Annotated in this window: 53 protein-coding genes (2 of these 53 running past the window's edge); 17 read left to right on the top strand and 36 right to left on the bottom strand. The window is 52.0% G+C overall.

Annotated features, from left to right (window positions below):
* The 3 genes in view from ACJJI4_RS19555 to ACJJI4_RS19545 are tightly spaced (at most 35 nt apart) and all read left to right on the top strand, a layout consistent with a single transcriptional unit that may run on beyond the window.
* A protein-coding gene (locus ACJJI4_RS19555; protein ID WP_444926209.1) for a hypothetical protein crosses the window boundary here: on the top strand, positions 1-491 show its 3' portion. Its footprint begins 289 nt before the window's first position; 491 of the gene's 780 nt are visible here — the last part of the coding sequence; the start codon falls outside the window, past its left edge; it ends in the stop codon at positions 489-491.
* 35 nt (positions 492-526) lie between these two features.
* A complete protein-coding gene (locus tag ACJJI4_RS19550) occupies positions 527-1009 on the top strand; it encodes a GNAT family N-acetyltransferase (protein ID WP_444918525.1) in 483 nt (160 codons plus the stop codon).
* 11 nt (positions 1010-1020) lie between these two features.
* Positions 1021-1791: a VIT1/CCC1 transporter family protein gene (locus tag ACJJI4_RS19545; protein ID WP_444926208.1), complete on the top strand. Its 771-nt coding sequence runs from the start codon at positions 1021-1023 to the stop codon at positions 1789-1791.
* A 3-nt stretch (positions 1792-1794) separates the two neighbouring features.
* Here the strand turns inward: ACJJI4_RS19545 and ACJJI4_RS19540 are convergent, their stop codons facing one another.
* Positions 1795-2877, bottom strand: coding sequence for a GGDEF domain-containing protein (locus ACJJI4_RS19540; protein WP_444895763.1), 1083 nt, complete (start codon positions 2875-2877; stop codon positions 1795-1797).
* A gap of 181 nt (positions 2878-3058) precedes the next feature.
* Between ACJJI4_RS19540 and ACJJI4_RS19535 the strand changes: the two genes are divergently transcribed.
* Entirely contained in the window at positions 3059-3580 is a 522-nt protein-coding gene (locus ACJJI4_RS19535; RefSeq protein WP_444926207.1) for a macro domain-containing protein, read from the top strand.
* A 1391-nt stretch (positions 3581-4971) separates the two neighbouring features.
* Here the strand turns inward: ACJJI4_RS19535 and ACJJI4_RS19530 are convergent.
* The 3 genes from ACJJI4_RS19530 to thiI all read right to left on the bottom strand — a co-directional run bounded on the left by ACJJI4_RS19530 (position 4972) and on the right by thiI (position 11002).
* Positions 4972-6978, bottom strand: a complete 2007-nt coding sequence (locus tag ACJJI4_RS19530; protein ID WP_444926206.1) for a glycosyl hydrolase family 18 protein — start codon at positions 6976-6978, stop codon at positions 4972-4974.
* 533 nt (positions 6979-7511) lie between these two features.
* Entirely contained in the window at positions 7512-9320 is a 1809-nt protein-coding gene (gene typA / locus ACJJI4_RS19525; RefSeq protein ID WP_282930811.1) for a translational GTPase TypA, read from the bottom strand.
* 200 nt (positions 9321-9520) lie between these two features.
* Positions 9521-11002: a tRNA uracil 4-sulfurtransferase ThiI gene (gene thiI / locus ACJJI4_RS19520; RefSeq protein WP_444926205.1), complete on the bottom strand. Its 1482-nt coding sequence runs from the start codon at positions 11000-11002 to the stop codon at positions 9521-9523.
* A gap of 325 nt (positions 11003-11327) precedes the next feature.
* On the opposite strand from thiI, the gene glnA reads away from it, so the two are divergent.
* From glnA to ACJJI4_RS19495, 5 genes are all read left to right on the top strand, one after another.
* Positions 11328-12734, top strand: coding sequence for a glutamate--ammonia ligase (gene glnA, locus ACJJI4_RS19515; protein WP_108734896.1), 1407 nt, complete (start codon positions 11328-11330; stop codon positions 12732-12734).
* A 194-nt stretch (positions 12735-12928) separates the two neighbouring features.
* Positions 12929-13477, top strand: a complete 549-nt coding sequence (locus ACJJI4_RS19510) for a DUF4124 domain-containing protein (protein ID WP_444926204.1) — start codon at positions 12929-12931, stop codon at positions 13475-13477.
* Between the two features lie 329 nt (positions 13478-13806).
* Positions 13807-14889, top strand: a complete 1083-nt coding sequence (glnL, locus tag ACJJI4_RS19505; RefSeq protein WP_413663715.1) for a nitrogen regulation protein NR(II) — start codon at positions 13807-13809, stop codon at positions 14887-14889.
* 3 nt (positions 14890-14892) lie between these two features.
* Positions 14893-16299: a nitrogen regulation protein NR(I) gene (ntrC, locus tag ACJJI4_RS19500; RefSeq protein ID WP_444926203.1), complete on the top strand. Its 1407-nt coding sequence runs from the start codon at positions 14893-14895 to the stop codon at positions 16297-16299.
* A gap of 258 nt (positions 16300-16557) precedes the next feature.
* On the top strand, positions 16558-16896 hold the full coding sequence (locus ACJJI4_RS19495) for a PAS domain-containing protein (protein ID WP_444926202.1): 339 nt from the start codon (positions 16558-16560) through the stop codon (positions 16894-16896).
* Positions 16897-16961: 65 nt separating this feature from the next.
* Here ACJJI4_RS19495 and ACJJI4_RS19490 read toward each other — a convergent pair whose 3' ends face one another.
* The gene (locus ACJJI4_RS19490; protein ID WP_444926201.1) at positions 16962-17483 is read right to left on the bottom strand and encodes a peroxiredoxin family protein; all 522 of its coding nucleotides are present in this window, start codon (positions 17481-17483) and stop codon (positions 16962-16964) included.
* Positions 17484-17638: 155 nt separating this feature from the next.
* Here ACJJI4_RS19490 and ACJJI4_RS19485 point away from each other — a divergent pair, with 155 nt between their 5' ends.
* Positions 17639-18436: a bestrophin-like domain gene (locus ACJJI4_RS19485; RefSeq protein WP_444926200.1), complete on the top strand. Its 798-nt coding sequence runs from the start codon at positions 17639-17641 to the stop codon at positions 18434-18436.
* A 73-nt stretch (positions 18437-18509) separates the two neighbouring features.
* Here ACJJI4_RS19485 and ACJJI4_RS19480 read toward each other — a convergent pair whose 3' ends face one another.
* From ACJJI4_RS19480 to ACJJI4_RS19435, 10 genes are all read right to left on the bottom strand, one after another.
* Complete coding sequence (locus ACJJI4_RS19480; RefSeq protein ID WP_413663709.1) at positions 18510-19589, bottom strand: AI-2E family transporter; 1080 nt, start codon at positions 19587-19589, stop codon at positions 18510-18512.
* An 82-nt stretch (positions 19590-19671) separates the two neighbouring features.
* Entirely contained in the window at positions 19672-20382 is a 711-nt protein-coding gene (locus tag ACJJI4_RS19475) for a D-Ala-D-Ala carboxypeptidase family metallohydrolase (RefSeq protein ID WP_444895775.1), read from the bottom strand.
* Positions 20383-20398: 16 nt separating this feature from the next.
* The gene (locus ACJJI4_RS19470; protein ID WP_444926199.1) at positions 20399-21079 is read right to left on the bottom strand and encodes a hypothetical protein; all 681 of its coding nucleotides are present in this window, start codon (positions 21077-21079) and stop codon (positions 20399-20401) included.
* Positions 21080-21265: 186 nt separating this feature from the next.
* Positions 21266-22813: a phosphoenolpyruvate carboxykinase gene (locus ACJJI4_RS19465; RefSeq protein WP_282930824.1), complete on the bottom strand. Its 1548-nt coding sequence runs from the start codon at positions 22811-22813 to the stop codon at positions 21266-21268.
* A 289-nt stretch (positions 22814-23102) separates the two neighbouring features.
* Positions 23103-23981: an Hsp33 family molecular chaperone HslO gene (hslO, locus tag ACJJI4_RS19460; protein WP_444926198.1), complete on the bottom strand. Its 879-nt coding sequence runs from the start codon at positions 23979-23981 to the stop codon at positions 23103-23105.
* A 151-nt stretch (positions 23982-24132) separates the two neighbouring features.
* Positions 24133-24594 (bottom strand): DUF4124 domain-containing protein, encoded by a 462-nt coding sequence (locus ACJJI4_RS19455; RefSeq protein WP_444926197.1) that lies wholly within the window; start codon positions 24592-24594, stop codon positions 24133-24135.
* A gap of 25 nt (positions 24595-24619) precedes the next feature.
* Positions 24620-26113 carry a S1C family serine protease gene (locus ACJJI4_RS19450; protein ID WP_444926196.1) on the bottom strand — a complete coding sequence of 498 codons (1494 nt, stop codon included), beginning with the start codon at positions 26111-26113 and terminating at the stop codon, positions 24620-24622.
* An 85-nt stretch (positions 26114-26198) separates the two neighbouring features.
* Positions 26199-26576 carry an Hsp15 family ribosome-associated heat shock protein gene (locus tag ACJJI4_RS19445; protein ID WP_444926195.1) on the bottom strand — a complete coding sequence of 126 codons (378 nt, stop codon included), beginning with the start codon at positions 26574-26576 and terminating at the stop codon, positions 26199-26201.
* A 15-nt stretch (positions 26577-26591) separates the two neighbouring features.
* Positions 26592-27275: a GMP/IMP nucleotidase gene (yrfG, locus tag ACJJI4_RS19440; protein ID WP_444926194.1), complete on the bottom strand. Its 684-nt coding sequence runs from the start codon at positions 27273-27275 to the stop codon at positions 26592-26594.
* Between the two features lie 78 nt (positions 27276-27353).
* Positions 27354-28019 carry a lysoplasmalogenase gene (locus tag ACJJI4_RS19435; RefSeq protein WP_444926193.1) on the bottom strand — a complete coding sequence of 222 codons (666 nt, stop codon included), beginning with the start codon at positions 28017-28019 and terminating at the stop codon, positions 27354-27356.
* A 202-nt stretch (positions 28020-28221) separates the two neighbouring features.
* On the opposite strand from ACJJI4_RS19435, the gene cysK reads away from it, so the two are divergent.
* The 5 genes from cysK to ACJJI4_RS19410 all read left to right on the top strand — a co-directional run bounded on the left by cysK (position 28222) and on the right by ACJJI4_RS19410 (position 31455).
* The gene (gene cysK, locus ACJJI4_RS19430; RefSeq protein WP_413663701.1) at positions 28222-29139 is read left to right on the top strand and encodes a cysteine synthase A; all 918 of its coding nucleotides are present in this window, start codon (positions 28222-28224) and stop codon (positions 29137-29139) included.
* A gap of 38 nt (positions 29140-29177) precedes the next feature.
* Positions 29178-30014, top strand: coding sequence for a 3'(2'),5'-bisphosphate nucleotidase CysQ (gene cysQ, locus ACJJI4_RS19425; protein ID WP_444926192.1), 837 nt, complete (start codon positions 29178-29180; stop codon positions 30012-30014).
* Between the two features lie 104 nt (positions 30015-30118).
* Entirely contained in the window at positions 30119-30322 is a 204-nt protein-coding gene (locus ACJJI4_RS19420; protein ID WP_444926191.1) for a hypothetical protein, read from the top strand.
* A gap of 218 nt (positions 30323-30540) precedes the next feature.
* Positions 30541-30798: a type II toxin-antitoxin system HicB family antitoxin gene (locus ACJJI4_RS19415; RefSeq protein WP_108734877.1), complete on the top strand. Its 258-nt coding sequence runs from the start codon at positions 30541-30543 to the stop codon at positions 30796-30798.
* Between the two features lie 51 nt (positions 30799-30849).
* On the top strand, positions 30850-31455 hold the full coding sequence (locus ACJJI4_RS19410; RefSeq protein ID WP_413663699.1) for an outer membrane beta-barrel protein: 606 nt from the start codon (positions 30850-30852) through the stop codon (positions 31453-31455).
* 113 nt (positions 31456-31568) lie between these two features.
* Here ACJJI4_RS19410 and ACJJI4_RS19405 read toward each other — a convergent pair whose 3' ends face one another.
* The 9 genes from ACJJI4_RS19405 to ACJJI4_RS19365 form a co-directional block, all read right to left on the bottom strand.
* Positions 31569-33722 carry a TonB-dependent copper receptor gene (locus ACJJI4_RS19405; RefSeq protein WP_444926190.1) on the bottom strand — a complete coding sequence of 718 codons (2154 nt, stop codon included), beginning with the start codon at positions 33720-33722 and terminating at the stop codon, positions 31569-31571.
* 203 nt (positions 33723-33925) lie between these two features.
* Positions 33926-34393, bottom strand: a complete 468-nt coding sequence (locus ACJJI4_RS19400) for a hypothetical protein (protein WP_444926189.1) — start codon at positions 34391-34393, stop codon at positions 33926-33928.
* Positions 34394-34721: 328 nt separating this feature from the next.
* On the bottom strand, positions 34722-36119 hold the full coding sequence (locus ACJJI4_RS19395) for a DUF58 domain-containing protein (protein WP_444926188.1): 1398 nt from the start codon (positions 36117-36119) through the stop codon (positions 34722-34724).
* The gene (locus ACJJI4_RS19390) at positions 36116-37120 is read right to left on the bottom strand and encodes an AAA family ATPase (RefSeq protein WP_444895787.1); all 1005 of its coding nucleotides are present in this window, start codon (positions 37118-37120) and stop codon (positions 36116-36118) included. The genes ACJJI4_RS19395 and ACJJI4_RS19390 overlap by 4 nt, the downstream gene beginning before the upstream one ends.
* Positions 37117-38427, bottom strand: coding sequence for a DUF4350 domain-containing protein (locus tag ACJJI4_RS19385; protein WP_444926187.1), 1311 nt, complete (start codon positions 38425-38427; stop codon positions 37117-37119). Before ACJJI4_RS19385 ends, ACJJI4_RS19390 begins: the two co-directional genes overlap by 4 nt.
* The gene (locus tag ACJJI4_RS19380) at positions 38417-40003 is read right to left on the bottom strand and encodes a DUF4129 domain-containing protein (protein ID WP_444926186.1); all 1587 of its coding nucleotides are present in this window, start codon (positions 40001-40003) and stop codon (positions 38417-38419) included. Before ACJJI4_RS19380 ends, ACJJI4_RS19385 begins: the two co-directional genes overlap by 11 nt.
* Positions 39993-40967: a stage II sporulation protein M gene (locus ACJJI4_RS19375; RefSeq protein WP_444926185.1), complete on the bottom strand. Its 975-nt coding sequence runs from the start codon at positions 40965-40967 to the stop codon at positions 39993-39995. Before ACJJI4_RS19375 ends, ACJJI4_RS19380 begins: the two co-directional genes overlap by 11 nt.
* Before the next feature lie 12 nt (positions 40968-40979).
* Complete coding sequence (locus tag ACJJI4_RS19370) at positions 40980-41663, bottom strand: RDD family protein (protein WP_444926184.1); 684 nt, start codon at positions 41661-41663, stop codon at positions 40980-40982.
* A gap of 27 nt (positions 41664-41690) precedes the next feature.
* A complete protein-coding gene (locus ACJJI4_RS19365; protein WP_444926183.1) occupies positions 41691-42434 on the bottom strand; it encodes a DUF2189 domain-containing protein in 744 nt (247 codons plus the stop codon).
* Positions 42435-42605: 171 nt separating this feature from the next.
* On the opposite strand from ACJJI4_RS19365, the gene ACJJI4_RS19360 reads away from it, so the two are divergent.
* Together ACJJI4_RS19360 and ACJJI4_RS19355 are read left to right on the top strand one after the other, a co-directional pair.
* Positions 42606-43229 (top strand): DUF2939 domain-containing protein, encoded by a 624-nt coding sequence (locus ACJJI4_RS19360; RefSeq protein ID WP_444926182.1) that lies wholly within the window; start codon positions 42606-42608, stop codon positions 43227-43229.
* Positions 43220-43597 (top strand): DUF2237 family protein, encoded by a 378-nt coding sequence (locus ACJJI4_RS19355; RefSeq protein WP_413663688.1) that lies wholly within the window; start codon positions 43220-43222, stop codon positions 43595-43597. Before ACJJI4_RS19360 ends, ACJJI4_RS19355 begins: the two co-directional genes overlap by 10 nt.
* A gap of 98 nt (positions 43598-43695) precedes the next feature.
* On the opposite strand, the gene ACJJI4_RS19350 is transcribed toward ACJJI4_RS19355, so the two are convergent.
* The 12 genes from ACJJI4_RS19350 to ACJJI4_RS19295 all read right to left on the bottom strand — a co-directional run.
* Complete coding sequence (locus ACJJI4_RS19350) at positions 43696-44688, bottom strand: AgmX/PglI C-terminal domain-containing protein (protein ID WP_413663687.1); 993 nt, start codon at positions 44686-44688, stop codon at positions 43696-43698.
* 1 nt (position 44689) lies between these two features.
* Complete coding sequence (locus ACJJI4_RS19345) at positions 44690-45211, bottom strand: ExbD/TolR family protein (protein ID WP_444926181.1); 522 nt, start codon at positions 45209-45211, stop codon at positions 44690-44692.
* Positions 45212-45223: 12 nt separating this feature from the next.
* Entirely contained in the window at positions 45224-45736 is a 513-nt protein-coding gene (locus tag ACJJI4_RS19340) for an ExbD/TolR family protein (RefSeq protein ID WP_444926180.1), read from the bottom strand.
* Between the two features lie 11 nt (positions 45737-45747).
* Positions 45748-46413 (bottom strand): MotA/TolQ/ExbB proton channel family protein, encoded by a 666-nt coding sequence (locus ACJJI4_RS19335; RefSeq protein ID WP_444926179.1) that lies wholly within the window; start codon positions 46411-46413, stop codon positions 45748-45750.
* Between the two features lie 192 nt (positions 46414-46605).
* Complete coding sequence (locus ACJJI4_RS19330) at positions 46606-46875, bottom strand: hypothetical protein (RefSeq protein WP_444926178.1); 270 nt, start codon at positions 46873-46875, stop codon at positions 46606-46608.
* A gap of 2 nt (positions 46876-46877) precedes the next feature.
* On the bottom strand, positions 46878-47525 hold the full coding sequence (locus tag ACJJI4_RS19325) for a tetratricopeptide repeat protein (RefSeq protein WP_444926177.1): 648 nt from the start codon (positions 47523-47525) through the stop codon (positions 46878-46880).
* Complete coding sequence (locus ACJJI4_RS19320; protein ID WP_444926176.1) at positions 47512-50376, bottom strand: tetratricopeptide repeat protein; 2865 nt, start codon at positions 50374-50376, stop codon at positions 47512-47514. Before ACJJI4_RS19320 ends, ACJJI4_RS19325 begins: the two co-directional genes overlap by 14 nt.
* Positions 50369-52339 (bottom strand): hypothetical protein, encoded by a 1971-nt coding sequence (locus ACJJI4_RS19315; protein WP_444926175.1) that lies wholly within the window; start codon positions 52337-52339, stop codon positions 50369-50371. The genes ACJJI4_RS19320 and ACJJI4_RS19315 overlap by 8 nt, the downstream gene beginning before the upstream one ends.
* A 6-nt stretch (positions 52340-52345) precedes the next feature.
* Positions 52346-52870 carry an AraC family transcriptional regulator gene (locus tag ACJJI4_RS19310; RefSeq protein ID WP_444918494.1) on the bottom strand — a complete coding sequence of 175 codons (525 nt, stop codon included), beginning with the start codon at positions 52868-52870 and terminating at the stop codon, positions 52346-52348.
* A 116-nt stretch (positions 52871-52986) separates the two neighbouring features.
* Entirely contained in the window at positions 52987-53985 is a 999-nt protein-coding gene (locus tag ACJJI4_RS19305; protein WP_444918493.1) for an FAD:protein FMN transferase, read from the bottom strand.
* Between the two features lie 12 nt (positions 53986-53997).
* Positions 53998-55569: a hypothetical protein gene (locus tag ACJJI4_RS19300; RefSeq protein WP_413663678.1), complete on the bottom strand. Its 1572-nt coding sequence runs from the start codon at positions 55567-55569 to the stop codon at positions 53998-54000.
* 100 nt (positions 55570-55669) lie between these two features.
* Positions 55670-57671, bottom strand: partial view of a LamG domain-containing protein gene (locus tag ACJJI4_RS19295; RefSeq protein ID WP_444926174.1) — the 3' portion only. The gene runs 518 nt beyond the window's last position; only the last 2002 of its 2520 coding nucleotides appear in the window; the start codon falls outside the window, past its right edge; its stop codon occupies positions 55670-55672.

Genomic DNA, 57671 nt, shown 5'->3' with positions numbered 1-57671 from the left:
ATTTTACCGCTACACTGAATATCAGTGAGCCGGTGTTTCTGACGGTGGAAGTTCTTGCGCCGTATATCAAAAAACAGGCCCGAGTGGTGGCGCAGACACAGACATGGCTGGTTCCGGGCAAGCCTATTTCTGGTGATGGGCTGATTGTGGAAATTCCGGGAATGTTGGTAGATTTACTCAGCCCACAGACCCATCTCTATACAGGCTTGGACCAGAGTCCCTTTGAGATTCGCGCTAATGTGGTAATGATGTGCGGATGTTCACTTACCGATGGTGGGCTTTGGGATGGCAGTAAGATAGAAGTTGTGGCATTGATTAAAAGAGATGGCAAATCATTTGCTCGAGTGCCGCTAGAGATACAGGAGACTATGAATACTTTTAGTGCGCCCTTTGCGACGGATTTGCCAGGTGTTTATGAAATTGTGCTATATGCCTATGATCCCAAGACTGGAAATACCGGTGTGGATCGGGGGAGCTTCATTGTACGCTAGGCAAGTGCGGCAAGCCGTCTGAGATATGGATTCCTATGGATATTCGGCAGGCTATAGAGAGTGACCTCGAAGGCATGTGGAGCCTCTTTAGTGTTGTGCGAAACAGAGGGGATCTGCCTTTCTCGCATAAGATCAGTCGAGAAGTGTTTTCTGCTCAATGGCTTAATGACGACTTACAGACTTATGTTACCGAAGAGTTACCTCACCTGCTGGGGGTGTATAAATTAGGGGTTAATTTCCCTGGTATTCATAGCCATGTCGCGACAGCCAACTTTCTCGTGCACACGGATGTGCGCGATCGCGGTGTAGATCGTGCACTGGTCCAGCATGCAATCGCCAGAGCCCAGGACGCCGGCTATTTGGAAATGCAGTTCAACTACGTTCCCAGCGACAATGAGCCCGTAATTACCCTTTATACCGAGCTGGGCTTCACTATTATCAAAACGCTAGATAGAGCATTTACCGATCCTTTGGGAAGGTTGCAAGATGCTTATGTTATGCAGCGGTTTTTACAGTAGCTCGCCTGGTTATGGACCGGCAAAACCCAAAACACCAACAGGAAAGCCGGGAAGCGCTAATTGAGGAGCATCGACCGGAGCGTATTGAGGCGCGCTTGCGAAGTCGTCCACAGTCACAGTGGCTCTCTGATTTTGTTTTGGGAGCGATAGATGGCTGCGTAACTACCTTTGCCATTGTTGCAGGCGCTTTTGGTGCAGGCTTCTCCGAAGCGGTTGTGCTCGTGATGGGCTTTGCCAACCTTATCGCTGATGGTTTCAGCATGGCGGTAAGCAATTATGAAGCTGCCAGTGTGGAGCGTGAGCAACGAGCCGCGGCTATGCGTACAGAGCGTCAGCATATTGCTTTAATTCCCGAGGGAGAGCGGGAAGAGATCAGGCAGATTTTCTATCGAAAGGGATTTCGAGGTAAAGTTCTCGATAATATTGTTGCCACTATCACCGCGAATCAAAAGCTGTGGATAGAGACAATGCTGGCGGAAGAGTACGGTATAAGCCGCTTAGAGCATAACCCTCTGGGGGCGGCACTGATAACCTTCGCCGCTTTTTTGTGTGTAGGTGCTATTCCCCTGTTGCCCTACCTTTTCCACAGCCTTAATCCCGCCGAACAATTTTATGCGAGCGCCGTTCTTTCGGTCTGCGCTTTTTTTGCTATTGGCTTGTGCAAAGGATTGGTGTTTTCCCACTACCTGCTGGTGGCGGGCTTAAAAACTCTGTTTTTTGGCAGTAGCGCAGCGGTCCTGGCACTCGCCGTTGGCTACTTATTGCGCCACTTGGTGACTTAATATTTATGCGGCTACCACTTTGTTGCGCCCGCCATTCTTGGCTCGATACATACGTTTATCTGCTTCGGCCAATAGCTGATTGAGTGGCTTGCCATTGGTACTGCCTTCGACGACTCCGAGACTGATTGAGATTTTTACCGGGCGTGTATAGCGGCGACTGAGGGTGGATACTCTACGACGAAGTTTTTCTGCAAGGACACTGCCGCCTTTCAAGTCAGTATTCGGCAATAGCAATAAAAATTCTTCGCCGCCCCAGCGCGCCACAATATCCTCAGATCGGGTGTTACTTTTCAATATCTTGGCAACATCTTGTAATACGCGGTCGCCAAAGGAGTGCCCGTAGGTATCGTTGATCGTCTTGAAGTTATCTAAGTCTCCGATAAGGATGACATATTGATCTTTCAGCTCATCATTCCGGCGTTCTAATTCATGAATGGCGCGAAATGCTTCTCTGCGATTCGCTAATCCGGTCAATGTGTCCGTGGCAGCATAGGTTTCCAATTCACCTGTTAATCGCTGGAGGAGCTGTTGGGTTTGGTGACGGCTACTGTCAAGTAATGCAGTTAGAGCCGTGAGTGCACCAAATACTGCAATAAAACGCGCACGATAGGCCGTATCATATTTGGCCGTGAGCCCTGGGAAATCCGGATAAAACAGGATTGCTGCCGTAGCGAGACCTATGCCGAGCAGTGCAGTGGTGCCGGTTTTATAGCCGTAAAGGTTGATAAATCCGGGGACCAGCATAACTGCCCACATCAATCCGGTATTGTTTACACCACCAGTCATTAGTAAGTAGAAATACAGCGCCAATAAAAGAATTCCCACCAATAATGGCGTTTTCTCGGTAGGACCGATAATGTTGACAGTGATATATGCAAATAAAATAACCACCGCGACGATAAAAAGCGTCGATGCCTGCAGGATATTAGTTGCAGTAAGGGCGATGATCGCCATGGCTCCGGTGATAGCCATAGCGAATATCAGCATATAAGAGGAGGCCAATATCCGTCTGCGCAGATCTATGCGCTGCACTTCATCAATAGAGGTGGATATCGCGGGGTTTTGATTGTTATACCCTGAGCTCATAGTCATTCCCGTTGCTATACCGACTGCAACCTTCCGCTTGCTCGGGACCGTCCTGCATCATACAACTATTATGCTGGTAGCCACTGCCGGAGTGAAGCAATGGTGAGTATAGGGGGAATCTGTCACCGACCAAAGTAGCAAGCTACAGTATCAGTAACTCAAACTTTAGAACTGAGAAATCGTGACACAAATTCAACTGACTTCTGGCGATATTTTGACGATGCGTGGAGATGCGCTGGTGTGTCCGGCACACAAGCACCTTATTCGGGGGCGGGGGCTTTCAGCGCAGATTTATGCCCATTGCGGGACTCAATTAACTCCCCAGTGTACCAAGCAAAGAGCCTGCCCAGTCGGTGAAGCTCGCCTGACTCGAGCCTATGATTTACCGGTCGATTACTTATTGCATACTGTTACGCCCCAGTGGAGCAGCGGCGATCAATGGGGGAGCCAGGCCATAGTGCTGTTGAGGCACTGCTATGAAAGTGTTTTAGAGTTGGCGATAGAGCGCGGCTGCAAAACGATACTGTTTCCGGCACTGGGAGCTGGCACTAACCGCTTCCCTCACGAGATTGCAGCACATCAGGGGTTGGCCGTTTTACGCGCTTATGCCTCAAGGTTCGAGAGACTCACAGTTTGTTTGCACTCACAAACTGCATTGGCGCAGTGGCAGAAAGTTGAGCAGCGCTTTTATGGCCATAATTGATGTGTCACGGGTAATTGAATGGGATACAGCCTATTGTGTTAATTATTTAGTTAAGCACTATTGATTCCATGCAGTTAATGGTTCCTTCAATAACCTAATGTGGCGTATATACAGTAGTTCTGCGGTGCAGGCAGATCGAACCACGGCATGCCAGTCTAACAAGCAATAACTTACCAAGTCGTCTTCTGATCTCATGAATTGAGAGTTATTCAGGTGCTATACAGTCTTTTCTAACTCTTCCGTTGATTATTAAGTGCTATGGCTCCATCTAACTATTTAGTTCTAACGTGCTAAATATTGAAATCGTTAGTTGTAATGAGTCATCTATTCGCTAAAGATAGTTGTCAATAATTTAATAAATATGCATTATTTTTATATGTATTTTTTAAGCCTAAAAATTTTAGTAACTATGGACCACTGCAAAGTCTGCATACAAGAACAAAATATCTATGAAGGCATAGGGCATAGATGTGCTTTGTGTCGGGGGTGAGTGCCCCCTAAAATGAAAAGAAATCCTCTTTTTTTACAGTTTCCCATGCCGCCTATGAATAGCCAGCGCGTTATTATTCACTGTAAGTAGGACTGGATTGTCATTCTGCTTACCACTTTCATTAGTGGCTCTTATAGTTACTTCTTATTTTAAATTTTTAGTATCTCAGCGAGAACAGTCTTTATCTGAGAACGCTATCTTGGCAGGCCTTACTACTGAGGGATATATTTTATCAATGCGGTCAGTAATGCTTGTTTCTATAATATTGTTTGCGACCTTCTTTAAGCTGCTTACACACTTAATCCCTAAGCCAAAATAGAACTTGATAAAGAGTTAAGTCTAAGATATTGGGGACTATAGGTTGAGGCAATCAATTCGTAAAAATTTTAGAATCCTATCGTTTTTTTATCTTTGATAGTCTTGGGGATAAATAGTTATTTTGTTGCCAGCTCCAATGGAGTGAAATTTAACTCATTATTTTCCCTTTTTCCTAAAGAGTATAATTGGAGTCAAATTCAGGCGGTTGAAACAGCTACTGGCACTGGTCCGGCACCTAGCCGCTGGGTTCCAAAATACATTTTAAGAATGGATGATAAAAAATTAGTTTAATTGATTACAAGCTGCAGAGATTTATTGCCTCTTACACCAGGCTCAGAATTTATCTTCGAGATCAAAATCAAATTAAGTATGAGCAAAATCTGACAAATGATGGAATTCGTTGGTTGAGAAATAATTTGCCAAAGGATGGCTTTGGTGAAGTGATGCATATCTTACAAGGTGCGCCGTAATAATTATTTTAAGCGCGGACTAAATAATAAATAGAAAGGGCCCGATAAGGGCCCTTCTATTAGAACAAACATTGAGCCACCTTCCCTGAGAAGGCGGCCAAAGTGTATCCAGGTTACTGGCAGGAACTCGCTTCCCAGTACTGGGGAGCGTTAGCCGGGGACCACCAGTTGGGTCCAAAGGTAGACACGTAAACCTGGCCTTCGAAGGTTACTAGGTCGCCAACTTGATAGCCTTCGTCACCAGCATATGGCTGCTGGAATTCGGGGCAGGAAGCGGTCTCACCTGAACCTTGATCGCTGTCGGTGTTGTCATCGGAACCGTTATCGGCGTTGTCGTCAGAACCGCTATCGGAGCCATTGTCGTTGCTATCGCCAGAGCCGCTGTCGGAACCATTGTCGGAGCCTTCGCCCTCAGTTTGACAGGTGGTTTCGGTCCACAGCGATGGCGCGGAACCTGGAGACCACCAGTTTGGCTCGTGGGTGGACTCGTAGGCGACTCCTTCAAAGACAACAACGTCACCGACTGAATAACCTGGGTCGCCGGCATAGGGCTGCTCAAACGCGACGCAGGCGCTGCTTCCGCCATTATTATTGCCACCGCCACTTCCGGTGTCGCCAGTATCTCCGGTGTCTCCAGTGTCTCCGGTATCTCCGGTGTCTCCGGTGTCTCCGGTGTCTCCGGTGTCTCCGGTGTCTCCGGTGTCTCCGGTGTCTCCGGTATCGCCAGTGTCTCCGGTATCGCTATCACTGGAGCCACCCTGTCCGAAAACTTCGAGTGCGGCATCAAGTAGTGGATACTGGTATTCATTGTTCTCCAATAACATTCCGCCGCGTAGCTGCCAGATCATCACGCCACCAAGGCCCTGGTCGAGCACATATTGGGCGCGTGCGGCGATAGAAGTCGTATCTTCGAAAGAGATAAAACCGCCATCCTCAAACCAACCATAGTGGGTGACGGCCTCGGGATCGTAAGCGGTCTGGAATGAAGAGTCGCTCTGCATTTTCTCAACGATCTGGTAGTAGCGCGTCTCGGTGTCAGAGCCCCAGTGAGCGACGTCTTGTCCGGAGGCGGCTTCACCGATTGCGGTGGCGCCAGCCACGCTGCGGCCGTAGTGGGACATACCCAGGGTGATCTTCTCAGCGGGAATATTGCCCTCAGTCATCCACATATTGCGGCAGCTGTCTGCGTCGAAGCCTTCGTTGACCTGGCCTTCATAGGGGTAAAGCGGCGAGGTATGCTGGGCTACGGTATCCCAGTCGCCACCAAAGTCATAAGTCATCAGGTTGACATAGTCGAGGACTTCGCCCACAGCAGCAAAATCATAACCCTCTTCTGCAATCGAGGGGCCACAGGCCACGGCAGCGGTCAGTTCCAGATTTTTGCCGGTCTCCGCTTCAACCTCATCGAAGCGCGCGCGCAGCTCTTGCAGCAGGGTGGTGAAGTTTTCTTTGTCGATCGAGCGTCCGCCGTTCGGTGCATAGCCGGGGTATTCGAAATCGAGATCGAGACCATCGAAATCCCAGTCAGTAAGCAGTGTCACTGCATTTTCGATAAAGGCTGCACGTGCGGTGTCGCTCTCCATCATCTCAGAGACTTTGTGGGAGAGGGTCCAGCCGCCCATAGACAGGATCGCCTTGGCACCGTCGTCATGTACCGATTTTACAAAACCTGATTCGTGGTCATTCCAGCCCTGGCAGACCGCGGGCTGAATACTGGAATCGTATTGGCTGTAGGGGTGCCAGAATTGCGGCGAGCATTTTACGGGACCATCACCGGCGCCGCCGGAAAATGATTGGGCGCCCAGGCCGTAGAAAACGTAGGGGTCTGTAAAGTAGATGTTGCCGTCTTCGTCATTCCAGGCAAAGGCGTACTGAACGTGAGTGAGCTTGGAGAAATCCACGTTGTCATGGGTGAAGGATGAGTCGGCCCAGTATTCCCAATCGGCCCAATAGGCAGATACACGTTTAGAGGTTTCTTGTGCGCTGACGTTTCCGCTGATGGCGATTGCTGCTGCGAGTGCCGCCGCAGCTTTTAATTTAAACCCAAATTTAGATCCGCGTTCACTGCGGCTGCCCACCAACATCCTTGTTCGATCCTGAGATTGCAGGAAAGAAAACATTAGATTGACCTCCCATAGGTCTTAATTATGTATAAAGAAATTTGTCGTTATATGTGGAAAAATTTGAATAAATGGAGAGGTAAAAGTTCCGCGAGGAAATGTGGAATAAATGTGCAAGCCACGGAGGGTAGTGGCTGAGTGGTTATATTTATTTCCGCTGTAATTTTATGATGGGGACAATAAAAAGTGCGGGCATAAATTTAATTGCACCTTCCAGGAATAAATATTTGAGCAGATCAACGATAAAAATGGTCGATTATTTAATATCAAAAGAAGATAAATTTTCTTTTTGGGGTAAGAGATCGGAAAAAAATACCGGATTCTGGCGAGCGATATTTACGGCCTCTTGCAGGCAGCCTCCCTGCAGTTTAGTGCAGCACGGCTTCTGTCGAGTTAATCAATCACCTCTTTACTATGAAATGTTGCTACGGAGAAGTTTTTGATTGTCCCTCTTCAGGGATTGAAGATGTCATGATATGGCAAAAACAAAAAAGGGCCCAGAGGGCCCTTTTTAAAGTTGAAGAAAATACTAATTATTTCTTCGCGCGCTTGCGCATATTTTCCTGCAAAATTTTCTTGCGCAGGCGGATAAAGTTAGGAGTCACTTCTACCAATTCATCGTCTTCGATAAATTCCAGAGCCTGCTCAAGGGTGTGACGAATGGGTGGTGATAGAGTGAGTGCATCGTCGGTACCTGACGCGCGCACATTAGTGAGCTGTTTGGCCTTGGTGGGGTTTACCACCAGGTCGTTGCCACGGGAGTGAATACCGACGATTTGGCCTTCGTAGACCTCTTCGCCGTGGCCCAGGAACAGGCGACCACGATCTTGTAGTGCGAACAGACCATAGGCGAGGGTTTTGCCCTTGACCATGGAAACCAGTACACCGTTGATGCGCTTGGCCACCTCACCCTGCTTCACCGGACCGTAGTGGTCGAAGATACTGGTCATAATGCCAGAACCACTGGTGATGGTAAGGAATTGGGAGCGGAAGCCGATCATGCCGCGCGAGGGCACGATAAAGGTTAGGCGCACGCGACCTTTGCCATCGGGCTCCATATTGGTGAGATCGGCCTTGCGCAGGCCCAGCTCTTCCATAATGGGCCCCTGATGAGGTTCCTCAACATCGATAACCACTTCTTCATAAGGCTCGTGGATCTCTCCGTCGACCTCTCTCTGCACCACTTCGGGGCGGGAAACGCCCAGCTCGAAACCTTCTCGGCGCATGGATTCGATGAGGACAGACAAGTGCAATTCGCCTCGGCCGGAAACCTTGAACTTATCAGGAGAGTCGCCTTGCTCTACACGCAGGGCCACGTTGTGAATCAGCTCCTGGTCAAGACGCTCTTTGATGTTGCGCGAGGTAACGAACTTGCCGTCCTGGCCAGCAAAGGGGGAGTCGTTGACCTGGAAGGTCATGCTTACGGTGGGCTCGTCCACGCTCAGGGCGGGCAGGGCTTCTGGAGTATCCAGATCGCACAGGGTATCGGAGATATTTAGCTCACCCACACCGGTGATACACACGATATCGCCAGCACTGGCTTGCTCCACTTCTACACGCTCCAGGCCGAGGTAACCCATAACCTGCAGGACCTTGGCTTTGCGCGAGTTGCCCTCGCGATCGAGAACTACCACTTGCTGGTTCGGCTTCAGGGTACCGCGAGTGATACGGCCAACGCCGATTACGCCTACGTAGCTGGAGTAGTCCAGAGCGGAAACCTGCATCTGGAAGGCGCCGGTGGGGTCAACCTTCGGGGGCTCAACCTTGTCCACAATCATCTGGAACAGCGGCGTCATATCGTCGGCCAGGTCGGTGTCGTCGAGACCGGCGATGCCGTTCAGGGCGGAGGCGTAGACAACCGGGAAGTCCAACTGCTCGTCGGTGGCGCCGAGGCTGTCGAACAGGTCGAATACCTGGTCCATCACCCAGTCGGGGCGAGCGCCGGGGCGGTCGATCTTGTTAATCACCACGATCGGGTTGAGGCCCTGCTCAAACGCCTTCTGGGTTACGAAGCGAGTCTGCGGCATGGGGCCATCTACTGCGTCTACGAGCAGCAGAACTGAATCCACCATGGACAGTACGCGCTCTACCTCGCCGCCGAAGTCGGCGTGCCCTGGGGTGTCGACAATATTGATGCGGTAGTCATTCCAGCGGATAGCGGTGTTTTTCGCCAGGATGGTGATGCCACGCTCACGCTCTTGATCGTTGGAGTCCATGACGCGCTCGGCGCCTTCGTCGCGGCGGTCGAGAGTGCCGGACTGGGACAACAGCTTGTCCACAAGGGTGGTTTTGCCATGGTCTACGTGGGCGATAATCGCAATATTGCGCAGATTCTCTATCACTGGGGGCCTCTGGGCGTTAAATCTTGGTAAGTCGGGGCGGGGGCCTGCGGGGTTTCTACAGCAGCATTCCGGCCAAAGGCGGCGATTATAGGGGGGCCGCATGACAATTGGGAGTGATTTTGAGTAAAAAATCACCGCCCCGGGGCGCTGTTCGCTTTAAAACACGCGCGGGCGGTGATTGCCCGCGCCTTGAGCAGAAGTTACTTCTTAATGGTTTCCGGTCTGTGGGGAATCAGCGGGCGCAGCACACCCACATTGCGAAAACCTTCATCAAGCAGGTGTGAGGCATGCAGGCGGCTCATAACGCCTTTAGAGCAATACAGGAGGTACTCGCGCTCCTGGTCCAGGTGGGCGAAGCTGTTGTTGAGGCGGTAGAAAGGAATAGTCTGCACCTCACAGCCTAGCTCCAGTGGATCCAGCTCCTCCTCATCAGGGTGGCGGATATCGATCACCACGGCGCTGCCCGGCTCCTCGCGGATCTCCACATCCGGCGCTTCGCCATCGACTTCTTCGATCACCTGATCAATATTCTGCATCACCCGATTGCTGATAGCGCGATCGAGGACGGTGAAATCGAAACGGTTTTCCTCGGACTCCACTTTTTCAATCTTGGCGCGGGTGGTGGGTTTTACCGAGATAACGCCGCAGTACTCCGGCATATTGGCGGCAAACTCTTCGGTGCCGATGGCCCGGGAGGTACGGATAATATCGGTCTTGTCGGTGGTGATCAGTGGGCGCAATACCAGGGTATTGGTAACACTGTCGATCACCGACAGATTTTTCAGGGTCTGGCTGGAAACCTGGGCGATGGCTTCACCGGTGACTACGGCGTCCACCTCCAGTTCTTTAGCGATCACATCGGCGGCGCGCAGCATCATGCGTTTCAAAATGACGCCCATATGGGAGTCGTCGACCCGCTCGAGAATTTCTGCCACTACTTCGTCAAACGGCACGGTTATAAAGCGCACCCGATGGGAAGCGCCGTATTTGTTCCACAGGTAGTAGGAGACTTCTTTCACGCCCAGCTCGTGCTGGCGTCCGCCCAGGTTGAAGAACAGGAAGTGGGTGCGGATACCGCGCTTCATGGTCATGTAACTGGCCACGGTAGAGTCGAAGCCACCGGATACCAGCGACAAAACCGGGTCTTGCGTTCCGAGGGGGAAGCCGCCCAGGCCGGGATGCTGCTCTTCGATCACGTTGAGCTTGTCGTGGCGGATCTCCAGTTTAACGGTGATGTCGGGGTTTTTCAGTTTGACTCCGGATGCCTCGGTATTCTTGTTGAGGCCGCCACCAACATACTGCTCCACATCCAGGGACTGGAAGTCGTGTTTACCGGTGCGCTTAACCCTGACGCAGAAAGTCTTGTCTTTCAGGGCTGCTCCCCAAACCGACAGGGTTTTCTCGTACATGTCGTGCAGGTCGCCCAGGGGGAACTGGCGCACGCGGGAGAAGTTGGCGATGCCGGGGGTATGAGAGAGCACCTCTTCGATACGTCCACCCAGGTGGGACACAGCATCGGGCGCGATCACATCGATCTTTTCCCAATCCTTGCGCACCTGGATACGGTCGTCCAGCTGGCGCAGCAGGCGCTGCAGGTTGTCCTTGAGCTGGCGCGACATGCGCTTGCGCACAGGGTTGCTCTTGATGGTGATCTCTGGAAAAAACTTGACGACAAAGTGCATGGGAATCCGTGGGGTACCGCATGTTGATAGAAGGTGCGGCATTATAAACTAGCCGGAGCCAAGTTGGTTGTGCACTGTTTGCGGGCGAAGCGAGAGCAAATATGTTCTATTTTGGTGCGTATTTGTGTGGCTGCTCGGCCACAATACATCTATCCTGGCTGCGTCAGCACTTTGCTGGGGCTCGCACCGGCGCCAACCGGGACTATGAGGCGATTGCCCTAATTTGGCACACTCCTTGCTTTATTTCACGCCAGGGAGAGAGTGAATGCCGGCAGCGACAGCAAGGCATAGCGACCAATTACTTTTCAAGACCTGGAGGACTGCAATGTCAGCGAAAACGCTCGGTTTGATTAATGAAAGTGAAGCGAAATGGATAGACCTGCGCTTTACCGATACCAAGGGTAAAGAACAACACGTTTCCATCCCTGCGTCGGAAGTTGACGGTGAGTTCTTTGAAGAAGGCAAAATGTTCGATGGTTCTTCCATCGCCGGTTGGAAGGGCATCAACGAATCCGACATGATCCTGATGCCGGATGACGAGACAGCTTTCCTCGACCCCTTCACCGATGAGAGCACCGTTATCATTCGCTGTAACATCGTCGACCCAATTACTGGTCAGGGTTACGAGCGCGATCCTCGCTCCATCGCATTGCGCGCTGAGGAATACCTGAAGTCCACTGGTCTGGGTGACACCGCTCTGTTCGGTCCCGAGCCCGAGTTCTTCGTATTCGACGATATTACCTGGGGTGCCGAAATGGGCGGCGCCTTCTACAAGATCAACTCCGAAGAAGCAGCCTGGTCCTCTGGTCACAACTTTGCCGAAGGCAATATTGGTCACCGCCCCGGCGTTAAAGGCGGTTACTTCCCGGTTCCTCCGGTGGATTCCCTGCACGACGTTCGCGCCGCTATGTGTTCTGCGATGGAGCAAATGGGCCTGCGCGTAGAAGTGCATCACCACGAAGTGGGTACTGCTGGCCAGTGTGAGATCGGCGTTGCCGCCAACACCCTGACCAAGAAAGCGGACGAAGTACAGATCCTCAAGTACGCTGTACACAACGTTGCCCACGCCTACGGCAAGACCGCGACCTTTATGCCCAAGCCGCTGGTTGGCGATAACGGTTCCGGTATGCACGTCCACCAGTCCTTTAGCAAGGATGGCGTAAACCAGTTTGCCGGTGACGCCTACGCTGGTCTGTCCGAAGCTGCTCTGTACTACATCGGCGGTATCGTTAAGCACGCTCGCGCCCTGAACGCGCTGTGTAACGCTTCCACCAACTCTTACAAGCGTCTGGTACCTGGCTTCGAAGCGCCGGTAATCCTGGCTTACTCTGCGCGCAACCGCTCTGCGTCTATCCGTATTCCTTTCGTGCCCTCCCCGAAAGGCAAGCGCATCGAGACTCGCTTCCCGGACCCGACCGCCAACCCGTACCTGTCTTTCGCCGCACTGCTGATGGCGGGTCTCGACGGTATCAAGAACAAGATCCACCCTGGCGATGCTGCGGACAAGGATCTGTACGATCTGCCGCCGGAAGAGCTGGCTGAGTACCCGACTGTCGCTTCCAGCCTGGAAGGCGCCCTGGATGCTCTGGACCAGGATCGTGAGTTCCTGACAGCCGGTGGTGTATTCACTAACGATGCTATCGATGCCTACATCGAGCTGAAGCGTGAAGAAGTAGAGCGTCTGAACATGACCACTCACCCGGTCGAGTTCGATATGTACTACTCCGTGTAATGGCGACCGGCATCACGGTGATGCCGTCGAGCCGTTCTCGAAAAGCCCGCGCCACCCTGGTGCGGGCTTTTTTATTGCGAGTACACTGTCAGCCGGGACTTGAGGGCTCTGTGGTCTGCAGCAGCAATAAATGGCGCCAAAAGTATGAAAGTCCCTATACCTGAAATGGGGGGAATTGCAGGGTGGCTAATAGAATGTTGGGAATTCAAGAACTACTGAAAGCTGTTTTATTGGTTTTGCCCATAGTAGCTGTTGTGGCTTTCGCAGAGACTGGGGCCATATACAAAATAGTGGGTCCCGATGGTCAGGTAACCTTTAGTGATACGCCACCACCAAATGGAAACTCGGAAGAGGTTGAGTTGGCACCGATCAACATCCAACCGATCGCCTTGCCTCGACAGCTACCCTCAAGAAAATTGTCGCCAAAAAGCAAGGATGGGGACTCCGAGGCTGTTTCGATTCAGATTGTGAGCCCAATTAATGAAGCTACTATCCCCCCAGGGCAAACCCTGATTGCGCTTGAGGTACAAGTAACTCCAGCCTATCCAGAAGGTTCGAGCTTCTATGCGGTTATTGATGGGCAGCGCTGGCAGGGGAGTGCATACGGCAATGCCCTAGATATCTCGGCTCTTGAGCGTGGAACGCATACTCTGCAGGCCGTCCTGGTGGGTTCAAATGGGCGGGTTCTGGCTCAATCCAGCGTGGTCACAATTTACGTGAAGCGACCCATAGCTAGGGGTTAAATACTGGGGGGCGAAAGCCCCCTCAATCTAATTGCCCTCTCACTTCTAGCCCTCTCCTAATTCCGTTTGTTTGTTTTTTGACCTGCGCACCGTTATGGTGCATTCTGCCTGTGGCTGGCGGCATCTCATTTTTTAAGCTGAATAACTCGCTATGCCACTACAGCTAACTGCGCACCGATTGTGTCCGGTTGAAGTTGTTCCCGCCTGTAAATGCCAGCATATGCGCCATTTTGGTTTGCTTTTTGCACTGACTAGATACAGCGCTAGTTTGCTGGGGGTGACCAAAGGGAGTTTGGTCAGAGCCTCGGAATGAATCGGAAATTTTGTGAATGCTGAATGATCGCCAGTTGCGCCAATTACTCGATAGCCTGACTTCCGCAGTGTTGGTGCTGGATGAAAACTTATCGCTTTGCTATTTGAACAATGCCGCTGAGGACTTGTTGGCCGCCTCCAGTACTCGAGTTAAAGGCTCGAAGTTGGAGGAGGTGGTGCGAGAATCTCCCACTGCCTATGAGGCTATGCGGGAAGCATTGCGCAAAAATGAGAAGTACACAGTGCGCCGGGCCAGTTGGAGGTTGAACAATCTTGAAACCCGAACCGTGGATTACTCAGTCAGCCCGGTCCCCGAGTTTTCTGTGCTACTTGTGGAAGTGCAGCCGATGGATCGCCTGTTGCGAATTGCCAGGGAAGATGCGCTGCTCAGTGCCCAGGAAACGACACGAAACCTGGTTCGCGGCATGGCCCATGAGGTCAAGAACCCCCTCGGTGGTATCCGCGGGGCTGCACAACTATTGCAGCGCGAGTTGCCGGACCGGGAGTTAGACGAATATACACAGATTATCATCGAGGAAGTGGATCGCCTGCGCAATCTGGTTGACCGTTTATTGGGACCACGCCAGCCGGTAGTACTGCAACCGGTTAATGTGCACGAGGTTCTGGAGCGGGTTGCCCAGTTGCTGGATGCTGAGTGTATCGGTGAGCTTCAAATTCGCAGGGACTACGATCCGTCTATTCCCGATGTCCCCGCCGATAGCGAACAATTGATTCAGGCGCTGCTTAATATTGCCCGCAACGCCATGCAAGCCATCGATGAAAGTATTGGCCTCAGTAGTGGGGAGATGGTATTGCGTACGCGTATCCAGCGCCAATTCACCATTGGCCGCCGCAACTGTCCATTGGTCTGCCGTATAGAAATTGAAGATAACGGCCCGGGCATACCGGAGGATATTCGCGAGCGGATATTCTTCCCGATGATCTCCGGCCGCGCCGAGGGTTCAGGTCTTGGACTTTCAATTTCCCAGAACATTATTAATCAGCACAAGGGGCTGATTAAGTGTGACAGCCAACCCGGCCGTAGCATTTTCCAAATTTATCTGCCCCTGACTACCGAATTAGCAAATACAGGAACCTAGAGAATGAGTAATCGCGTTTGGATTATTGACGACGACAGATCAATCCGCTGGGTGCTGGAAAGAGCGCTATCGCGTGAGGGAATTGATACCCAGTGCTACGAGAGTGGCGACCGCGCCCTGGATGATTTCTACAGCGATTCACCGGATGTAGTAATCAGTGATATCCGTATGCCGGGCTCCGATGGCTTTAAATTGTTGCAGCGCTTCCAGGCTGAGCGACCGAGCCTGCCGATAATTATTATGACTGCGCACTCGGACCTGGATAGCGCGGTAGCTGCTTACCAAGGGGGAGCTTTTGAATACCTGCCCAAGCCATTTGATATAGATGAGGCCGTAGCGGTAACCCGACGGGCCTTGATGCACGCTAGTGAGCAACGTGCTGAAGAGCAGGTTGAGCCAGAGAATGGCCAGGGTAATAAAGAAATTATTGGTGAAGCGCCGGCGATGCAGGAGGTGTTTCGCGCGATTGGTCGCCTGTCGCACTCCAATATCACCGTCTTAATCAATGGTGAATCCGGCACCGGAAAGGAGCTGGTGGCACAGGCACTGCATAATCACAGTCCGCGCAGGGATAAGCCATTTATTGCATTGAATATGGCGGCTATACCCAAGGACCTGATGGAGTCCGAATTATTTGGCCATGAAAAAGGGGCCTTTACCGGTGCCAGCTCCCAGCGTGCCGGACGTTTTGAACAGGCCAATGGTGGCACCCTGTTTCTAGATGAAATTGGTGATATGCCCGCGGATACGCAAACCCGGTTATTGCGCGTGTTGGCTGATGGTGAATTTTACCGTGTCGGTGGCCACACCCCGGTCAAAGTGGATGTGCGTATTATTGCGGCGACTCACCAGGATCTGGAAGAGTTGGTATGTCAGCATAAATTTCGCGAGGATCTGTTTCACCGCCTGAATGTTATTCGCATCCATATTCCAAGACTGGCGGATCGCCGTGAGGATATTCCGCGATTGGTGAGACATTTCTTTAATGCTGCGGCAAAAGATCTGGGGGTGGAGTCAAAGATCCTAACCAAGGAAACTGAGGAGTATCTCTCTGGGCTGGATTGGCCCGGTAATGTGCGACAACTGGAAAATACCTGCCGCTGGATTACCGTAATGGCCTCCGGACGCGAGGTACATATTGAAGATTTGCCACAGGAGTTGCATCAGCAGGGCGCGACGACAGAAACACCGGCAGACTGGCAAAAAGCTCTGCGTCTGTGGGCCGACCAGGCCCTATCCTCTGGGCAGCGAGAAATTTTAAATGAGGCTGTTCCCGCATTTGAAAAAGCGTTAATAGAAATTGCGCTAAAGCATACAGCTGGGCGTAAACGCGATGCAGCTGATCTGTTGGGATGGGGTAGAAATACCCTGACACGGAAGTTAAAAGAATTGGAAATTGGTGGAGAGTAAATAACAGTGAGGTCTTATCAAACACCATGGGAAGACCTACTTGAAATATACTCATATCTCATTATCAGGCCGCTCTTAATTTTTTTTGTTCCTGATTGAGTCTTTTACTAGCAGTCATCTATTAATATTTATTTAGATAGGTATTTTGTGTTTCAGCGAATAAATTTGAAAATGCAGCTATGTATAGAATCCTGAGCGATATTTTTATTGCCTGCTAAAGTTAGAGTTAATTGCTGGTATTTAGATGATTGAGACGATATGACTGCTGATGAACTGAAAGTAGTTGCCGAGGTTCCATTTTTATTTTGGATTAAAGATCAAACAGGCGTATATCTATGGGGTAATCGCCAAATATGTCAATTGGCCGGTGGTGAAGTGACTGGTAAGACAGACCGGGAACTTCCCTGGTCAAATAATGCTGATGCATTAAAAGCTGCGGATGATCGGGTTTTTTCCTCAGGGAAACCCGAGCACCTGCAAGAGTATGTCGATAAATCCAGCCGTGGAGAGGTTACGTTGAATGTCTGCAAGTGGTTGGATGAATTTGAAGGGCGGGATTGCTGTTTTGGGATATCTTTTGTCATTGATTCCCAATAGCCCAATAGCCCAATAGAGCACTGGGCTATTTCATCGTTTATTTAGTCGTTCCGGACTATTTATTATCAGGCTGACTCCTTTTTAACACCCAATTCACCAAGCGTTCGCGCTATATCCTCTGCGCTGGTTGCCGGCTTAATATCCTTGTCAATTTTTTTAATTCGTCCATCTTTACCGATATAAATGGTAACGCGACGGGCGATATTCATTACGGGAATAAGTACATCGTACGCTTTAGCCGTTTCACCGGTGGGGTCGCTGAGTAACGGGAAGTCTGCTTCGCTCTCTTCAGCAAATCGGGTGTTATCGTCAAGATCATCTGTACTGGCCATAAAGTAAGTGACTTCATAATCTTTGATCAAGTGACCGTTTTGGGCGAGCGATTTACACTCTATGGTACAGCCACGGGTGAATGCCTTGGGAAACCAGGCGATCACAACAGCGCTTGTGCCCTGGAGGTCCGCCAATGTGTGGGTTTGGCCATCAGACCCCTGTAGAGTGAAATTTGGCGCCATTTCACCAACTTCCAGAGCGAGGCTGGGAAGGCTGATAAACATCGTAATTAAGAAAGTCAGCAGATATTTCACGAATATATCCCTTGTAGTTTACCGATACGCCTATGCTACTGCCCTAAGGTCTAACTGGCCAATAGCTCTGCTATAACTGCTATGCTTTATGCGCCAAAGTAAGAAAATTGGTGCGTCAATGCACCGTTTGGACTTGCCGTTTTGCAGGGGCTTAAATGCGCTTTGACAGCCTTTTCTATACTCTGCCTCTTCCACTGATCTATACCATTTCAGTTGCCGTAGTGCTATGCGCTTTAGCTGTGGGGATTTATCTGGGGCAGCGGCGGGTAGTGAATGCCAGTATCAAGGAGGATTCTTCCCTGGGCAGTGCGGTAGCTGCCACTTTGGGCCTGGTCGCATTCGTTTTGGCATTTACCTTTAATATGACAGCCGACCGATTTAATGAACGCAAGGCATTGCTGTTGCAGGAGGTCAATACCATCCAGGCCGCATATTTAAATGCGAGCTTTTTGCAATTGGATAAGCAGAATAAGGCGCGAGACCTAATAGCTGAATATGCAAATCTCAGGGATATTGACCCATCAATCGCCGTCACTCCGGAAGATGTAGCTCGCAGTGAGGAAATTCACCAGGCTCTTTGGCGTTTGATCGAGGCGCACATCGCACAGGATTACAACGCCGATTATTTACGCCAGTTTGCCGAGCAGGTTAACGGGATGGTAGATCTGCACCGTGCCAGGGTTGTGGTTGGGCTGCAATACCGTATACCGGGTCCACTCTGGCTCTCCCTGTACTTTATGACCATTTTGGCGATGCTGGCAATTGGATACCAGTTGGGTATAAGTCGCGGGGGATCTGCCCAGGTAGTTATAGCTTTGGCCCTGACTTTCTCAACAGTGATTTTACTGGTGGCGGATTTGGATCGGGCAAATGAGGGAGCACTGTTGGTTGATCAGTCGCCGATGAGCGATCTCAATTTGCAGCTGAAAGAGCTACAGGAGGCTGCCCACTGAGCTGTTGTGCGAGCTGACTTTGCATATTAATTGGGTGGGGCGGAATTAAGGCTTTTCCGCCCCGGGGAACAGGTTAAAGATCTTCAGGTTTTTGTGGCATTAAGACATCTTCGGGATGCACAAACTCACGCATAAAAATTTCCCAGAAGGCGAGGAATAGTGCAGCGAGAAGGGGGCCTATCGCAAAGCCACTGATTCCAAACATAAACAGACCGCCGACAGTGGAGAAAAGCACTAAATAGTCGGGGAGTTTTGTGTCTCGACCCACCAATATTGGGCGTAACAGGTTATCTACCAGACTGATCACGGTGAAACCATAGGCGAGTAAAATCGTTGCCTTCATGGGTTCGCCAATAGCATAGAGGTAAATAGAAGCGGGGAACCAGATCAATGCGGCACCGACGGCGGGCAACAATGACAACAGGGTCATTAATACACCCCAAAGCACCGGTGCCGGTAGGCCCAGCACCCAGAAAATAATTCCGCCCAAGCCGCCCTGGGTAATAGCGACTACCAGATTTCCTTTAATGGTTGCGCGAGTGACTTCAGCAAACTTTGCCAGCAAAAGGTGCTCGCGCTCATCACCTAGTGGTAGGGCATGGATAATCAGGTTAACCAGCCTTTCGCCATCGCGAATCAGGAAGAAGGTGAGGTAAAGCATTAAACCCAACATAACGAAAAAGTTAACAGTATTCTGTCCGACCTCAATCGCATTTTTTGCGACGAAGCTACCGGCATTCATCACTCCACCCATCAGGCGCTGCTTGGCCTCCTCGACATCCACGCCAATACTCTCGAGCGTGCTGTTAACCCTGGGGAAAGCACTGCGAATCTGCTCAAAGGATTTAGAAACATCAATTTGTCCTTCCTGGATCCGGTGATACAGAGTTACCGCTTCATTAATAAAAGAGGTGGCCACTACCAATACGGGTATCACCAATAGAACGATACACATAAACAGGGTTAGCAGAGCCATTAAATTAGGCGAATTGGGAAAGCGCTGCATCAGCAGACGGTACACGGGGTAGAAAATCAGTGCGGTGGCACAAGCCCAAAAAATAGGGGTAAAGAAGGGTTTTATTAGGAGTAAAAAAGCTACGCTGACCAATAATAAGGTCAATATAAATGAGCGCCTTTCCAGTTTTTCTTGCACTGCGACTTCCTCTGCTTCTCTTTTGGCAGCCCAGTGGTAGGGCGCCTAATTTTTGCTCTATCTAAGCAGATGCAGTGGGGTTTTACCAGCGCCTATATCCGCACGTATCCACGTGAAATCGAATGCCCCGATAGATTCCGAGGCCCATTTGCCACTCGCGGCCGTTGCGCTTGTGGATATCCCTCAGTACGGGCACCAATTGCTCTCGGGAGAACTTCTTTTTCGGAACTATATCCAGCCCGCAGAAATGCAGATGTTTACTTCCCTTGGAACCCCCGGCCTTACGGTTGTAATCCACTGTGCGCCACCCGGAGACCACTGTTACCGGGCCGACGCGGGGCACTATTTCCCGCTCGATTACCCGCAGAGTATTTACGATGCCCCACCAGAGCTCCTTGGGAGGGATGGCGAATGCGGGTTCGTCCAAATCCTGCCAGTCACTGCCCTGACGCAATAGCTCATAGGGTTGCACAACCTGTTCAACCCGGTTGGAGCGCAGGAATTTTTTGAGTTGAGTAAAGCGTGCATGGTTATTGCCTTTGCTCAGGAAGCGGCTGAATGCCCTCTCGGAAGCTGCCGGATAGCCCTGGATATCGTAAACCTCCGGGATCATTAGCAGCGGTAGGATATCGATAGGGGATTTCACCCGGTCATCAGCCTCGCGCGCGCGTTCGTAAGTAAAAACAAATAGGCCGGTGAGAATCGCCAGTGCGATTGCCCCAATGATGATGATCCGCCGGCGTAGTTGACGCTGGCCGATTTCTACGCACTCTTTGTTACTTTGCATAACCATCGGGCAGCTCCCTCAATTACCAGGTGCGATAGCCACAGGTATCGACATGAAACAGGACATCGTCAATCAGGCCCATCCCGACATTGCTATCGGGACCGAGGCGTGCGTGCAGTGTGCTTAGCTCTTCAGCGAGTTCGTTTTTACCGATATTGGAATTCGGAATTAAGTCCAGCCCGCAAAAGTCACGGTGGCGGGGCTGGTCTTCGGTCGCAAGTTTTCGGTTGTAGGCATCAGTGCGGTAAGCGGAAACCACGGTGACAGGGCCAATTAGCGGTATTACCTGATCTCGCACCAGGGTGAGGGTTTTCACAATATTGGACCACTGGTCCCTGGGTGGTATGGCGAATGGCGGTTCCCCCAGTTCCAGCCAGTCCCCTCCCTGTCGCAGAAGATCACGAATAGGAAAAACCTCGGCGACACCCCGGTCCCGAAGTAATTGATTGAGTGCTTGTACGCTGGAGCGGTTACTGCCCTCTCGCAGGAATTTGTTAAAGGTCTTCTCGTTGGCGAGGCGATAGCCACGCTGCTCGACATAGGACTTCTCTTGCAAGGAGAGGAATAGATAGAGCCAGAGGGTAAACAGGATGGCACTGAGTATTAAAGTGAGGGCACTGACGACCACCCGATTGACTCTTTGCCCGGGCGGCTTGTGTGGGAACAGAGTTTCGAAGCGAGTAAACGAGTTACCTGCGGACATAGTGCTCGCGATTGCTGCTGAGAGAGTTTTTCTTCCGACGCTAAAATCGTCGGCGCCTGTTTACTCACTATAGCCGCAAAAATCGACAGGCTGCGGGCTTGGGATCAGCCACAAAAAAAGCCGCTGGTCCCGGGGGAGCAGCGGCTTTTGGGTCACGGACAGCGGACTGTGCCCGACAACCTCTATTTAGGCTTTAGGGCCGGCATTTTTAACGTCTTCACTGACATTGAACTTCTCAATGTTCTCGGCGAACAGCTTGGCCAGCTTGCCTGCCTGATCGTCGTAAGCAGCTTTGTCAGCCCAGGCTTCACGAGGGTTCAGGTAAGACTTGTCCACGCCGGGCACTTCCATCGGGATATCCAGGTTCAGGGCATCCAGGTGCTCAGTGGCAACGCCTTCCAGGGCGCCGCTCTGGATAGCGGCAACCACTGCGCGGGTTACCGGAATCGGGAAGCGCTTGCCGTTGTCGCCAGAGCCGCCGGTCCAACCGGTGTTTACCAGGTAGACCTTGGAACCGAACTCTTCGATGCGCTTCATCAGCAGGTCTGCGTATTCGCGCGGTGCACGGGGCATAAACGGCGCGCCAAAGCAGGTGGAGAAAGTCGGGTGGATACCGGCCTCTGCGCCCAGCTCGGTGGAGCCTACGCGGGCGGTGTAGCCAGACAGGAAGTGGTAAGCCGCAGCCTCTTTGGAGAGGATGGATACCGGTGGCAGTACGCCGGATACATCGCAAGTCAGGAAGATAACGTTCTTCGGCTCGCCAGCGCGGTTTTCCAGCTGACGCATTTCGACGTGCTCCAGCGGGTAGGAGCAACGACCGTTTTCAGTCAGGCTGGTGTCGCAGTAGTCGGCAGTGCCGTGGTCGTTGGTTACCACGTTTTCAACGATGGCGCCGAAGCGGATGGCATCCCAGATTACCGGCTCATTTTTCTGGCTCAGGTCGATGGTTTTCGCGTAGCAGCCACCTTCCATATTGAAGACGGCACCCTTGGTCCAGCCGTGCTCATCGTCACCGATCAGGTAGCGCTCGGGATCCGCGGACAGGGTGGTCTTGCCGGTACCGGACAGGCCGAAGAACAGGCAGGTATCGCCATCTTCGCCGACGTTAGCCGCGCAGTGCATTGGCATTACGTCTTTTTCTGGCAGCAGGAAGTTCTGTACGGAGAACATGGCCTTCTTCATTTCGCCGGCGTAACGCATGCCGGCCAGCAGTACTTTGCGCTGGCCGAAGTTGATAATTACGCAGCCTTCGGAGTTGGTGCCATCGCGCTCGGGCTCACAGACAAAGTGAGGAGCGTGCAGGATTTGCCACTCTTCCTTGGACTTGGGGTTGTACTTTTCGGCGCGGATAAACATGTTGCGGCCGAACAGGTTGTGCCATGCAGTTTGGGTGGTCACTACCACTGGCAAGTAGTGGTCTTCATCCTGGCCCACATGCAGGTGCTGAACAAAAGTATCGTGACCAGCAACAAAAGCCTCTACACGATCCCACAGGGCGTCAAACTTATCCTGCGGGAAAGGACGGTTGACGTTGCCCCAGGCGATGCTGTCGGCAGTGGAGGGCTCTTCTACAACAAAGCGGTCAGCCGGGGAGCGACCGGTGCGTGCGCCGGTTTCAGTCACCAGAGCGCCTGTATCTGACAGCTTGCCCTCGCCGCGCGTCAGAGCCTGCTCTACCAATTGTGCCGGTGATAGGTTCTTGAAGACCATCGCGGAGTCGTCGATCTGTGCCATTCGTGGAATACCCGTGAAAGTTGGACAGTAAATAAAATGGGGCTGCCCAAGGTTTAGACAGCCGTAGAAAATTTTGGGGGCGCATTATTGCAAAATTCAAAATATGCGGATACCAACTATGGCTATTTTGTAGTCAATGACAGCGCTGTCATGGAAAATAATGTCGACTTAAATTCAGGCAATTTATGGTCTAGGCCTTGATTATTCTTTTTCTGAATTTAATAGGGGAGTAGAGGGGCAGGTGGCAGGGCTGCGCTGAGGATTCGGCGGTTGCGCAGCCCTGCGTGGATTAGTGAAGAGTGTGGGGGGGAGCGTTGAGCAGCGACTCAATTTGATCCCGGTCAAAGCGGTACTGGGTGTTACAGAATTGGCAGTCCGCGATAATCTCACCCTGCTGCTCTTCCAGCAGGCGGTAGACATCCTCTGCACCCAGGGAAACCAGCGCGCGGGCGCTGCGCTCTCTCGAGCAGCTGCACTTGAAGCGAATAGTGTCGGTACCCAGAGTTGCCGGCTCCAATTGGTGGAATAGGCGGTGAATCAGCTCTGGATGGGGAACGGTAAATAACTCCTCGTCAGTTACGGTCTCCGCCAAGTGAATCGCTGTTTCCCAGGCGTCCTGATTTTCTTCTTCCGTGGCGGCATTATTGCCCGGCAGAATCTGCAACATAAGACCGGCGACGGTATTGTCACTGCTTTTCAGCCATACGCGGGTAGCCAGCTGCTCCGATTGCTTAAAGTAGTCTTCCAGGCAGCCGGCCAGGTTGTCCTGCTCCATGGGAACCACACCTTGATAGCGCTCACCGCGCTTTGGCTCAAGGGTAATGGCCAGGGCTCCACGGGGGCCGATCATATCGCGCAGGGTGGCGTTTTCGTCGATTTGTGCACCCTCGGCAACTCGGGCGATGCCGCGCAGGTCGCTGTGGTGAGTGCACTCCGCCATAATCATCGGCACATCGCCTTCGCCACGGGCCTGGAGGCTCAGGACACCCTCGAACTTCAGTGTGGTTGAAAGCAGGCTGGCTGCGGTGAGGAATTCCCCCAGCAGGCGGGCCACTGGCGTAGGCAGCGGGTTGTGTTCCAGTACATCACGGTAGGAATCAGTAAGTGTCACCACCTGTCCGCGAATATCGTGTTTGGAGAAAATAAAGCGTTCCAGCTGATCGGACATAGGTCGGGGGCTCTCGGTATTAAAACCGCAGGATTTTAGAGGTGGATATGCCTAAATGGTAGCTGTCGCTGATCATTGCTGGTGCAGTAGAGGAAGAATGTAGAGCGCTACCCCATTATCGCAATGGGTCAGCGCTCAAGTAGGAGAGTAACTAGCCGCAGTAGTATTTAATTTCCCGCTGGAGCTTTTCAGCTATTTGCTGTCTCTCCCGCTCGGTGCGACGCACTTCTTTGCCGTTATTGTCGAGAAACACAACCCGCCCTTGAATGGCCTCAAGGTCACTGCGGGCCTTGTCGCAGGCTTTCTTCATCTTTTGCTGCTTTTCCTGTTTCTCGCGCAATTGGCGCTCGCGGTATTCATCATCAACCTTTTGAGAAACTCTTGACCTCGTTGCGGTTGTTAAAATAGGCCGCCGACTGCCATTGGAGCCAATAGAATTGATCGGGGCTAGATCCCCCGAAACATCCTCGGCTTTGGCGTCAGTCGGGGGGCGATCGCCAAAGTGTACCCGGCCACTTTCATCGACCCAGCGGTACATCTCTGCGCTGCTTGCGGTTGCACTAGCGGCCAGTATAAGGCCGCCTATTACGGAACGTAGACACAGTAATTTCACGGCTACTCCATGCCCTTCTATATTTCTATTCTTCTTTGTTGGCCAGCTGGCTGAATAACCCCTGCGAATGACGCTGGGGGATATGGTAGGTCTGCAGTATCAGAGGCTGCTGTTCCTGGGCCTCTGCCGAATCCAAGACCATCCGGTATCCGGAGCGGTCGCGCAAATCTACAAAGTCCTGCTTGTTGCCTTCCATCAATTGAGCGAACTCGTCGAAGTCCTTGATGCTGTGGCCATTTACTGAGTCGATAATCCAGTTCTTCCAGTCGTGGTAACCGAGGTTCACATTGGCAGGCAGTACTTTCAGGGCGACGACCAGCTCGCGGCGCTCCTCGTCACTCCATTGATTGCGGGCATAGAGGTAGTCAATAGGCGCCTTGGAGTGCCAGTTTTTGCCCCAGCGTTTGATCAGGTTCATATTCAGGGGCACAAAGACAACACCGCCGTAGATATAGTAGCGGGGCTGGCGGTCAAATTGCTCTCCCAGCACCATAGCGCGTGAGGGAGGTGTTGCGGCCAGCGTGACCTCAGCGGTCTGCTCTTTACCATCGCGGGAGAAGCGCACCGGTAAACGTTCACCGACATGGTGGCGGTCCACAGCGTAGTGGTAGTTGGTGCGCTGGTTTTCCCTCCACTCCACAGTCCGGTCAGCCGCTACTTTAAAGCCATCGACTTCAAGCAGGACATCGCCGGGTTTAAACACTTCAGCTGCGGGGGAATTGTCGAACACTTTAACGACCATGGCGCCATCCTGGTCTTCCTCGAGACCGGCGGCCTTTTTCATCGATGGGCTTTCCAGGCTCTGGGTTACCAGTCCCAGTTCGGGGAACCCTTGGTGCACATTGTCCTTGGCATCTTCTAAGACATGAGCGATCACGCTGGGGGGGACAAAGTAACCCAGGTTTTCAGCGCTCTGATTGGTTTGCATGGCCACGCCGACGATGCGGCCATTGGAGATAACCGGACCGCCGCTGTTGCCCGGGTTGATGGCCGCATCTATCTGGCCCGCCATCAGGTAGCTTTCCGCATGGGCATAATACTGGTGCTCCACGCGGGAGAGTACTCCGCGGGTAATCGAAAGGGATTTGCCGCCTATGGGGTAGCCGTAGACGGTGACCTCTTCCTGCAGATCGGGCAATTTGCCCAGGGTCAGGGGGCGGGTATCATTGAAAAAGCTTTCGTCATCGACGGTCAGCAGGGCGAGGTCGGCATCGTGGGAGACAAATTTCACTCGGGCGCGGAATTTCTTTGCATCGCCGTGGCGCTGTACCTGGATGAAGCTGCCGTTGGCCACTACGTGTGCGTTGGTCAGGATTTGCTGGTTGCGGATAACGGCACCGGAACCGGACAGCTGCTTGGGGTTGAGCAGGGCCCAGGGATTGAAATAATCCGGGGCGGCGGCGGTGGTGTAAATCTTGATGATTGAGCGCTTGAGCTGCTCGTGTTCTCGGCTGTCTGCTAGGGCGGTTTGGGTACCGAGCAAAATCAGCAGGGAAATGGCGATCAGTCGTTTCAACATGGCTGTTTTCTATCCGGTTAAGTGAGGGCAGTTTAGCAGCTAAAGTGGGAAATGGCGGAAATTTCACCACTTTTGTCTGCCGAGTCTACTCTTGTTCCCGCAGGAAGCGGTGTATCTGGCGGCGTTGCTTTTTATTGGGTCGCTCCTGTTGTATCCCGGCATTGGCTGCCTGTCGCTCGGTTTTCTCTTTTTCCCGACGGGCGATACTGTCTTCGGTCTCGCGGTATAAGGTGCGCGCAATCTCGGCGCCGCGCCGCTGATCCGATAGAGCGATTACTTCAACTTCCAGTAAATCCCAGCCCTGGCGGATACTCAGTTTGACACCGGTAGTGACTTCCTTGCTGGCTTTGACCCGCTGGCCATCGGCGTGGACTTTTCCACCTTCTATCGCCTGCTTGGCAATGCTGCGAGTCTTAAAGAAGCGTGCGGCCCAGAGCCACTTATCGACACGTACTTTTTCCATGGTTTCCTTGTGAAATCAGGCGGACCCGGTGTCCAGTCTGCTGCGGTTAAAAGCCATGATCTCATCAAAATGATGGATCGCCGGGAAGTTGGTGATTTCCCGTTTGGGCCCGCGGCTATCCGGTTGGCGAATACACAATAGGTGGGCGATACCGTAGTCCTGGGCCGCGCTCAGAACAGATTGGTTATCGTCGACAAACAGGGTGTTCTCCGGGTCAAATTCCAGGTTATCTCGCAGAGAGTCCCAGAAATTGGCACTCTCCTTGGCATGTCCATAATCATGGGAGGAGATGATGCCGTCAAACCAGCGGTCGATACCGGTGATCTCCAGCTTGTGATCCAGTCCTTGACGGTGCGCATTGGTCACGAGGTAGGTGGGCTTTTGCAGTTGTTGCAGGCCGCTCAGAAACGCCTCAGTGTGAGGGCGCAGGGCGATGCGGGTCTCGATCTCGCGCAATATGCTGAGGATATCCAGCTCCAGTTTTTCCGCCCAGAAGTCCAGGCAGTACCACTCCAGCGTACCGCGGCGGGCATTGATCTCAGCCTCGAGCTTCTGCTGGGCTTCCTGTGGGTCAAAGCCGTGGACTTCAGCGTAGCGCTGGGGCAGGTGCGTGAGCCAAAAGTGGTTGTCGTAATGCAAATCCAGCAGGGTGCCGTCCATGTCCAGCAATACGGTATCGATACTTCGCCAGTCGAGCATGGGAGCTGTCTACCTCTTTGATATGGGGCGGGAAGACAAGTTTAGTTGGCTTGCCACTGCCTTCCCGGATCGTTTGCATTATGCCTGGGCGCGGCGGATTCCGTACAGGATACATAGTTGCGCACTGTAGTAGGTGAGCATAATGGCGGCATCGGCTAGCGGTAGAGGGGTGATGAACTTGTTAATAGCAATCAATGTATCTGAAGCCATAAAGATGACCGCCCCGGCAAATAGCAGGGTGGCGTCACCCTTGTGCATTGCGGCGGCGACTGCCATGGCGAGGATAGCCAGCAGATACGCTAATACTGCTGGGGCTAAATCCCCAGCAGCAGGGAGGATAATTTGAGCCAAAAGCAGTGCGGCAATCACTATAGGCAGTGTCCGAATAAGGTTGCGCCGATTGGGGGGCTCCGCAAAACGCAGGAAGCCCAGCGCGTAGATTAGCTGGGCAATAAGAAAAGCACCCAGTCCAAACACAAAGTGTTGGGGGAATTGCATTTCGAGGAGTACATCCCCGATGGCGGAGGAACTGAGGGCTAGAAAAGTGAAAAGCAGGGTTTTGCCCCGCAGCTCCAGTCTGGCAATCATCATTAGGCACAGTATCGGCAGCGCTTTTAGCGCGGGCATCCACAAGTTATCCAGCTTCCAGGTATCCAGAAAGATGAATAAAGTGGCACTGGCCAGGAACATCGGTACCAGGTAATTGCGAAAGTTGTGCTGGGGTGCGGAATTTTCTACGGACATAGGTACTTACCTTATTTTTATTTTGTATACCTCCCCATCAATTTAACGGTTTTCCTCCGCATCATCGATAGCTTGTACTCTCTAATTCCAATTGAGTTTTCTCCAGTGCCGGCCGCGGGACATTTCTGGGGTAATATGGAGCATCGAAAATACATGCCCGGCAGTTGTTTGCCTTGAGCACTAGTCATGGAGAGCCTCACCGATGAAAGCGGCCAATATTCTGGAAACAATCGGCAATACCCCTCACGTAAGAATCAATCACCTCTTTCGCCCCGATATAGAAGTTTGGATGAAGGTAGAGCGCTTTAATCCGGGCAGCAGTATTAAGGACCGAATTGCCTTGGCGATGATTGAGGATGCGGAGCGTCGTGGAGCCCTGCAGCCCGGTGGAGTAATAATCGAACCGACCTCTGGTAATACGGGAATTGGACTGGCAATGGTTGCTGCCGTGAAGGGTTATCGCCTGATCCTGACCATGCCGGAGTCTATGTCGGTAGAGCGTCGCCAGGTCATGAAAGCAATGGGCGCAGAATTGGTCCTTACACCTAAAGAGCGCGGTATGGGCGGCGCTATTGCTAAGGCGGAGGAGTTATTGGCCTCACATGCGAATAGCTGGATGCCCCAACAATTTAATAACCGCGCCAATGCCCAGGTGCACCGGGATGTTACCTCCAAGGAAATCTTGGCAGACTTTCCTGAGGGGCTGGATTATATGATTACCGGTGTGGGTACTGGCGGGCATATCACAGGCTGTGGTGAAGTATTAAAAGAGCACTTTCCAAAATTACAGGTCTATGCGGTAGAGCCGGAGAAATCACCGGTGATTAGCGGTGGAGAAAAAGGCCTGCATCGATTGCAGGGTATTGGCGCTGGCTTCGTGCCCCAGGTGCTCAATACGGAAGTCCTCGATGGCACTGTTTTGGTCAGTGAGGAAGATAGTTTCGAGATGGCGCGTCGCTGCGCCTTGAAAGAGGGTATTTTTGTGGGTATTTCTTCCGGCGCCAGCCTTGCGGCACTGAAGAAGCGTGAGGGAGAAATGGATGCGGGCAGCCGGGTACTGGTGTTCAGCTATGACACTGGTGAGCGCTATCTGTCCGTTCAGGACCTTTTCTCCGCCTAAGATTTTATAATGGTGAATTCAAAGAGTATGGAGTTGTAATGGATAAAGCACTTTTGGAGCAGGTGATAGAGATCTGCAAACGCGCGGGAGAGGCGATTCTCGAGGTTTATCACAGCAGCGCTGAGTTGGAAGTCGAGACAAAGAAAGATGATTCCCCAGTTACTGCCGCAGATCTGGCCGCTCACAAAGTACTGGAACCGGCGTTGGCACAGCTTATCGAGGGAGTACCGGTTTTATCAGAAGAGCAGGAAATGCCCTCGTTCGAAGAGCGCAGTCAGTGGCAGCGTTACTGGATTGTCGATCCGCTCGATGGCACCAAAGAATTTATCCGACGCAACGGTGAATTTACCGTAAATGTCGCGTTAATCGAAAATGGCGAGCCCGTTTTGGGGGTGGTTTACGTACCGGTACTGAATATCACTTATGCCGGCTGCAAGGGCGAAGGAGCCTTTAAGCGCGATACCAATGGCGAAACTGAAATTCGGGTGCGTCCACTGAGGCCGCGCCTGGATAATAGTGAAGTTGTTGAGCTTGTGGCCAGCCGCAGCCATGGAACCGGCACTGTCGACCAGTTGGTACAACGTATCGAGTCTGAGCTAGGAGCTGTCGAGTGCAAAAATATGGGCTCCTCGCTGAAATTATGCCTGGTTGCTGAGGGGGCAGCAGATTTGTATCCGCGTCTGGCTCCTACTTGCGAGTGGGATACTGCGGCAGCTCAGGCTGTAGTTGAGGCAGCAGGTGGTATTGTTGTGGACGAAGAGTTTAATTTGTTGCGCTACAACACCAAAGACTCTCTGCTAAATCCTTTTTTCTATGTAATTGGTGATTCTTCTTTTGATTGGCAATCCCTACTGCTGGATAAGTCCGCTGCTTAGGGTGTGACGCCAGTAAACATATAGAGAGTATATTTGTGCCTCCACCACCACTGGTGGAGGCTTTAAAGGGGATTTGGATATTTCCAAATTCAGGAGGCTCACTGATGTCTGGACCCGATCTGCGCTTTAACCAGGATAAAGGTGAAATTCGCTGTTTGCGTCGGGAGCTGGAGGAGGAAATAAACTGGTTGCAGCGGCATTTTGAAGCCCTCTCCAATGCAGTCGATGCAAATGATATTGCGTTGCGGCGCACCTATAACAACATGCTATTTTCCCGTCGGGCCCTATTAGGTAGAATGCCCCGTTAACTAAATTCCAAATATTTTCTTGTGTGAAAACTGTAGTGCTGCAGGTTTTAATTTGAATACGGCAGTTCTTCCTACTCAGTGCTGTCACTTATAGTGTTGAATCTGTGCCCGCGCGAAATATTATTTCCCGGCTAATTAGCTAATTTCCTTGCCAAATTCCCCCGTAAAATGTAAAGCAGTCTACGCTTTGGAAAGCTAATACATAAGAGTATTTTTCAATGCGCTACCCGGTTGTGGTGCACAATATTGAATATGCCGGATTTGGTGCCATTGCACCGGATCTGCCGCATTGCCACTGCTATGCCGATACCCTTGAGGGGACCCTGCAAAAAATGGCTGAAACGATTTTTCAGCGGTTGGAAGAGCTCCGCCAGGCTGGACAGCCAATGCCGCAAGCAGGTGATGTAGACAACCTGAAGAAAAACCCGGCTTTTGTAGGAGGCGTCTGGGCCATTATTGATGTAGAAACAACTTGAAATAATTCACTGAGCTTGAACTTGATGACTGGCTTTTTGATGTGAGTGGCGATGATAAAGCTATCCGTCTACCTGCTTTCCTTTTTTATAGCTGCGACCAGTTATGGATTCGAGGCGAATAATCCTTTTGATGGTGTCGCCACGGGAGAGTACCGGATTATCGGTACCGTTGGTTTTGGGAGTGGCGAGCAGCAGTTAAATAAGCAGCGGGATTCTTTTGGCTATGTCAGCCTTGGAATTACGCCGGCGGTAGGAGTCTGGCAAGTTGAGCTGCGGGCGTCACATTTTGATGATAATCATGTCACAGTAGATCAGGTAGGTTTAAATTTTAAAATTGATTTTACCCTGAATTGTCACGTTCAATGTCTCTATTGGATGGTGGGATATAATTATGCCGATGTGGATTTGAACAATGTTATAAGAAGAGGCTATTGGTATCGAGAATACCCACCATTTTATCCGGATGATCGATATATCTATATTATTGATGCCAGTGGCAGTGATACTTTTTGGAATGCCGGAGTGGGTTACCGAATTATGTGGACTCAGGATTTCGATACTTCATTAGAGTATAACTACAATAATATTGGCAAAATAGAACGTGTTAACCTCGGGCATCTGCGTACCCTGAGTTTGAATTTTTCCTACCGCTTTTAGTATGCCCTCCGCCTTTTAACCTATTTTTCTCAATAATTTATTCGTAGAAATTTCTTAATTAAATACTGATTTTTTTATAGAATGGAAAAGGGGCCCTGGGGCCCCAATAGCTTTTAAATTCGATAAATGGCTTTCAGCCAGAAGGTGCGTCCCGGTTCGTTAACCCGGGTCAACTGATCGAAACCAATAATATTGGCTCCAGAGCGACTGATATGTTCAGCGTAAGTCTCATCGAATAGGTTATCGATACCGGTAGTTACCAGTACACTTTTACTGGGTTTCCAGCCGGCATTGATGGAAACGACGTTGGCAGAGTCGGTTGCACCAATATCCTGACCAACAATATTGCCTTTGCCGATATCCACCCGGTCCTGGCTTGCGATAGCGCGCCATAAAACACCTGCTGACCACTGGGCCTGTTCATAGTAGAGTCCCAGGCGGCCCTCCAGAGGCGGCAGTTGTGCCAAGGTAGTGCCATCGGTTTCGTTGGCACCGCGAACAGATGTTACGGTGAATTCAGTGCGCCACTGCTCGTTGAGCTGATATGAGGAGTCAAACTCCAAACCCCAGGAGCGCGCCTGGATGTTTCTGACAATGGAGGTAGTGCGAATATCGGAGGAGTCCATACCATCCATATTCATACTACCCATAGAATCCATGCTACTCATTACTGCCGCTTTTTCGTAATCCGTCTCAATCATCAGGTAGTCATCAATCTGATTGACGAATCCGGAGACACTGGCGGAGAGTTTTTCACCGCGATAGATATAGCCGATATCCAGCTGGGTGGTCTTTTCTGATTCGATATCCAGTGCGCTGTAGGAGTCTGCTGTCTCGTAGGAGAAAATTTCCCAATAATCGGGGAAGCGCTCGGTGTAGCCGAGCCCGGCAAAGAGTGTGGCAGAACTATTGGGGCCGCTCTCGAGACCATATTCATAGCGCAGGAAGCCGCTGTTCAATAGCTCTGAGCGAGTTTCTCCCGCAGTGGGGTTATCCACTGAGGACATCATGGATAGAGCAACTTCATCGCGAAGGTCTTTTACTTCCCAATCATCGACTCGTGCACCGGCGATCCAGCGTTGATTGGCTGCGACTTGCCAGCTGACCTCAGAAAATAACCCCAGCTGGCTAAATTCGGCATCGGCCTCTCGCTTCATATCCCGGTAGTCCATGGTGGACTGGTTCATGGTCGAACGCCCGGTGTGGCGATTTTCCCGGACATCAATTCCACTGGTCAATTCCACATCGTCCATAGGCGTAAACACCAGAGCCACCTTGAAACCTGTGGTCTCACTATCGAGATTCATGACCATGGGGGTAGCGGTGCTGGATAGCTCGCGCAGGCTGTAGTTATCCATGATGTGGTCGATATAGTTGTAGTAGGCCTGGAGCTCAATTGAGTCGAGCCAGCTACTGATATTGCTGCGGACATATTTCGCTTTGTGGCTCTCACGGGCAAACTTGGAACCGTCGACTCCCCGATCTGCATAGGCAGCTTCACCATCGCTAAATGCAGTATCAAACTCGACCCGTGTATCGTCGCTGGGTGTCCAGGCCAAATTGACCTGGCTGCTCCAGCGCTCATAACTGGAATTTACCTCATTGCCATCCCCGTCTTCGTAGTCGTCCGCAGATGCCGAGGTCGAGGAGCTGCGGATAGAAAACTGCGGCGAACTATAGGAGATATCGAATAGACCATCGCGACGCTCGGCACTGGCGCCGAGCAGGCTCGCATGCATATTCCAGTCGCTTTCAGTGGGGCGCTCCTGCTGCTGATTAAATACAACTACGCCGGCGGAATTTCCCGGGCCATAGAGGACGCTCTGTGGCCCTTTAATAACTTCAATTTCGTCCATTGCCTCGGGAAAAATATAGGCTGTAGGTGGGTCCATTCGGCTGGGACAACCACCCGTCATTGTTTCTCCATCCACTACCATTCCCAGGCGCGAGCCCCCCATTCCGCGAAGCATCGGATCGCCACTGGTACCGCCTTTACGCACTACGGAAAATCCCGGAATTGTTTTCAGGTAGTCGGCGCCGTCATTGGCAGGTAATGGCTGACGGGGTTTTTTCGGGTCGGTTACCAGGTTGAGGGGGAGTTCAGTCTTTACCCCAGTAACCACCATTTGTTCCATTTCACTATCTTTTAATGGTTCTGACTCTTCGGATTCTTCCGCTGCGAGATGTGCTGAAAAGGTACAGCAGGCAGCAAGTGCCAGGCTGAGAGGTTTTTTCAGAAAAATTTTTGCGTTGATGCTCTGATGCATGGTTTTCAATCCTTTTCGCTGGCGTTTCGAACACGCAGCAGTGAGCGCGCAGGCCTGAGTAATATTTGGCGCACGCGACATATCCCCACCTGAAAAAGTGGTCGTATTTTGGCAAGACCCAAAGCGCTGAAAATGTTAAGACAGCAATGAGACTTGCGGTCCACAGCGAACTGCGGAGTGATGATGTTGGAATAAAAAAGGAATTAAACCGGGGGGGCGCGAATTAGTGGGCGGCTGTAAGCGTTAGAGATAACGCGGAAAAAAGCCGGATAAGAGGGCGGTTGAGTAAAACCGGGTAGGACTATTTCCAGTTCTGTAGTTGGTGCGCTGGCAATACTGGCAGCGGCGGAAAAATTACAATGGTTATCGGCAAATGAGTGAGCGGTAAGCGTATCGTGGTTGTGGCTTGAAGAGTGGTCGCCGTGATGATCGCTGTGAGAGTTCGTTTTGAGGGTATTGAGCAATAAAGCGCTGCGGCTATCGCCATGGCAGAGCCCATAGGGCGTTCCCGCTGCAAAATCTGCCGGCATAAAACCGGCAGGAACCAGGCCTCGCGCGCTGAGAAATACCAGCAATAGCAATAGCGCCTGCCACTGGGACAGACGGGAACAGTATTGGATGGTGCGCTTACCGCTCATAAATAAGAAGGTCTGTACTTTGCCCGGGCCCATTTTAAATACCCGGAGATGAGTAACAAGAGGTTAACGGGTGATACAGCAAAGTGCCACTGGCCCAAGTTAACTTTTGCGAACTAATACGAGGTAAATTGAGCTTTATCAGGTTTTGTTGGAATTTAATTTCTTTTCTTCAGCGCATTCTAAAAATAAATCTAACTTTGCTGGAAGCTAAAGGTTCCAGGAGGTAGCGCGCTCAATAAGAGATTCCCGGGATTGGGGAGAGTTCCCGGACAGCCCTGGATTATTGCGGGTAGTGGGAAGGTTATAGAGAAGGTTTGAATAGTGGGGGCTCGGAGAGTCCCCACTCGGTGAATTTGTCGATTCAGATTCTGCCGCTGCGCTTTAGGCGCCAATAGGACTCTACCAGAGACTGGTGCAAAAGCTCCGGCCTCGAGTCAACCACTATGACATTGTGTGCCTGCAAATGCTGAAGTAATCGCTCCCTGCGGCGCAGGAAGTCCCTCGCTGCTGCGCTGTTTACTGCACTATCAAAGTTCTGAATCGGCTGTTGCAGCAATTTGTCCACAGAAGTCTCCCGCAGACTGGCAATCATCACCAGGTGATTGCGCGACAGCAATTTGACTGCGGCTAGGAGTTCATCACTATCTTCATCGCGCAAGTTGGTAATCAGGATTACCAGGGCACGGCGCTTGTGGTGGGCCATCAGCTGTTGTGCGGCGCTAGTGTAATCTGCGCTACTGGTGCCAGAGTGGAGGTCGTAGACATTATTCAACAGTAGGTTGATTGCACTTTCGCCTTTTACTGGAGGCAGCTGTCCACCACTGCTCTCCTGTGCCGCAGCAAATGCCTGCAAGCCGACCGCATCCCCCTGTTTGATGGCGACATAAGCTGAAAGTAGCAAGCCATTGAGTGCGTGGTCAAAGTGGCTCAGCTCGCCGTCTTTCGCACGCATCCGGCGGCCGCAATCCAGCATATAAATAATTTCCTGGTCGCGTTCGTCTTGGTATTCACGGCTGATCAGTTTGCGCAGCCGTGAGCTCGCGCGCCAGTCCACCTGTCGCTGGCTGTCTCCCTGGCGGTATTCCCGCAGTTGGCGGAAGTCCATGCCCTCACCGCGACGTTGCTGCTGGTGCAACCCCATCAGGCGCAGGCTCTGTTCGGTGGAGAGAGATTGCAGTGAGGAGATACCGAGAAAATTGGGGTAGACCTTGACGGTCTGCTCCTGTCCCAACCATACCCTCGTCTGCCAGAGTCCCCAGGGAGAGTTGGCCAGTACCTCGATTCGTCCGAAAGAGGCGCTGCCGCGGCGACGGGGTACCAGGTCGTACTCGATGGTGATTTCCTGGTCCGGGTTAAGTTGTGCGGAGCGCGGCAGCCCTGTCGATCCCAGTTGCTGTGGGATTGAGTCGGAAACCTGGAGTAATAGTGGGCGTGGGCCGGTATTGTGAAGTTTTAGCCGCGCAGTATTGCGTACGCCCAGGGCCAGGTTGCCGGGCAATCGCCGCAGCCCCTGCAGACCGGTTACACGGCAACCGGTGAGATAGTCCAGCAGGGTGGCGCTGATTAACAGGGCACTCGCTCCCCACCAAAGGTTGCCGATAAATGAGCTGGCTTGCGGAAACCAAATTCGCGCTGCTGTAATTGCCAGAGCCGCCAGGCACCAGTAGCCGAGCAGTTTGACCAGGCGCGGACTCGGGCCGGTGCGACCGCTTTGCGCTGGTGCTGCCTGTTGCTCTGTTGCAGCTACAGTCTGTGTCACAGTCGCGGCGCCTCAACACTGTCGATAATCATTGCCAGCGCCGTGTCAGCAGTTTCACCGTCAATTTCCATATCTGGAGATAGGCCGATACGGTGGCGCATTACCGGGATGGCCATGGCCTTGATATCATCCGGCAGTACAAATTCCCGTCCCTGTAACAGCGCATTGGCGCGGGCTGCCTGCAGCAGGCCGATACTGGCGCGCGGGCCGGCGGGGCTGCGCAGCTGCGGTGATTGGCGGGTGGCGCGCACCAGCCGCACGGCGTAATTCAATACCTGTTCGTCCAACCCCACCTGGGGCACCAGGGCCTGAAGTTGCTGCAATCCCTCGACAGTAATTTCCCCGGCCAGCTTTTCCTGCAGGCTGCGCTCAATTCGGCCACTGCTGGCGGCGGCGGCCAATTTCAGTTCCGCTTCGAGGCTGGGGTAATCGATGAGGACTTTCAGCAGGAATCGGTCCAGTTCCGCCTCTGGCAGCGGGTAGGTACCTTCCTGCTCGATGGGGTTTTGAGTGGCGAGTACCATAAATGGACTGGGTACTTTCAGTGCCTGGCCGTCGATAGTGACCTGCTTCTCCTGCATCACCTCCAGTAGGGCGGCCTGGGTTTTGGCGGGGGCACGGTTGATTTCATCCGCCAGCAGCAGGTTGGTAAATACCGGCCCGCGACGCACCTCAAAGCGGCTCTCTCCCATGTTGTACATGGCGTGGCCGGTAACGTCGGCGGGCATCAAATCCGGGGTAAACTGGATGCGGCGGAAATTGCCGCCAAAGCAGTTGGCCAGGGTGCGCACCAGAAGGGTTTTGCCGAGTCCAGGTACACCTTCGAGCAGTACGTGGCCAGAAGCCAATAGAGCTACGAGTACCTGGTCAACCACCTGCTCCTGGCCAATCAGCAACCGGTTGATATTGTTGCGTAGTATCTGAAGTTTGGCGGATGCAGCCTGCCAGTCAGGTGACGGGCCCGTGGTTTGTTGTTCTGGTTGAAGGGTGGTCTCGTTCATAGGACTGCCTCAATTCGCTGCAGATTACGCATGTGTTCAGTAAATGTTTCTTCGGTTGTAGGGGGCTTGCCCCACAGGGTTTCAACTATTAGCCGTTCATCCATACCGGTGGAGGCACAGAGCTTGTCGCACAGTTTGCGTTTTTTAGTGGCGTTGATATGGGTGGCGCCAAGGCGACGTAGAAGCTCTTCCCGATGGCCGCGCAGCAGGGTTTCCCCCTGGTCGTCCTGCCAGTAGTAATGGCCGCAGGCGGATATATGTTCTAGCAGAGAACGGCGGGACACTTCTGGCTCCGGCTGCAAGGGGCCGAAGCGGCGCCCGTGTAGTAATAGCCAAGCGAGTAAGGCCAGTGCGCCGGCGAGAAAAAACTCTGCAGCGTATTGACGAGCAACCTTAGAAAGGGTTTCAAAGCGGGGGCGGGTGAGAAAGACAAACTCTCCTTCGCCGGCCAGCAATTGTAAGAAATAGGCGTGATCGAAGTGGCCAATACGCTGGGACTGCCACAGGGTACTGTCAGTCATCAAGGTAATCACACCATTGCCGCGCTCGAACTGCATAAACGGTACGTCGACATCGCCGCGTCGTACCTTAGCCCAGAAAACAGGCCCACTGTCGATAGTCTCGTCATTAAATGAAGGATGGTAGAGCAGGTGGCTGGCATCGAGGTATAGCTGTATATCGCTGCCGCCCTCAACAGGCAGGGTTACCAGATCCTCCTCTGACACATCGGGGTTGCGAGGCTCCTCTTGTTCCTCCGGCTCATCTTCCGTTTCGCCTTCGTCCAGTTTGCGATTGTGCTCCCGCATGGCATCAGCGGGGCTCTGCTCAGGCTCGAGTACGGCATCCTCCCCGAGCAGTTGCTCCAAGGATTCTTGCAGCTCGAATTTACTGTGCCCCTCTTCGATAGAGACGTCCATGGACTCAAGCAGCCAGTCGCGGTTTTCACTGCGCCCGGAGTCGCTGTCGAAGTTGCCGGTATAGGCTACAACGATGGCGTGGCCGCCGCGCTCGACCCACTCGATAAGCTCTTGGGCCTTGGTGGGGTTATAGACCTGGCTGGAGCTGCTGATAAACAGGGTGGCATCGGAGGAGAGGCCCTGGAGTACAGATATATTATCTGCCTGGCGCGGCGCCAGTTGGATATCGGTGAGGTATCTTTCTGCTGCCAGGTAGGGATTTCGTCTGGCTTCCATGCTCCAGCCGCTGTCGATCTCCTTGGAGTAGCGCTCGTAGAAAGTGAGGAATAGCCATACAAGTGCAACGCCACTTATGACCAAAGCTGCCAACAGAATTCTCTTAGCGGTCATTGCCAAATTCCTCCTGCCATTGGCTACAAAGTGAGCTTACCTGAGCCTCTTTTGGCGGCCGGTGGGCATAGGCAAGCTGCTGCCAGTTTGCAGTAAGCTCTTGTACAAATTGACTCAGGGCGGGACTTACTGGGCGCTGTACTTCATTCGGCTCCTGTTGCCTTACTTGTACCAGCTGTGCGCATTCACTTTCGGTAAGGTGATCGCCAAAATAAAACTCGAAGTCTTCAATCAGGTGAGAGAGGGTGGCGCGGTACAATAGTCCCAAACTGGCTCGCTTGTCTCCCTCTGTCCACAGGCGCATGACCTCAGCGCAAACGTCATCGGGCAGACTCGATTGGCGTACATCCAGGCCGAATAGGGTTTCGGGGACGGGCTGCTTTTTCTTTGGCTTAGGCTGCCATTTCAAGCTCTGAAGAATTTTATCGTGATGTCTCCAAAGCAGATAGCCCAGGCCGAATACCAAGCCAACCCAAAGCAGTAGCTCCAGGATTTTCGCAATTGTTGGGCCCCATTTAACTTCATCGTCAACTTCAGGCGTATCTTTAGAGTTCTCAAAAAGCCATTCGATAAAGTTAATTAACCAATCGGGGAACTTCTCTTTGACGGCTTCTGTTTCAGATTTGTCTTTTTTGCGCCAACCACTGATCTCTTTCATTTGATGAAAGTTATCGCCGGCGAGAATTTCGTCAATATGCTCTTGGGCCTGCTGCGGGGTTTCCAAAGATGCGGCACTGGCGGGGGGCGCTGGAATTAATGAGCCAAAGGTGAGCCCGCAGATCAGGATTAGGGCAGCAGTGCTTGGTTTTCTTCTGCGGTGAGACTCCTGTTCACGCTGCTGGCGTTCCAGCAGGTCCCGAAACTGGATTTCTATATCCCAGCCTTCCAATTCAATACGACGGCCAATATAAAGGCAAAATCCGCTAACGATATAGAAGGGGGCTACTGCTGTCATAACAAACAGGTAGAGTCCGTTATATATCCATTCCAGCCATTGAGTATCCCCTTGGAGCAGAGGGATCCAATCGATCCCATCGGAATACTGTTCAGGGATAAACAGAAATGCCATCACACTTAATGCGGCAAGTAGAAATATCTCAATATGGTAAAGCGTTAGTGTTAGCCAGGTGGCGGCCCCAGAGTGTTTGCGGTGCAGTACCCCAAGGCGCGAGGTACGGGCCTTGCCCGTGGATTGCTCCAGCACGGTAACTGGCATATCGAAAGAGCGTGTGGGGCTCAGCCGACGGAGGGTAAGCCACATAAACCAGTCGCGACGATTCTGGCTAAAGAAATGCTTCAATGCCTCACCAATGGATACCGGTGAGCCAAATAATGCGCGGCTGATCATAAACAGGGGCAGCCGATCAAATACGGGTTTCAGCCACCAAATAAATAAGATGGAGAGCGTTGGTGACTCTGGAAACAGCCAATAACACAAAGCAAATAGCGGTGCTGCAGGCAACAGGTAGACTATAAAAAGTTGCCACCAGTATTTTCGTGCCAGGGCGATACCGAGATCGACAGACTCCCAGGGAGAGCGCAAGCGGGCTCGCACAGCCAGATTCTTAATTTGCATGAGTTGCGCCCTCTCTGCGTCCCGCCAGGATAAAGTACGCAAAGACCAGTACCCAAAACAGGGCGCCTACCCCGAGCTTGATCGCAATCGGTGTGCTGGCACTGGAGGACCAGAAGGCTTCAAGGAAAGCGGCAATCACCAGCATCAGGAAAGTGCCGTACATAATCTTCATTGCTTCGACAGCGGCCAAGCGCAGTGCGACCGTGCGCCTGTGCTGGCCCGGATCCACTAGAGAGCGTCCCAATATCAGGCCCGCTGCTCCCGCCAGAACTATGGCGGTCAACTCAAAGGCGCCGTGGCCAATCACAAATGGGTAGAAGGTGGAGACAAAGCCCACCCGGGTGATATGCCCAAACGCTGCGCCAATATAGATGCCGTTAAACACCAGGAAGAAAATTGAGCCAAGGCCAAACAGTACACCGCCGGCAAAGGTGCGAAAGGCGATGCCAATATTGTTTTTGATATAAAAACCGAACATGAACAGGTCGGTATCAGAGCCGCGCTCGCGGCCCAGTACCCGGTTGCCCGGATCATACATGGATTCAAAACCCATAACCTGTTCTGGTGACATTACTGCGTACACCAGGGCATCGTTGTTGTAAGTGCCGACTCCCAGGATCAAGCCAGGTATTAAAAACAAAGCGGATGCCAGCAGTACTGCGCGGCTATTAGCGCGCACGGCTTGGGGAAAACCTGCCAACAAATAGTGCAACCACCCCTTGCGGCGCAAGGTTTCCTGGCGGTAGACACGGTGATGTGCCGCCATAACCAGCTGGTTGAGGTGGTCTATCAGGCGGTTGGTATATTGTCGCTCCTTAGCCATTGCCAGCTGCTGGCAAAGGTTGCGATAGGCGATAGGTAGGTCCAGGGCCGCAACTTCGGACTTGTTCCGATCCGCTTTCAGCCAGGCTTCTAATTGCTCCCAGCTGTCGCGGTAGCGATTCTCAAAGTCTCTCTGCTTCATAGGTACCTCTGCCTATCCCCTGCCACCGAGTAGCCAACTGCCCACAGAGCGCAGGTAGCTCAAGGCATCGCTGTCCCTTTTCCGAGTAATCGGTTCGAGCAGATTGGCAAGCTCTTGCTGACGCGCTTCGCTTAAATCCTGGTGGCGCTCCAAAAGGCTGACCAGTGCCTGTTGGTCCTGCTGGCGAAGGTTTTGCGGTGGTGGGAGCGGGGTGGTATCCGGCAGGGCAACTGGTGCCTTTTCCTCTTCGCGATAGACCACCAGGGTGGCTGCTGCCAGGTCGCCAAGGCGCTGGAAGTGACGCCCCAGTGTCATGCTTATTACGCCAGTGGCGTAGGCAAATGGCATAAAATCCGCGAAGCGTAACAGGTTGCGAACGATGGATGCTCCCCAGGACACCGGCGTAAGGTTGTCGTTGACCACCATTAGGCCAAAGGCTTTTTTGCCCGGTGTTTGCCCACCGCGTAAAACTTCAAAAAGCACCGGGTAAAACCACTCGAGAAAAAAGGCGCAGACGAGCCAGATACCCGCACCGGCAAAGCCGGCAAATAGCAAGGCAAAGCCGATCGCGGCCAATATCAATGATCGATAAAACACATCCACTGCATACGCAAGGATACGCGGCACAGGCCCAGCGGCCCGCGCGCGCAAATCAATCCCCTCGGGTGTTTCGACGTTATAGGTGGTATCCAGCAAGCCACCGCTCCTGTCTGGTAGAGAAATTTAATTGTGATTGGGAACGCCGAAAACTTTTCGGTAGGCAACACCAAAAGCGATACTACAGAGGGGGATTGCCCAAATCAGGCCGATAAGCAGAGGAATGCTGCCAGCTAAAAAGATCAGTATCATAACAATTGCGAAACCAAGGAAGGCAAACCAGTTCTTAGTGATGGCTTTACGGGAGGTTTCCAGAGCCTCCCAGGGGCTCAGATTGCGATCGGCAATTAGGGGCATTGCCAGCATATAAGCAATCATTAGGTAAATACCCGGAATTATCAGCAGTATCAGACCAACCCCAATTAGTAGATACATAACGATGGTCGCAAAGCCGAGAGGCACTATCTTGTCGAAATGAGCAAACACCTCGGTACCAGAAGTCTGCTCGTCGCGGGCGATCTTGATACCAATCATTGTCATACCCACCGCCAAGGGTGCGCCGGCAAAGGTCACGATCAGCTGAGAGAGAGCCTCGGCAAATGGCCCTGGGTTGCTGTCGGGGCTGAAAGCCGCAGTGCCGCCAGTAATTAAGGTGGCGACGATAGTAATTGCAATAATGGCAACGAAATAGAGCAATGCTCCCACCCAAACGGTGCCTTTATTACCACTCGTGCGTTGCCAAGCTTCGCTAAGAGTCTCCCCAATAGAAAACGAATAATCCCCGGCAATGCCCTTTTCAATAGAGCCTGAGTCGTCACTCACGGGGCTATTGGCCAAATTTGCTTCAGGGGCCTTATAGATGTCACTCATCCTGTTAGCTGTCCTTATTGAGATTTAGATTATTAATGGGGTGCAGAGTCTTGGGAGGGAAATATCTCATAGGCAGGAGTGGCGAACAATGCCACGCCAATACATTGGCAAATTAGGTGATACATCTTTCTCAGCATAAAATCCCCAGGGAGTGACTAAGGAATAGAATTGATGAAAAAAATACTGTGGATGAGCGGCCTGGTTTTGGTGTTGATTACCGCTGGGTATGTCGCCTTGCCGTTTTATTCCATCGAGCAATTGCAGCGTGCGGCGATAATGGCTAAATCCGATCAACCGCAGGTTAGAGCTGAGAGTATCGACATGTTAGAGCGCTATGTCGATTTTCCTGTTTTACGTGACAATTTAAAGATCCGCTTACAGCAGCAACTTAGGAATTCCCTAAGTAATTCTATTCCTCAGGAATTTGATGAATTACTGAGTGCTGGTGCAAATTTCTTTATGGATCCACTTTTACAACAGTTTATTACTCCTGAGGGCATTGCCGACCTTCTTCGTGGGGGAGAGGATCTGGAGGCATTTCAACGGGAAATTTATCGACAGGGTGGTGAAACACCGGACATTTCCGGAAATGAGACTTCTGCAGCGGAAGAGAATGAAGATTCCTGGCAGCGCATGGGGTGGCATTTTACCGACCTCAATCACCTGAGTGTTGAATATGGTGAGCATGGCCGGCCTGAATTACGCATGTTGATGCAGCGCAATGGTCTGCGCTGGCAGCTGGTGGACATTCAGCTAATTGGTGATAAAAGTGGAGAGAGCCAGGAATGGAGATAGAAAATTCAGTTAACGTATTTGGCGATCCACTGGTGCCTTGTAGCCTGGACCCGAAGACAGGCTTCTTTCGCGATGGCTGCTGTAACACCTGTAAAGAGGATCTCGGTTCTCACACCGTCTGCGTTGCCGTGACTGATAAGTTCCTGGAATTTTCCCGCAGTCGCGGCAATGATTTGAGCACACCGGTAGAGGAGTTTAATTTTCCCGGTTTAAAGGAAGGGGATCGTTGGTGTCTCTGTGCTGCGCGCTGGCTCGAAGCGGAGAAATTGGATATGGCTCCCCGGGTATTTTTACAGAGTACACATGTGAAGGCGCTGGAAATTATTCCTATGCAAACATTGCGTCGCTATGCGCTGGATTTGCTTTAGTTGATTGGGTGGATCAGCTTCTTGTCCACCTATTAACTCCCTTCAAATGGCGGCACGTCCCTGTGTCGCCACGCTACAAACAAGATAGCTATCGGAACTTAAGAGGGCAGGAAGTCGATTGAGTAGTTCTTGGTAGTACTCTCAACGTTGGCAGAACCAAAATTGATCATGCGGATTCTCGCCAGCAACTTGCGTTCAAGTGCCGGGTTATTGAGCTCGCTCTCTACCAGTTTGATCGACGCGATAGCACCATTCGGTGCGATCACCAACTGTACGGTGAGTCTTCCCTGCAGAGTTGGGTCCCTGCGCAGCGCGCGATTATAGATTCCAATAATGGCCTCTTTATTGGCTTCCATAACACTGCGAATGGAATCGTCGGTACGTATGGATTTTTGCCCTCGGGCCTTGGCCACCGCTTCTTTGGCTGAACCCGTTGCCTGGGTACTTTGTACTCGGGTGTTCTCACGTCCGGCCAGTGAGACACCACCGGTATCCCGACTTACTCTACCGGCGGCAACGCCGCCACTGGAGGCTTTTGACTTATCCGCGATCATACTGCGTTCTATTTTAGTGGCAGTAGCATTCCCCGAGCTGAGCTGGCCCCGGCTAATATCCGATGTATTAAAACTCTCGCGCATATCCAGCAGATCATCGGCGAGTGCATTCAGACCGCTATTGGCCGCTTTCTCCCGGGCCTGCTGTACCTTGGCAACCGGGGGATTTTCAACCTTGCGCGGCTTCTCCACAGGCTTGGGCTTGTCGGGTGTTTCCGCTTTCTTTTTGGGTTTCTCTTCGGGCTTTTTCTTTTCCTCGGGTTTCTTTTGCTCTTTGGGTTTCGGCTTTGGCTTAGGTTTTGGCAATTCCTTTTTTTCCAGAATCACTTTGGCCAGCTGTGGCGGCACCCTTTCGGCCTGTTCCCGGGTGAGTTCGGGTACTGGTGCCAGTGCAACGGCAATGCCACTGATGGCCAGGGCTATCAGGCCACCGCGCAGCAATTTGATAAAGCGCTGATCCTCCTCCCTTGAGGCGGACCAAGGTAGCACTGTCTCCTGGAGTTGCCAGGGGGCGTAACTAATGGTTGCTGTACTCATATCAGGATTCCACCCCCGAGGGATCTTCCGGCGCTGTTTGTTCTACGGCGAAAGACATATCGCGGAAGTCTGCGGCTGCGCAGGTGTGCATGATCTGCTTCAGCAACTCATAGGGAACTTGTTCATCACCTAAAATAGTCACTGCTCGGCCCAGAGTTTTCTGGGCTTCGCTCAGCTCTCCCGCTCGTTCAGCACGGTATTTAAGCTCTGCTACCAGGGCCTCAATATTCTCTGCGCTGGGATCGATATCATCGATGTTGGCGATAAATCGGTCCCCGACAAACAACTGTTTATTGTTGACCCGCACTACAGTAGTCACCTCGGGTTTCTGTTGTGAGGTGGACTTGGGCAGTTTTATGGTTTTATCAGTCTGCAGAACCTGAACATCACTGGTTGAGTTCACCAGAAGGAAAAACACCAGGATGGTGAAGATATCCATCAGTGATACCAGGTTCAGTTTTGATTGCTGCTTTTTTTGCCTTTGCCTGCGCTCTTGCAGTTTTGCGGCTGCATTTATCTTCATAGTTTGGCCCCGCTACTTTGTCTGCTCCGGTGCATCGCCGAGAGATATCTGGGGGAACAGTTCTGCATCAACAACAGATGCAGCCACTACAGCCCGGTAGCTGCGCGCAGTATCCATGGCGGCGACCAGAGTTTTGTAAGGCGTTCCCTTTTCTGACAGGATCACCAGATCATCTTTGTCGATAGATTTTTCCCGCAATTGCCGTTTTATCTGCTGTAAAACGACAGATATCGTGGCGAAATCCGGTGAGGTTTCCTCGTGTGGGATGCGTTTAACCCGCTGCCCAGCGGGATAATTGATATCGACATACTGCGTGCGCAAAACGAGTTCGAGCTGGCGATTTTCCTCCACACTACTGGAATTTCCATCACTGATACCCGGCAGGTTCAGCTTGAGCACGGAGATATGGGAAAACACCATATTTAGCAGTAACACTGGAACCAAAATGGTCATCAAACTCATAAACGAGGTGATATCAAGTTCCGCTTCCTCATGTCCACGCCGGCGAATATTTATGTTCAGCATGGCGGTATCCCCTAGCTGTTCGCGGTACGTTGTTCCGCTTTTTGTGGGCGTCCCATGGTCAGCAGATTAAGGAATTTAACCCCGGCCATTTGCAAGCTATCGACAATCTCATTGGTCTTGTTTTGCAGCATTGAGTTAAACAGCAGCAGGGGAATCGCGGAAATCAGACCGAATGCTGTAGTGTTCATCGCTACAGAAATACTGGTGGAGAGCATGGTCGCTTTTTCGGATGGATCGGCGCTGGCAACTGCGGTAAATGCAGCAATCAGACCCATAATAGTGCCGAGCAGACCCAGCAGGGTGGCAATATTTGCCAGAGTGGCCAAGTAACTGGTGCGCTTCTCCAGACGGGGAACCGCTTCGAGAATTCCCTCCTCAATAGCCAGGGCAATGTTTTCCTCACGCTTGGCAAATTGCAAAGTGTTGATACCCGCCGCGGCAATACGCCCCATTGCTGCGTCGTTGTCACGGGCCAGCTGCAAGACACTTTGATAGCTGCGTTTTTGCAGCATAGGCAATACTTGTTGGTAGGCTTTTTTATTGGCATTCCGCGCGCGTGATAAAAATATCCAGCGCTCAACTACCATTGCCAGCCCGATAATCAGGACTACCGCAATTGGGTACATAAAGGGGCCGCCATTTTGGAAAAAACGCAGCATTGCTTGAGTGAATTCCATGATTTAATTCTCCACAGATAAAGTTATAAATTTTTAGTGCAAAGGGAGAGCGATTGAGTCCCCACCCTTGATGTATAAAGATAGCCGCAGGACGCTGAAGTCTGCTGCGGCGGTTCCATGTCTTCGCTGTATAAATTCAGCAGCGCCGCTTCCATGCGCCGCAAAAATTATTTTTAATTTTGGTGGGTTAGCCTAATCGGTTTTTTTCTGTTCAGCCTGTAACAGCTTTATTTCCCGGCGAAATTCTGAATATTCCTGATGTTCAAATACAGAGGAGAAAGTTTGTGGCAGAACGCTGTCGAGTCGTTGCAAACTGTCGGCTTGTTTCCAGGGAATGATATATAAGACTTTGGGTTGTTCCTGGCTGCCAATTACGGTGGACTCCAGCGTTGTTATTTCCTCTGCTATTGCGCCGTGTGCAAATATAGATAGGCTCAGTATTAGGCTAGAAAGTAATTTCATTGTTAAAGTCTCCGCTCCAGCTCGAGTATCCATGCACTGAGCAATTTATCCTGTTCAGTACCGGAATCTTGCGCTGCCATATAATGCTGAAGGGCGCGCTCGGGTTGTTGCAGGTAAAGGTCGTAGAGAATTCCCAGGTTGCGGTGTGCATCGGCATAGTGTGGCCAACGCTCTATGGCCGCGTTGTAGTATTGCTCCGCATCTTCGAACCGCCCCCGGTCACGCATCAGCGCGGCAAGACGATTCCAGGCAAATACATTGTTATCGTTTACCGCAATAGCTTGGCGAAAACTGCGCTCGGATTCCTCGTATTTCTCGACGGACTGCTGCACGATTGCCAGGTTAAGCCAGGCTCCAGACAGTTCCGGCCACTTTTCAGTAATTTGTAGCAGTTGTGATTCAGCCGCAGGTAAATCATTTGCCTGAAAGTCCTGGCGAGCCAGTTCCATTGCTGCACGGGCCTGTTGCGGTACTCTTTTACCATCCCGCAAGTAGGGGTTTTCTGTCAGTGGTTGCGCGGTGTCACTATCTGCGGGCGATATTGTCTTTTGCAGGCCGCTACATGCTGAGAGTAAAAAAACCAATAGCGCAGTAGTGAATAACCGTGCGATTGAAGATATTTTCTGTGCGCTCAATTCAGTGCAGTGCATCACTCCACTCCAGGGTTTTTTCTTCTTTTCTATAACGTGCGGGTAGCAGCTCTCCCAGTGAATGGAAGCTGCGTTTAACCCAGTCGTCGTAAATACCCTCAACCGTGCGCTGGATATTGGCCTCGTGAAGTTCTATGGACTTTTCCTCGAAGGGATAGGCCTGTTCCTCCAGCAGAATTTCGTATTGTTCCAATTCCAGCTCGTTCAGGCTTTTAGGGCGCTGTGAGTCCATCAGGTCACGGCTGAGCTGTCGGTAAACTTCCGCGAGGCGATAGTTTGCTTGAGGGGTGAATTCTGCGATGCCAAACTCCAGGACTTTGCGGTAATCCGCCACGGTGGTTTGCATGGCCCGCTTTTTATTAGCGAGACTGGTCTTTAACGGCAAGCGCAGTGCCAGTTCAGCAAATTTCGCATAACTTTGTTCCGCCAGTTCACTTTGAGAATAAGCGGCCAGGTAACGCCCGCGGGGTGACTGCAGCGAGTTCTGTGCAAGTTGTTGTAGCCAGTAATTCCGCTTAGTGGGCTTTTTGGTCTGAGCGTAGATTTCGACCAGCTGAAATTGCGCTTCCAGACGTTGCTCGGCGGGTTCTGGCCACAATTTGCTGTAGTTGCGATAGCTTTCAATAGCCCTGTTGTATTCACCGGCTTTTTGCAGGTTTTCTGCTGCCATAAACAGGGATTGACGGCGAACTTCCCGATCCGGATCTGTAGCGGCTAATTGCAGTAATTCTGTGGCGGCAGCCGCCGGCATTTCCAGAGCTTCAAAGATAACGATGGCTTTGGCAGCCAGTGTCGGCGTCAAGGTGTGCGCGGGATAAAACTGGCGGAAATCAGCGAGTTCTGTGCTGGCGCGCTGCCACTGCCCTAATTGAATAAGAAAATTAATCGCATCATATTGGGCGGTGGCCGCAACCTCTGTGCGCCCGCTATCGCGGATACGCAGCAGGTGATTGAGGGCTTCCTCACTGGGAGCGGCATCCTCACTCTCGCGCTGGGCCAAAATGATTTCTGCCTGGCGATAGATGGATAACTGCAATTGGCGCAATGCGTCTTTGCGCAGCTTATCGTCTGGCTGGTAGCCGAGCGCGCGGGTATAGGCAGCCTCTGCCTGGGGATATTGCTTCAGGGAAAAATGGCTGTGGGCCAGTATTATTGCAATACTTATTTGCTGTTGCCTATTGGTTGGCGGTTGCCATTGATCGGCGTGCTCGGCAGCGGCGATGGCTTCGGCAAAGCGCGATTGTTGTAACAACTTATCGGCAGCGGCCAGCTGTACTGGCAGAGCTCTCGGGTCTTGGGGCCAGCTCTGTGCAAATTTCAGGCTCGCTTCGATATTGCGATCGAGCCACAGGATTTTCTGTTCCGACTCTTGATCCGGAGTTTGTTCATGCACTCTGGCTGCACTGAGGATGGCTCCGTAGCCGGCTTCGGCAGCATACTTGGGATCTTGGTATTCCCAGGCGACCTGGCTGTAAGCGCGCCAGGCGGCGGGGTGATCTGCAGCCTGCTCAAGACACTCCGCCATCAGGAAAACCATGGATGGCGTGCGTGGATCTTGTGGAAAAGTCTGCGCGTATTCCTGATATAACGCGGCGGCGCTGCGATAGGCACCCAGTGATTGTGCGCTGACAAGGCGGCGCTCTTTCACTTTACTTGCGGGCAGCTTTGCCACCTGCTGAGCCAATTCCTGAGCGCGGGCGTGGTCAAACTGGGCCAATTCATACAGCCATGGTTGCAGGGTTTTGGCCAACTCCTGTTGTTGAGTTTCACCTGCTGCTTGCCAGTAATCACTGTTCACACCATAGCGACGCACAAAGTCCCGCTTCGTGGGTAGAACTTCCTTATGTAGTCTCCCCGCTTGCAAGGTTTCAACGGCGAGAAGATGAAGCTGTGGGGCTTGCTGGGTTTGTGGGTAGTGATTGACGAATTGTAAAAAGGTATCGGCACTATTGCGGAACAACTCTTTTTCCCGATACCAGGTACCGAGTGCACTGTATAGCTGGTGCTGATAGGGACGTGGCTCTCCATTGAGATTAAAAGACTCAATGGCTTCAGCACCTCCCAGGTAGCTGAAGTTTAATGCGAGCCCACGCAGGCTGTCTTCACGCAGGCGCTGCCGCCCAACAGGGAGTTCCTCCCCCTGTTCCTCGCTGTGCAAAATATCCAGCGACTGGAGAAAAATTTCTGTGGATGCGCGGTAATTGCTCGATTTAAATTCTGACCAAGCCAACATATAGCGAGCATTATCTGTAAATGGACTCGGCCCCTGCTTGAGCAATGCACGGAAATCTCGGGCGGCACTTGGGTAGTCTTTGCGATTGAATGCCGCCTCGCCACGGCGGAATAAGACTTCGCCGATAAACGGTGAGTCCGGTGCGCTACCGGCTATCTTTTCCAATGCCTGTAAGGCTGCAGGCATTTCCCCATCCAGTGCCCGGGCGCGGGCTAAGCGATAGAGAATGTAATCATCTTTTGGGCGCTGGGCAGAGAGACTTTGGTAATAATCTACCGCGCTGGAGTAGTCGACAATGGTATCCGGATTGTCGGACTGTTTTTGCTCCAGTCGTTCCATTTCCAAGTCAGCAAGGCGCAGATGGATTTGTTGCCGAACCTTGGGATCGGCGTGGCTGTCCAGTGCTGTGCGGTAACTTTGCACCAGGTTTTCCAACGCGATAGCGGTTTGCACGGGCGGGCTTTGTGGTGCCTCTTCCTGGGAGCTGGGCGGGTTGGCACGGGGCAGGTCAGCCAGGGTTTGTACCGGTTGATTGCCACAAGCTGTCAGGGCACAGCAAATACCAATAGCCAGGGAGCGCAGGGTAAACACAGCTGCCGGATGCGGGGCGTTATTCATTGTCTGAGGCCCCGGTATTATCCGTGTCACTGTCAGCCTGAGAGGTTGCGGGGATCGCCTGCATTTCAGCGTCTTGCAGACGTGCGATAGCCAGGCGTGTGTGGGCCATATAATTGTGAATTTGCTGCTGCTCCCTACCCAGCTGGGCGATAACCTCTCGGCGTAGGTCGGCTTCAATCAATTCGCTGGCTCGACCAATCGCCGCTTGCTGAGCTGGAATTTCGTCATCGGCGGTGACCACCCGATAGGCTAGTTGGCGCAGTTGTGGCCCCCGCTGTGCTTCGGTATCTGTTTTCTTGCGTTGTTCCCGCCCCCTGCGTAACTGCTCTTCGAGCAGCTGTAGGGATTTTCGCTGCTGCCACAACTTCTCGTGATACTGTTCGTTGGCTTGCCAAAGCAAAATCCCCCGGGCTTTCGCCAGGGTTTCCGCTTGTTGTTGGCTGGCTTTGCCGCTGTCCTGGATTTTTTTAAGACGTTCTTGAGCGCCGGTGAGAATTTCCAGTAATTCGAGGGTTTCACTTTGTTCATTTGGAGTGGCGGTGGTCGCCAATAAAGTGAGTGCGTCGCGCTCCTGTTCAATATGCTCGAGAGCTGCCCTCAAATGATCGTATTGCTGGGTTGCCATCTGCAACTGCTGGTCAAACTGGGCGCTATTGTAGTTATCAATAATCGTTGTACGGCGCAGGTGACGCTCTTCGATAAGGTCGGCAAATTGGGGTAGTTTATCTTGCCAGGTCTGTAGTACCTGGGTGAGCTGCTGCAGATCGCGCAGCTCGGTGAGCCGCAATTGGAAGCGGTCACTTTGCAGGATTGGCCGCAGAAAGTGCTGGTTATCGCGCAATAGGGGAGAGGCCTGGGCCAGTTGTAACCAGCCATAGCGCCATGCCTCGCGCTGAACAGGATCATAGGCCAGTGGTTCCGTCGCCAGGTCTTGTTGTAACTGGTGTAACTCAGTAAGTGTTTCCAGGTAATAAGCTTCAGCGCTTTGATATGCTCTGAGGGCTACAGAGCGATTTTCCAGTTTTTCGTAACCATAAGGCAGGGCTACCATCGCTTCCCGTGCGGCGGGACTGTAGCGGTGCTTATCCAGTAAAAACTGCAGTGCGTCTATGCCCGCTTGGTAGTCTTCACCATTGATAGAGGACCAAGCCATCCCTAGGAGTGCGCGAGTTGCCCAGGGCGTGTTGAGGCGAACCCTGGAAAAGGCTTCTTTAGCTGCGCTGTGTTGCTCTGCAAGAGCCAGGGCGTACCCCATACCAATATGGGCTTTATCAATGAGTATGGGAATTTCAGACGAAGGAATATCAATTGTTTCTGCAAAATCAACAGCGACTTGATATTCGTGAATTGCTGCAGGCAATTGGCCGGACCTGGCAAAGGCTGCGCCTAAGTTGATATGTCCCAATAACTTTTCCGCAGGGTATAAATCGCTGGTTTCCAGTAATTTTTGAGCCGTGGTGAGGTCTTTATTGCGCAGCGCTAAGTTGAGAGGTAGAGAGGACTCCTCGGCAACCCCTGACTTTTCCAAGTGTGCTGCAGCGCTGACAAAATCACCGTTCAGGTAATTTAATTCGGCCAGCTTTAACCAGGCAGTGCGGCGATATTTTGGCGCAGCCTCGACATTACTCTGCTGTTCAAATAGTTCAGCTGCTCGTCTATGTAAACCAAACCCTAGGCTGATCCCGCCCTCTATCAATGCGGCGTTATCCCTGTGAATTTGAATTGAATCCCGCTGTTGAGCAACCAGCAGTGTGCTCAGGGCATCAAAGTAATTCCCTTGAAAATACTCGTAAAGCGTAGCGCCATAAGCCAGGTCTTGAGCCCTTTGGTATTTTTGTGGGGCTCGCTGCTCATTGCTGGGACTGTTTGTTTCGGCCACAGTATCAGCTTCCTGAGCGCAAAGGTTACTTGCGGCAAGGGTGAGCGCCAGGGATAGGGTGCGGGTAAAAGATGGGTAGTGCATGGCTAATCAGGGCGTTGGCCACTGCACCAACTCAAACTCCGGCTGTTGTTTTCCGGAGTTGTCTGAGATAACCAGTTCAATAACGGCGGGCTCATCACTTTTATTCAATTCCAACTTGGCTGCCCGCTTGTATTCGCGCCCTTCGGGCCCAAGGCCAGTTATAAAAGCAGAAATAGTGTAATCACCGGATTTTAGGTTGCCTTTGTAAAGCGGTTGAATGCCACCGCGAATCAACGCTTCCCGCTGATGTTCCGTATATAGATGACTTGCACTTAACTTGTTATCGATGTGTAGCTTTACTGCATCCAAAGTGAAATAGTGGCCTACATCCATAGATACATAAAAGGCAATTTGGCTCTGTGCGGGATAGAGCAAATCTTCTTCAAGAATCAATAAATCCCTGTTTAATTTGAGTACATCGCGCTTTAATTCTTCCAATTTCTCCGCAGAGAAATCGCTTTCCTGAGCCTGCACAAGCACAGAGCCTAAAAGGCCGATAAATAAAATAAAGCACTGAAAGGGGCGTCTCATGGCAGACCTTTTGATAGGAATTGGCATTATTCTTTGGTCGGCGCAAATTATGTCAGGGGATCAACGATCTGATGTGATCTTGTTGGCAAATTTTTTATGAAGATAAAACGGATTACTCAAAGATTCTCCAAACCGCGACTGAAAAACAGCTTCCGGTTACTATCGATAACTACTGCTTCAAATTGGGGCAATCGATTAATAAGTGCCAAGCCTTTCTCTTTTCCCAGAACAAACACACTGGTAGAAAGGGGGTCGGTATCAAAGCCGCGGGGGCCAATAATGCTGACACTAATCAACTTATCAGTGTCTTTTGCAGAAGTTTCCGAGGGTTTTCCTGTGGATGGGTTAAAAATATGGTGCACTCTATCCTGCTGCTCATCAATAAAATAACGCTCGTAATCACCTGAGGTAGAGATAGCAATATCACGCAGGGGGATAACCGCAGCATTTTTACTTTTTTCACGGGGGTGGCGAATACCCACTAACCAGGGTTGCCCCTGTTTATCTCCCAGCATGCGTGCATCGCCACCGGCACTGACGCTGGCGCAGCAAATGTCTGCCTGCTTGAGGATCTCAATTGCCCGATCAACCGCATAGCCTTTGGCAATTCCCCCCAAATCTATTTTTGTGTTTTTGTGGCCAAAACGGAGTGTATTGGCCTTTTTATTCAGTTTTAAGTGGCGGTAATTCAACGCTTCTAACAACGAGTCCGTCAGCTGGGCGTCTGCCTGTTTCTGCTGGCGAAAATCATAGTGCTTGCCCAGGGTGGCGTAGCTGATATCGAATGCACCGTCGGTGAGCTGGCTAAACCAAAGGGATTTATCAATCAGGTTGGTGAGCTCTTTGGAAATATTGACGTTTCCCCGGCCAGCTGTGCGGTTAACGAGTGATAGTTCACTGTTTTTCTTATAGGGCGAGAGCTGATCGTCAAGTCGATGAAACTCTGTCATGACCTCTTCAATAAGGTGCTCAGCCTCATTGTCGTCTTCGTGCCATAGTTGCAGGCGAACCTGGGTTCCCATAATTGCACGTTCAGCGTAGTGCCATTCGGCCACAGAAGGAATCGCGCAAAGTGTGGCACCACACAGTAATAGTGATTTAAAAACGCGGAACATCACTTATCCAACTTAAATAATGGGGGCGAAGGCAGTCATACTGTCTTGTAAGTTACTATCGCCGAGACCGTGATTCGGAAATAGGGTTGAGAAATTACCTTGCTCCCCGTGCAGGGCCATATAATTGAGCACTACAGTTTCCACTAATAAATTGACGTTGTTAGCGGCTGGGGTGGATGTTGTTTCTACGTCACCGGAGCTGCGCATATAGCCGAGTTGCTGGTGAATCGCCTGCTCATCCGCTGTGCCACCGAGTAATTGTGGTCGGCCCGCCGGGTTGTATACCAGGAAAAATGAGGCGGCTGTCTGTTGGTCATCGCCAGTCCAGACGCCTTTGCCACGGCCTTCTACCGAGTCGTCCAGCATTCCGTTGGAGAAAACGGAACCATCACTAAAAACGTAAATCATCAGGGGCTGGTTGCGGCGGGCGGCATACTCCAGGCAAGCGCCAATACAGCGCCCAGCGCGCAAATCGCGAATCTCTCCTGTGGCGCGGTCGCCGGTATGGTAGTCATAGCCACCCATGGTAATAGTGCCTGCACCGGCATATCCATTGACGACCAGCTTCATCACTGAGGCGGTCTTTTGGAACTCTCTGTCTCCACTCAATTCTGAACTGGTAAAAACACCGGATGGCCCGACGATATCTGGATCGGATTCGGGATTTAAATCGGCCGGGTTGCCAAAGCGATCAGCCAGGTCAGCACTTTTCATATAGCCGCAACGCACCAGGTCTTTAATGACTGCATCGGTGCTGACTTTAGTATTTACGTTGCTGAGTTTCGCTTCGGAGATGCGGTACATGGACTCCATCACTGCGACAGTGTCCTCCTGACTGAGCAGCCCCACCAGGTCTCCTACATCTACAAGGCCGGTAACGTCGGAAGAGCGATCCACTTTGGTGGGGCGAACTTCGGGGTTGATCATGGCGGAAGGAGCCATGGAGTTGCCACCGGAATCACTGGAGCTGGAGCCGATCAGGGCCAGTAGGGAACCGTTGGCTCCCGCCTGGTTAATACCGTACATGGGATTGTGTGGGTTGTTGCCTGTATCATTTTCCGAGCGAGCGGGAATAACTGCGCCGTTGGTCGCCGATGCTGTGCCAGCAGCGATTTTTTCCAGAATGCCTCGCAACATGCCGCTGTCACTATGGAAGGCGAGACCCAGGTCAGTATTGATAAATTCATCACCGAGGGAGGGAACCATATCTCCGGGGAGGCCTTGCTTGTTGTAGCCGGCTGTGCCGAGAAAATCCATTTGTCCGCCCTCTTTACCTACCAGCACATTGGAGCCTGCGATATTGGCGCCGCCGGCGAGATCGAAACAAATAAAAGGAATTTTACCGGCACCGAATGCACTGACGTCACAGGGGCCGCCATTGGTTTTTCGCAGTGCTTCCAGGTCCGAGGAAAGGGCTGCATGGGCACTACGGGGATTGGCAAACAAGCTGAAGACAGAGCCGCCCAGCACTGTTCCCATACCCGCTCGGAAGCCTTGAGCGAGAAAGTCGCGGCGTGTTACCGGGCGGTGGTGGTCCGGGTGCCGTAGGGGCTGGTCCAGATCAAAGTGTTTTTTCTTGCTCATAATATTCCCGGATAGAGTTTTCGGTGTGCCGGCTCTTTATTGTGGAGGGGCTTTACCGGCGAAAGTTTTGCCGACAAAGCCGCTAGTCTTTTTTATGCGATCAGTGAATCAGGATCATGGCACTGCCCATGGCGGCAGCACATACGGCTTTCACCGTAGTTTCTGTGCGACCTGAATCGCAGCTGCTGCCACAGGCGGTCATGGTGTCGATAAGCGTGTCCAGTTCTGTCTCTACAGAGGCCAGGTCCGGGGCGCTGGCAAGCTGCGAGACGCTGCCGTCGTGCCAGTTCATCTCGTGGCCAAGCAAACCTTCCATGAGCGGATCAATAATCTGCGCGCGTTTGCTGGCGCTGTCGAAGGCGGTGTCTGCGGAAGCGCTGAAGTCAAATCCACTGAAGTAGCTGCTGCGCTCACTGGAGTCCACCAGGGTGCTGCAATACTTCACTGCCAGCTGGGTAATACCCATTTGCTGTGCAGCGAGGAATCCTTCAATGTCACTTTCAACCGGAAGCTGGCGTTTTACAGTTTCCCAGGTTTCATAAATATCGGGGTGGGACATGGAGACTCCGGTCGCCTGGGACAGGCTTGCATGGATTTGTTCAAATCGGCGCAGACCAATGCGTGATTGCGCTTCCAGATCAGCGGCATCCGTAGGTTCAGCTGGAGTAGCCTCAACCCGGTTATAGGTTTCGCTGCCGATTTTTTCGAAGGTCAGGAAAAATTCATCATCGAGGGGGCCCTTATCCAGAGTGATAATGGTCCCGAGCCTGGAAAGCTGCTGGCCTTCACCTGCTACGTAGCTATTGTCGACTGCAGTGGATAACTTGGACCAGGCCTGGCCCACCTCCGCTTCGCGGCCATTAATACCGATACGCATTCCCTCAATGGCGATTCCAGATGGATCGACACTGTCGTCGAGGCTGACAAAGGTGGGTTCACTAAACAGATAGGCATAATTATCAAATTGCTGCACAGTAAACATGACATAGCTTTCGGCAATGCCTGTGTGCTCTTCAACTTTGAATAACAGCAGATATTTTTCACCGACGCCAACTTCGTAGTTGGTAGCAATATCCTCTTCCGATAGGGCGCGGGAGTGAATCGCCAATAGGCGAATGGAGCCTTCCCAACTATTGCCGTTACTGACTTCGCTTCCTACTGCGAGGGCAAAGGTATCGTCCCAGGTAGAGAGCAAACCGGATTCACTTGGGTCCGGCTCCCCGGTATTTGCACCGTTAACGTAAAGCTTGCGTCCGTTAATTGGATCGTAAGTGGCCACCACATGCTGGAGACTGGCTTGTACAACCTGGTCGGCATCATCGGTTGCCAGGGCAGGCATACCGTCCGCATCGGTGTTGTCATTGCGGTTTTGCACGGTGTAACTGTATTGATCCTGGCCAAGAGTGAAGTTGCGAATATCATCGCCACCGGAATAGGTGACGATACGCGCGGGCCCATCCTGTGAGACGTTGGCGGGTGCCGCCCAGATTTCAATTGAGTATTCACCGGTGGCTGTGAGGGTATCGTAAAGTTTGCTGCTGGTTGCAGTAGCTCCCTGTGCTTTACCCCCCTTCAATTGCAGCCCCCAGGAGTCGATCCACTCCACATCGCCAGATAGGGCGAGATCAACTGCAGGGTTAACTCCGGAGGTATCGTAGGCAGTGGTGCCGCTGCCGGTTTTAAATTCATAGAGAGCAATTGCATTGCTCTCTATACGGCCGCCACTACTCGCAACAATACCATCTGTGAGGCGCAGTGCCTTGCTGATAACCCAGTCGGGGTCTACCTCGGTGACACTGATAGTATCGGCGAAGGCTTGGATCGCATCGGTCATTTCCGCTTCGTTATCTGAGCAGTCATCCCAGCAGTTGTGAAATTCACTGCCCAGGCGCACAGAGAAACGGGAGTCGGCCGGAGAATCCAGGTTAATTTTGCTGACCGCAGATGCGTAGGCGAGATCGACATCAGAGCTGGCAAAGTAGGGGGTTTGTGCCGTTGTCGCATCTTCACTGTGACAGTTGGCACAGTAGCTGCGCAACAGAGGGTAAACTGTAGTGCTAAAGCTGCCGCTGGATTCGGGGAAACTTTTACTGGCACCCACC

It is taken from the genome of Microbulbifer maximicatervae (SeqCode) (assembly GCF_052467305.1).
Note: the sequence above shows the minus strand (reverse complement) of the source record. Positions and strands in the feature narration are given on the sequence as shown.

Excerpts from the sequence above, each read along its gene's own strand:
- ACJJI4_RS19385 (WP_444926187.1), bottom strand. The coding sequence starts at position 38,427 with ATGACCGCTAAGAGAATTCTGTTGGCAGCTTTGGTCATAAGTGGCGTT.
- ACJJI4_RS19450 (WP_444926196.1), bottom strand. The coding sequence starts at position 26,113 with ATGTTGAAACGACTGATCGCCATTTCCCTGCTGATTTTGCTCGGTACC.
- ACJJI4_RS19350 (WP_413663687.1), bottom strand. The coding sequence starts at position 44,688 with ATGAGTACAGCAACCATTAGTTACGCCCCCTGGCAACTCCAGGAGACA.
- ACJJI4_RS19340 (WP_444926180.1), bottom strand. The coding sequence starts at position 45,736 with ATGCTGAACATAAATATTCGCCGGCGTGGACATGAGGAAGCGGAACTT.
- cysQ (WP_444926192.1), top strand. The coding sequence starts at position 29,178 with ATGGATAAAGCACTTTTGGAGCAGGTGATAGAGATCTGCAAACGCGCG.
- hslO (WP_444926198.1), bottom strand. The coding sequence starts at position 23,981 with ATGTCCGATCAGCTGGAACGCTTTATTTTCTCCAAACACGATATTCGC.
- yrfG (WP_444926194.1), bottom strand. The coding sequence starts at position 27,275 with ATGCTCGACTGGCGAAGTATCGATACCGTATTGCTGGACATGGACGGC.
- ACJJI4_RS19360 (WP_444926182.1), top strand. The coding sequence starts at position 42,606 with ATGAAAAAAATACTGTGGATGAGCGGCCTGGTTTTGGTGTTGATTACC.
- ACJJI4_RS19335 (WP_444926179.1), bottom strand. The coding sequence starts at position 46,413 with ATGGAATTCACTCAAGCAATGCTGCGTTTTTTCCAAAATGGCGGCCCC.
- ACJJI4_RS19325 (WP_444926177.1), bottom strand. The coding sequence starts at position 47,525 with ATGCACTGCACTGAATTGAGCGCACAGAAAATATCTTCAATCGCACGG.
- ACJJI4_RS19390 (WP_444895787.1), bottom strand. The coding sequence starts at position 37,120 with ATGAACGAGACCACCCTTCAACCAGAACAACAAACCACGGGCCCGTCA.
- ACJJI4_RS19365 (WP_444926183.1), bottom strand. The coding sequence starts at position 42,434 with ATGAGTGACATCTATAAGGCCCCTGAAGCAAATTTGGCCAATAGCCCC.
- ACJJI4_RS19545 (WP_444926208.1), top strand. The coding sequence starts at position 1,021 with ATGGACCGGCAAAACCCAAAACACCAACAGGAAAGCCGGGAAGCGCTA.
- ACJJI4_RS19470 (WP_444926199.1), bottom strand. The coding sequence starts at position 21,079 with ATGTCCGCAGGTAACTCGTTTACTCGCTTCGAAACTCTGTTCCCACAC.
- ACJJI4_RS19405 (WP_444926190.1), bottom strand. The coding sequence starts at position 33,722 with ATGCATCAGAGCATCAACGCAAAAATTTTTCTGAAAAAACCTCTCAGC.
- ACJJI4_RS19510 (WP_444926204.1), top strand. The coding sequence starts at position 12,929 with ATGTTGGGAATTCAAGAACTACTGAAAGCTGTTTTATTGGTTTTGCCC.
- ACJJI4_RS19550 (WP_444918525.1), top strand. The coding sequence starts at position 527 with ATGGATATTCGGCAGGCTATAGAGAGTGACCTCGAAGGCATGTGGAGC.
- ntrC (WP_444926203.1), top strand. The coding sequence starts at position 14,893 with ATGAGTAATCGCGTTTGGATTATTGACGACGACAGATCAATCCGCTGG.
- ACJJI4_RS19315 (WP_444926175.1), bottom strand. The coding sequence starts at position 52,339 with ATGCACTACCCATCTTTTACCCGCACCCTATCCCTGGCGCTCACCCTT.
- ACJJI4_RS19495 (WP_444926202.1), top strand. The coding sequence starts at position 16,558 with ATGACTGCTGATGAACTGAAAGTAGTTGCCGAGGTTCCATTTTTATTT.
- ACJJI4_RS19375 (WP_444926185.1), bottom strand. The coding sequence starts at position 40,967 with ATGAAGCAGAGAGACTTTGAGAATCGCTACCGCGACAGCTGGGAGCAA.
- ACJJI4_RS19485 (WP_444926200.1), top strand. The coding sequence starts at position 17,639 with ATGCGCTTTGACAGCCTTTTCTATACTCTGCCTCTTCCACTGATCTAT.
- ACJJI4_RS19410 (WP_413663699.1), top strand. The coding sequence starts at position 30,850 with ATGATAAAGCTATCCGTCTACCTGCTTTCCTTTTTTATAGCTGCGACC.
- ACJJI4_RS19400 (WP_444926189.1), bottom strand. The coding sequence starts at position 34,393 with ATGGGCCCGGGCAAAGTACAGACCTTCTTATTTATGAGCGGTAAGCGC.
- ACJJI4_RS19415 (WP_108734877.1), top strand. The coding sequence starts at position 30,541 with ATGCGCTACCCGGTTGTGGTGCACAATATTGAATATGCCGGATTTGGT.
- glnL (WP_413663715.1), top strand. The coding sequence starts at position 13,807 with ATGCTGAATGATCGCCAGTTGCGCCAATTACTCGATAGCCTGACTTCC.
- ACJJI4_RS19320 (WP_444926176.1), bottom strand. The coding sequence starts at position 50,376 with ATGAATAACGCCCCGCATCCGGCAGCTGTGTTTACCCTGCGCTCCCTG.
- ACJJI4_RS19355 (WP_413663688.1), top strand. The coding sequence starts at position 43,220 with ATGGAGATAGAAAATTCAGTTAACGTATTTGGCGATCCACTGGTGCCT.
- ACJJI4_RS19345 (WP_444926181.1), bottom strand. The coding sequence starts at position 45,211 with ATGAAGATAAATGCAGCCGCAAAACTGCAAGAGCGCAGGCAAAGGCAA.
- ACJJI4_RS19420 (WP_444926191.1), top strand. The coding sequence starts at position 30,119 with ATGTCTGGACCCGATCTGCGCTTTAACCAGGATAAAGGTGAAATTCGC.
- ACJJI4_RS19540 (WP_444895763.1), bottom strand. The coding sequence starts at position 2,877 with ATGAGCTCAGGGTATAACAATCAAAACCCCGCGATATCCACCTCTATT.
- ACJJI4_RS19435 (WP_444926193.1), bottom strand. The coding sequence starts at position 28,019 with ATGTCCGTAGAAAATTCCGCACCCCAGCACAACTTTCGCAATTACCTG.
- ACJJI4_RS19445 (WP_444926195.1), bottom strand. The coding sequence starts at position 26,576 with ATGGAAAAAGTACGTGTCGATAAGTGGCTCTGGGCCGCACGCTTCTTT.
- cysK (WP_413663701.1), top strand. The coding sequence starts at position 28,222 with ATGAAAGCGGCCAATATTCTGGAAACAATCGGCAATACCCCTCACGTA.
- ACJJI4_RS19380 (WP_444926186.1), bottom strand. The coding sequence starts at position 40,003 with ATGCAAATTAAGAATCTGGCTGTGCGAGCCCGCTTGCGCTCTCCCTGG.
- ACJJI4_RS19310 (WP_444918494.1), bottom strand. The coding sequence starts at position 52,870 with ATGAGACGCCCCTTTCAGTGCTTTATTTTATTTATCGGCCTTTTAGGC.
- ACJJI4_RS19300 (WP_413663678.1), bottom strand. The coding sequence starts at position 55,569 with ATGAGCAAGAAAAAACACTTTGATCTGGACCAGCCCCTACGGCACCCG.
- ACJJI4_RS19330 (WP_444926178.1), bottom strand. The coding sequence starts at position 46,875 with ATGAAATTACTTTCTAGCCTAATACTGAGCCTATCTATATTTGCACAC.
- ACJJI4_RS19305 (WP_444918493.1), bottom strand. The coding sequence starts at position 53,985 with ATGTTCCGCGTTTTTAAATCACTATTACTGTGTGGTGCCACACTTTGC.
- ACJJI4_RS19530 (WP_444926206.1), bottom strand. The coding sequence starts at position 6,978 with ATGTTTTCTTTCCTGCAATCTCAGGATCGAACAAGGATGTTGGTGGGC.
- thiI (WP_444926205.1), bottom strand. The coding sequence starts at position 11,002 with ATGCACTTTGTCGTCAAGTTTTTTCCAGAGATCACCATCAAGAGCAAC.
- ACJJI4_RS19475 (WP_444895775.1), bottom strand. The coding sequence starts at position 20,382 with ATGGTTATGCAAAGTAACAAAGAGTGCGTAGAAATCGGCCAGCGTCAA.
- ACJJI4_RS19465 (WP_282930824.1), bottom strand. The coding sequence starts at position 22,813 with ATGGCACAGATCGACGACTCCGCGATGGTCTTCAAGAACCTATCACCG.
- glnA (WP_108734896.1), top strand. The coding sequence starts at position 11,328 with ATGTCAGCGAAAACGCTCGGTTTGATTAATGAAAGTGAAGCGAAATGG.